Origin of the sequence: Pantoea sp. 1.19 (assembly GCF_001922585.1) — a bacterium.
Lineage (GTDB): Bacteria > Pseudomonadota > Gammaproteobacteria > Enterobacterales > Enterobacteriaceae > 1-19.
On the sequence record NZ_MRBS01000003.1, the window covers coordinates 170,937 to 226,446 of the forward strand.

General features: G+C 57.7%; 53 protein-coding genes and 11 pseudogenes (2 of these 64 only partly in view). 27 read left to right on the top strand and 37 right to left on the bottom strand.

The features are described from left to right. The 3 genes and pseudogenes from BS626_RS18325 to BS626_RS07445 all read left to right on the top strand — a co-directional run. Positions 1-124: pseudogene (locus tag BS626_RS18325) on the top strand (hypothetical protein); it begins 478 nt to the left of the window's first position. After that, positions 124-528, top strand: a complete 405-nt coding sequence (locus BS626_RS07440) for a hypothetical protein (protein WP_240494279.1) — start codon at positions 124-126, stop codon at positions 526-528. The pseudogene BS626_RS18325 and the gene BS626_RS07440 overlap by 1 nt, the downstream one beginning before the upstream one ends. Before the next feature lie 1,005 nt (positions 529-1,533). Next, positions 1,534-1,863 (top strand): annotated as a pseudogene (locus BS626_RS07445) (ISNCY family transposase); the annotation flags it as partial. On the opposite strand, the pseudogene BS626_RS07450 reads toward BS626_RS07445, so the two are convergent. The 3 genes and pseudogenes from BS626_RS07450 to BS626_RS07465 all read right to left on the bottom strand — a co-directional run. Then, positions 1,785-2,111: pseudogene (locus BS626_RS07450) on the bottom strand (integrase core domain-containing protein); the annotation flags it as partial. The pseudogenes BS626_RS07445 and BS626_RS07450 sit on opposite strands and share 79 nt — an antisense overlap. Further along, positions 2,093-3,213, bottom strand: a protein-coding gene (locus BS626_RS07455; protein WP_371328486.1) for an IS3 family transposase whose coding sequence is annotated in 2 segments (ribosomal slippage) — positions 2,093-2,961 and positions 2,961-3,213 — 1,122 coding nt in all. Because the reading frame shifts where the segments join, the coding sequence is not laid out codon by codon here. The gene BS626_RS07455 and the pseudogene BS626_RS07450, both read right to left, overlap by 19 nt. Before the next feature lie 82 nt (positions 3,214-3,295). Beyond that, positions 3,296-3,511: pseudogene (locus tag BS626_RS07465) on the bottom strand (transposase); the annotation flags it as partial. A gap of 79 nt (positions 3,512-3,590) precedes the next feature. Here BS626_RS07465 and BS626_RS07470 point away from each other — a divergent pair. The 5 genes and pseudogenes from BS626_RS07470 to BS626_RS07485 all read left to right on the top strand — a co-directional run. Then, positions 3,591-3,938 (top strand): annotated as a pseudogene (locus BS626_RS07470) (ISNCY family transposase); the annotation flags it as partial. 218 nt (positions 3,939-4,156) lie between these two features. Then, positions 4,157-4,792: an SIR2 family protein gene (locus BS626_RS18775; protein ID WP_240494280.1), complete on the top strand. Its 636-nt coding sequence runs from the start codon at positions 4,157-4,159 to the stop codon at positions 4,790-4,792. A gap of 8 nt (positions 4,793-4,800) precedes the next feature. Continuing rightward, positions 4,801-5,508: an SIR2 family protein gene (locus BS626_RS18780; protein ID WP_240494281.1), complete on the top strand. Its 708-nt coding sequence runs from the start codon at positions 4,801-4,803 to the stop codon at positions 5,506-5,508. Positions 5,509-5,746: 238 nt separating this feature from the next. Continuing rightward, positions 5,747-6,115, top strand: a pseudogene (locus tag BS626_RS07480) (helix-turn-helix domain-containing protein); the annotation flags it as partial. Positions 6,116-6,173: 58 nt separating this feature from the next. After that, the gene (locus tag BS626_RS07485) at positions 6,174-6,854 is read left to right on the top strand and encodes a DUF4145 domain-containing protein (protein WP_083615913.1); all 681 of its coding nucleotides are present in this window, start codon (positions 6,174-6,176) and stop codon (positions 6,852-6,854) included. A gap of 565 nt (positions 6,855-7,419) precedes the next feature. Here BS626_RS07485 and arsC read toward each other — a convergent pair. Genes arsC through BS626_RS07505 form a run of 3 tightly spaced genes read right to left on the bottom strand, consistent with a single transcriptional unit; the run spans position 7,420 to position 9,518 of the window. Further along, on the bottom strand, positions 7,420-7,854 hold the full coding sequence (arsC, locus tag BS626_RS07495; protein WP_075181759.1) for a glutaredoxin-dependent arsenate reductase: 435 nt from the start codon (positions 7,852-7,854) through the stop codon (positions 7,420-7,422). A 12-nt stretch (positions 7,855-7,866) separates the two neighbouring features. Continuing rightward, entirely contained in the window at positions 7,867-9,156 is a 1,290-nt protein-coding gene (locus tag BS626_RS07500) for an arsenic transporter (RefSeq protein ID WP_075181760.1), read from the bottom strand. Between the two features lie 44 nt (positions 9,157-9,200). Beyond that, on the bottom strand, positions 9,201-9,518 hold the full coding sequence (locus BS626_RS07505) for a metalloregulator ArsR/SmtB family transcription factor (RefSeq protein ID WP_075181761.1): 318 nt from the start codon (positions 9,516-9,518) through the stop codon (positions 9,201-9,203). A gap of 84 nt (positions 9,519-9,602) precedes the next feature. Here BS626_RS07505 and arsH point away from each other — a divergent pair, with 84 nt between their 5' ends. Continuing rightward, positions 9,603-10,301 carry an arsenic resistance NADPH-dependent reductase ArsH gene (arsH, locus tag BS626_RS07510; RefSeq protein WP_075181762.1) on the top strand — a complete coding sequence of 233 codons (699 nt, stop codon included), beginning with the start codon at positions 9,603-9,605 and terminating at the stop codon, positions 10,299-10,301. A 463-nt stretch (positions 10,302-10,764) separates the two neighbouring features. On the opposite strand, the gene BS626_RS07515 is transcribed toward arsH, so the two are convergent. From BS626_RS07515 to BS626_RS07550, 8 genes are all read right to left on the bottom strand, one after another. Continuing rightward, positions 10,765-11,259 carry a DUF1440 domain-containing protein gene (locus BS626_RS07515; protein WP_075181763.1) on the bottom strand — a complete coding sequence of 165 codons (495 nt, stop codon included), beginning with the start codon at positions 11,257-11,259 and terminating at the stop codon, positions 10,765-10,767. Positions 11,260-11,657: 398 nt separating this feature from the next. Beyond that, the gene (locus BS626_RS07520) at positions 11,658-12,170 is read right to left on the bottom strand and encodes a fimbrial protein (RefSeq protein ID WP_075181764.1); all 513 of its coding nucleotides are present in this window, start codon (positions 12,168-12,170) and stop codon (positions 11,658-11,660) included. Positions 12,171-12,179: 9 nt separating this feature from the next. After that, positions 12,180-13,190, bottom strand: coding sequence for a fimbrial protein (locus tag BS626_RS07525; RefSeq protein ID WP_075181765.1), 1,011 nt, complete (start codon positions 13,188-13,190; stop codon positions 12,180-12,182). A gap of 24 nt (positions 13,191-13,214) precedes the next feature. Then, complete coding sequence (locus tag BS626_RS07530; RefSeq protein WP_075182091.1) at positions 13,215-15,809, bottom strand: fimbrial biogenesis usher protein; 2,595 nt, start codon at positions 15,807-15,809, stop codon at positions 13,215-13,217. Between the two features lie 30 nt (positions 15,810-15,839). Continuing rightward, positions 15,840-16,535 carry a fimbria/pilus periplasmic chaperone gene (locus tag BS626_RS07535; RefSeq protein ID WP_075182092.1) on the bottom strand — a complete coding sequence of 232 codons (696 nt, stop codon included), beginning with the start codon at positions 16,533-16,535 and terminating at the stop codon, positions 15,840-15,842. A 103-nt stretch (positions 16,536-16,638) separates the two neighbouring features. After that, complete coding sequence (fimA, locus tag BS626_RS07540) at positions 16,639-17,223, bottom strand: type 1 fimbrial major subunit FimA (protein ID WP_139308801.1); 585 nt, start codon at positions 17,221-17,223, stop codon at positions 16,639-16,641. A 335-nt stretch (positions 17,224-17,558) separates the two neighbouring features. After that, a complete protein-coding gene (locus tag BS626_RS07545) occupies positions 17,559-18,029 on the bottom strand; it encodes a hypothetical protein (protein ID WP_075181766.1) in 471 nt (156 codons plus the stop codon). Then, positions 18,022-18,891, bottom strand: a complete 870-nt coding sequence (locus BS626_RS07550) for a transcriptional regulator (RefSeq protein WP_075181767.1) — start codon at positions 18,889-18,891, stop codon at positions 18,022-18,024. Before BS626_RS07550 ends, BS626_RS07545 begins: the two co-directional genes overlap by 8 nt. A gap of 649 nt (positions 18,892-19,540) precedes the next feature. Between BS626_RS07550 and BS626_RS07555 the strand changes: the two genes are divergently transcribed. Beyond that, entirely contained in the window at positions 19,541-20,104 is a 564-nt protein-coding gene (locus BS626_RS07555) for a peroxiredoxin (protein ID WP_075181768.1), read from the top strand. 26 nt (positions 20,105-20,130) lie between these two features. After that, a pseudogene (locus BS626_RS18785) lies at positions 20,131-21,355 on the top strand (protein-disulfide reductase DsbD family protein); the annotation flags it as partial. On the opposite strand, the gene BS626_RS07565 reads toward BS626_RS18785, so the two are convergent. Next, on the bottom strand, positions 21,355-21,759 hold the full coding sequence (locus tag BS626_RS07565) for a hypothetical protein (RefSeq protein ID WP_075181769.1): 405 nt from the start codon (positions 21,757-21,759) through the stop codon (positions 21,355-21,357). The pseudogene BS626_RS18785 and the gene BS626_RS07565 sit on opposite strands and share 1 nt — an antisense overlap. A 166-nt stretch (positions 21,760-21,925) precedes the next feature. Beyond that, positions 21,926-22,903 (bottom strand): zinc-binding dehydrogenase, encoded by a 978-nt coding sequence (locus tag BS626_RS07570; protein WP_075181770.1) that lies wholly within the window; start codon positions 22,901-22,903, stop codon positions 21,926-21,928. A gap of 192 nt (positions 22,904-23,095) precedes the next feature. Between BS626_RS07570 and BS626_RS07575 the strand changes: the two genes are divergently transcribed. The 5 genes from BS626_RS07575 (at position 23,096) to BS626_RS07595 (ending at position 28,123) form a co-directional block, all read left to right on the top strand. Then, positions 23,096-23,653 (top strand): fasciclin domain-containing protein, encoded by a 558-nt coding sequence (locus tag BS626_RS07575; protein WP_075181771.1) that lies wholly within the window; start codon positions 23,096-23,098, stop codon positions 23,651-23,653. Between the two features lie 50 nt (positions 23,654-23,703). After that, a complete protein-coding gene (locus BS626_RS07580) occupies positions 23,704-24,246 on the top strand; it encodes a sigma-70 family RNA polymerase sigma factor (RefSeq protein ID WP_075181772.1) in 543 nt (180 codons plus the stop codon). After that, complete coding sequence (locus BS626_RS07585) at positions 24,243-24,905, top strand: anti-sigma factor domain-containing protein (protein WP_075181773.1); 663 nt, start codon at positions 24,243-24,245, stop codon at positions 24,903-24,905. The genes BS626_RS07580 and BS626_RS07585 overlap by 4 nt, the downstream gene beginning before the upstream one ends. 82 nt (positions 24,906-24,987) lie before the next feature. Beyond that, the gene (locus tag BS626_RS07590) at positions 24,988-26,454 is read left to right on the top strand and encodes a catalase (RefSeq protein WP_075181774.1); all 1,467 of its coding nucleotides are present in this window, start codon (positions 24,988-24,990) and stop codon (positions 26,452-26,454) included. A gap of 121 nt (positions 26,455-26,575) precedes the next feature. Further along, positions 26,576-28,123, top strand: a complete 1,548-nt coding sequence (locus tag BS626_RS07595) for a methyl-accepting chemotaxis protein (RefSeq protein WP_075181775.1) — start codon at positions 26,576-26,578, stop codon at positions 28,121-28,123. 44 nt (positions 28,124-28,167) lie between these two features. On the opposite strand, the gene BS626_RS07600 is transcribed toward BS626_RS07595, so the two are convergent. Together BS626_RS07600 and BS626_RS07605 are read right to left on the bottom strand one after the other, a co-directional pair. Then, on the bottom strand, positions 28,168-29,412 hold the full coding sequence (locus tag BS626_RS07600) for an aromatic amino acid transport family protein (RefSeq protein ID WP_075181776.1): 1,245 nt from the start codon (positions 29,410-29,412) through the stop codon (positions 28,168-28,170). Positions 29,413-29,492: 80 nt separating this feature from the next. Then, complete coding sequence (locus tag BS626_RS07605; protein WP_075181777.1) at positions 29,493-30,770, bottom strand: 4-aminobutyrate--2-oxoglutarate transaminase; 1,278 nt, start codon at positions 30,768-30,770, stop codon at positions 29,493-29,495. Between the two features lie 112 nt (positions 30,771-30,882). On the opposite strand from BS626_RS07605, the gene BS626_RS07610 reads away from it, so the two are divergent. Continuing rightward, positions 30,883-32,358 carry a PLP-dependent aminotransferase family protein gene (locus BS626_RS07610; RefSeq protein WP_075181778.1) on the top strand — a complete coding sequence of 492 codons (1,476 nt, stop codon included), beginning with the start codon at positions 30,883-30,885 and terminating at the stop codon, positions 32,356-32,358. 16 nt (positions 32,359-32,374) lie between these two features. On the opposite strand, the gene BS626_RS07615 is transcribed toward BS626_RS07610, so the two are convergent. The 4 genes from BS626_RS07615 to BS626_RS07630 are packed head-to-tail and all read right to left on the bottom strand — an operon-like array spanning position 32,375 to position 35,713. Continuing rightward, positions 32,375-33,196, bottom strand: a complete 822-nt coding sequence (locus BS626_RS07615) for a metal ABC transporter permease (protein WP_075181779.1) — start codon at positions 33,194-33,196, stop codon at positions 32,375-32,377. Next, on the bottom strand, positions 33,193-34,050 hold the full coding sequence (gene sitC, locus BS626_RS07620) for an iron/manganese ABC transporter permease subunit SitC (RefSeq protein WP_075181780.1): 858 nt from the start codon (positions 34,048-34,050) through the stop codon (positions 33,193-33,195). The genes BS626_RS07615 and sitC overlap by 4 nt, the downstream gene beginning before the upstream one ends. Then, positions 34,035-34,823, bottom strand: a complete 789-nt coding sequence (locus BS626_RS07625; protein WP_083615915.1) for a manganese/iron ABC transporter ATP-binding protein — start codon at positions 34,821-34,823, stop codon at positions 34,035-34,037. Before BS626_RS07625 ends, sitC begins: the two co-directional genes overlap by 16 nt. Further along, positions 34,823-35,713, bottom strand: a complete 891-nt coding sequence (locus BS626_RS07630; protein WP_075181781.1) for a metal ABC transporter substrate-binding protein — start codon at positions 35,711-35,713, stop codon at positions 34,823-34,825. The genes BS626_RS07625 and BS626_RS07630 overlap by 1 nt, the downstream gene beginning before the upstream one ends. A gap of 229 nt (positions 35,714-35,942) precedes the next feature. On the opposite strand from BS626_RS07630, the gene BS626_RS07635 reads away from it, so the two are divergent. The 3 genes from BS626_RS07635 to BS626_RS07645 all read left to right on the top strand — a co-directional run bounded on the left by BS626_RS07635 (position 35,943) and on the right by BS626_RS07645 (position 37,742). Then, positions 35,943-36,260 carry a hypothetical protein gene (locus BS626_RS07635; protein ID WP_075181782.1) on the top strand — a complete coding sequence of 106 codons (318 nt, stop codon included), beginning with the start codon at positions 35,943-35,945 and terminating at the stop codon, positions 36,258-36,260. 87 nt (positions 36,261-36,347) lie between these two features. Further along, on the top strand, positions 36,348-36,551 hold the full coding sequence (locus tag BS626_RS07640) for a cold-shock protein (protein ID WP_075181783.1): 204 nt from the start codon (positions 36,348-36,350) through the stop codon (positions 36,549-36,551). Positions 36,552-36,725: 174 nt separating this feature from the next. Further along, positions 36,726-37,742, top strand: a complete 1,017-nt coding sequence (locus BS626_RS07645) for an NAD(P)-dependent alcohol dehydrogenase (protein ID WP_075181784.1) — start codon at positions 36,726-36,728, stop codon at positions 37,740-37,742. 125 nt (positions 37,743-37,867) lie between these two features. Here BS626_RS07645 and BS626_RS07650 read toward each other — a convergent pair whose 3' ends face one another. Then, on the bottom strand, positions 37,868-38,809 hold the full coding sequence (locus BS626_RS07650) for a LysR family transcriptional regulator (protein ID WP_075181785.1): 942 nt from the start codon (positions 38,807-38,809) through the stop codon (positions 37,868-37,870). Between the two features lie 99 nt (positions 38,810-38,908). Here BS626_RS07650 and BS626_RS07655 point away from each other — a divergent pair, with 99 nt between their 5' ends. Beyond that, entirely contained in the window at positions 38,909-39,349 is a 441-nt protein-coding gene (locus BS626_RS07655) for a DMT family transporter (protein WP_075181786.1), read from the top strand. Continuing rightward, entirely contained in the window at positions 39,346-39,798 is a 453-nt protein-coding gene (locus BS626_RS07660; RefSeq protein WP_075181787.1) for a DMT family transporter, read from the top strand. Before BS626_RS07655 ends, BS626_RS07660 begins: the two co-directional genes overlap by 4 nt. A 33-nt stretch (positions 39,799-39,831) precedes the next feature. Here the strand turns inward: BS626_RS07660 and BS626_RS07665 are convergent, their stop codons facing one another. Together BS626_RS07665 and BS626_RS07675 are read right to left on the bottom strand one after the other, a co-directional pair. Then, positions 39,832-41,022 (bottom strand): acyltransferase family protein, encoded by a 1,191-nt coding sequence (locus BS626_RS07665; protein ID WP_083615916.1) that lies wholly within the window; start codon positions 41,020-41,022, stop codon positions 39,832-39,834. A gap of 249 nt (positions 41,023-41,271) precedes the next feature. Then, positions 41,272-41,469: a hypothetical protein gene (locus BS626_RS07675; protein ID WP_075181790.1), complete on the bottom strand. Its 198-nt coding sequence runs from the start codon at positions 41,467-41,469 to the stop codon at positions 41,272-41,274. 510 nt (positions 41,470-41,979) lie between these two features. On the opposite strand from BS626_RS07675, the gene BS626_RS07680 reads away from it, so the two are divergent. Continuing rightward, positions 41,980-42,651, top strand: a complete 672-nt coding sequence (locus tag BS626_RS07680; protein WP_075181791.1) for a YecA family protein — start codon at positions 41,980-41,982, stop codon at positions 42,649-42,651. Between the two features lie 39 nt (positions 42,652-42,690). Here BS626_RS07680 and BS626_RS07685 read toward each other — a convergent pair whose 3' ends face one another. Both BS626_RS07685 and pptA read right to left on the bottom strand, forming a co-directional pair. After that, positions 42,691-43,521, bottom strand: coding sequence for an arylamine N-acetyltransferase (locus tag BS626_RS07685; RefSeq protein WP_075181792.1), 831 nt, complete (start codon positions 43,519-43,521; stop codon positions 42,691-42,693). Positions 43,522-43,529: 8 nt separating this feature from the next. After that, positions 43,530-43,760, bottom strand: coding sequence for a tautomerase PptA (gene pptA, locus BS626_RS07690; protein ID WP_075181793.1), 231 nt, complete (start codon positions 43,758-43,760; stop codon positions 43,530-43,532). A gap of 390 nt (positions 43,761-44,150) precedes the next feature. On the opposite strand from pptA, the gene mdtJ reads away from it, so the two are divergent. Together mdtJ and mdtI are read left to right on the top strand one after the other, a co-directional pair. Then, positions 44,151-44,504, top strand: coding sequence for a multidrug/spermidine efflux SMR transporter subunit MdtJ (gene mdtJ / locus BS626_RS07695; protein WP_075181794.1), 354 nt, complete (start codon positions 44,151-44,153; stop codon positions 44,502-44,504). Further along, positions 44,494-44,820: a multidrug/spermidine efflux SMR transporter subunit MdtI gene (gene mdtI / locus BS626_RS07700; RefSeq protein WP_075181795.1), complete on the top strand. Its 327-nt coding sequence runs from the start codon at positions 44,494-44,496 to the stop codon at positions 44,818-44,820. The genes mdtJ and mdtI overlap by 11 nt, the downstream gene beginning before the upstream one ends. A 33-nt stretch (positions 44,821-44,853) precedes the next feature. On the opposite strand, the pseudogene BS626_RS07705 reads toward mdtI, so the two are convergent. After that, positions 44,854-45,096 (bottom strand): annotated as a pseudogene (locus tag BS626_RS07705) (sorbosone dehydrogenase family protein); the annotation flags it as partial. 1,644 nt (positions 45,097-46,740) lie between these two features. Beyond that, positions 46,741-47,934 carry an efflux MFS transporter YdeE gene (gene ydeE, locus BS626_RS07720; RefSeq protein WP_075181798.1) on the bottom strand — a complete coding sequence of 398 codons (1,194 nt, stop codon included), beginning with the start codon at positions 47,932-47,934 and terminating at the stop codon, positions 46,741-46,743. 192 nt (positions 47,935-48,126) lie between these two features. Between ydeE and BS626_RS07725 the strand changes: the two are divergent. Together BS626_RS07725 and BS626_RS19055 are read left to right on the top strand one after the other, a co-directional pair. After that, positions 48,127-48,358 (top strand): annotated as a pseudogene (locus BS626_RS07725) (O-acetylserine/cysteine exporter); the annotation flags it as partial. Positions 48,359-48,377: 19 nt separating this feature from the next. After that, positions 48,378-48,524: pseudogene (locus BS626_RS19055) on the top strand (DUF4158 domain-containing protein); the annotation flags it as partial. Here BS626_RS19055 and BS626_RS18790 read toward each other — a convergent pair. The 8 genes and pseudogenes from BS626_RS18790 to gntT form a co-directional block, all read right to left on the bottom strand. Next, positions 48,513-48,881 (bottom strand): annotated as a pseudogene (locus tag BS626_RS18790) (sorbosone dehydrogenase family protein); the annotation flags it as partial. The pseudogenes BS626_RS19055 and BS626_RS18790 overlap by 12 nt on opposite strands. A gap of 30 nt (positions 48,882-48,911) precedes the next feature. Beyond that, a complete protein-coding gene (locus tag BS626_RS07735) occupies positions 48,912-49,334 on the bottom strand; it encodes a DUF2231 domain-containing protein (RefSeq protein WP_075181799.1) in 423 nt (140 codons plus the stop codon). A 79-nt stretch (positions 49,335-49,413) separates the two neighbouring features. Next, positions 49,414-50,577, bottom strand: a complete 1,164-nt coding sequence (locus BS626_RS07740) for a M20 aminoacylase family protein (protein ID WP_075181800.1) — start codon at positions 50,575-50,577, stop codon at positions 49,414-49,416. 109 nt (positions 50,578-50,686) lie between these two features. After that, positions 50,687-51,337 (bottom strand): oxygen-insensitive NAD(P)H nitroreductase, encoded by a 651-nt coding sequence (gene nfsB / locus BS626_RS07745; protein ID WP_075181801.1) that lies wholly within the window; start codon positions 51,335-51,337, stop codon positions 50,687-50,689. 91 nt (positions 51,338-51,428) lie between these two features. Further along, complete coding sequence (locus BS626_RS07750) at positions 51,429-52,118, bottom strand: haloacid dehalogenase type II (RefSeq protein WP_075181802.1); 690 nt, start codon at positions 52,116-52,118, stop codon at positions 51,429-51,431. A gap of 164 nt (positions 52,119-52,282) precedes the next feature. Next, positions 52,283-53,047 (bottom strand): winged helix-turn-helix domain-containing protein, encoded by a 765-nt coding sequence (locus tag BS626_RS07755; RefSeq protein WP_075181803.1) that lies wholly within the window; start codon positions 53,045-53,047, stop codon positions 52,283-52,285. Between the two features lie 153 nt (positions 53,048-53,200). After that, complete coding sequence (zigA, locus tag BS626_RS07760) at positions 53,201-54,409, bottom strand: zinc metallochaperone GTPase ZigA (RefSeq protein ID WP_075181804.1); 1,209 nt, start codon at positions 54,407-54,409, stop codon at positions 53,201-53,203. Positions 54,410-54,550: 141 nt separating this feature from the next. Beyond that, positions 54,551-55,510, bottom strand: the 3' portion of a protein-coding gene (gene gntT, locus BS626_RS07765; protein WP_075181805.1) for a gluconate transporter. The gene runs 357 nt beyond the window's last position; the window shows 960 of its 1,317 coding nt (coding positions 358-1,317); the start codon falls outside the window, past its right edge — the gene reads right to left on this strand; its stop codon occupies positions 54,551-54,553.

Consider the following 55,510-nt stretch of genomic DNA (forward strand, 5'->3'; position numbering starts at 1 on the left):
GTACGCGCATGTAGAAACAAAATTTGCTAGCTCCCCAGCTCTTTGGTCTGGCTTGAAGGATAGGGCTGTAAGTGAGAAAGCTAAGCTATTGGATTTGTCTCAATATAATTATGAGGTCGAATAATGATGAAGTTTATTAATTTTGTTGGTGTGGCTATCTTTGCAATGTCTTTTTCTGCATTCTCACAAAATGTGAGTGAATATAGTAAAGAGTATGCTAATTGTATATCTAAAACAGAAAATAATCCCATGTCAACGGAGTGCGTTGACTCAGAAATAAATGCACAGAACAAGTCAATAGACTCATTCATTGGTAAGCATGGAGATATAACCTCTCCAGAGGATGGTAATACTGTAGATCTCAAGTCATTCACTGATAATCAGCGTAAATACATCGATGGTAAATGTGACTTGTGGCTGAAAACTGGAGGGCAAAACGGAATTCTTTTAAATAAACAGTGCGTTTTGGATGAAACGATTTCGCTTAAAAAGTTGTTGTCTAACTTTGTTAGTTCAGTTGATGGTTAATTAAATCATGCGGAGGATCTTCTTGAGATCCTCCATGGATCGTCGTAATCTCTTGCCCTGTAAACGAAAAAACCCGCCAGAAGGCGGGTTGGTTCGGGTTCTTCGAGCGGCAAACTCGTTGAAACCGGGCGATAACTGATCTTCGCAGGAACAGTCACCAAATCAGTACAGTCAGTTTAGCCGCTATAAATGGGCTTCTTCAAGAGAAAAGTAACTTTTTCACTTCACCGTTCCTGCGATCTCCAGTTACCAGTGGCTGCTGCCAGTGGCGTTTTTGCGTGCTTTTCCGGGTTGGACTCAAGTGAACAGTTACCGGATAAGGCGCAGCAGTCGGGCTGAACGGGGAGTTCTTGCTTACAGCCCAGCTTGGAGCGAACGACCTACACCGAGCCGAGATACCAGTGTGTGAGCTATGAGAAAGCGCCACACTTCCCGCAAGGGAGAAAGGCGGAACAGGTATCCGGTAAACGGCAGGGTCGGAGCAGGAGAGCGCAAGAGGGAGCCACCAGGGGGAAACACCTGGTATCTTTAAGTCCTGTCGGGTTTCGCCCGTCCTGTCAGATTGATGGTTGAGCCTCACGATTCTCAAAGATGCACGCCATTCACCGGCAAAAGTCCGGCGAGATACGTGACAACCCCGAGGGAGTGAAGGTGTGAGATTATTTTTTCCGCAGACTTGAACCGTTTTGCCTCGAGAGCGGCGTGCAGGTACAGTTCGCTGTAGCATGGAAGCCATCAAAGAGGAGGTTCATAGCGTCTTTGCTACTCAGTAACAGCCGGGGGCACAACGCATGTTTTGTTTGAGCAAGGCCCCGGAACGCCCATGGGGCAGAAGAGGTACAGGAGGATACCATAGAGTAATGTACCGTAAGCGTTATAGGCCGTGGATCTCGCCAGTCATTTATAATTTAACATAATATACATTATGCGTACCAATGGTGTAGGAGCTCAATGATAATGTCTATTTGTGGCTCATTAGGAATGTCCAGGCTATAGTTTTCAAACAGACGCCTTATGATAAAAGCCGGACTCTGGATCCCCCGCAGACAACGGCCGCCCAAAATTCATCAGCCCCGTTACCGACGTCCCTGTACCGGCGAACTGATCCAGATAGACGGTTGCGACCATCACTGGTTTGAAAATCGTGGTCGGCCCTGTACTGCTCTGGTTTATGTTGACGATGCGACCAGTCGACTCATGCACCTGCTGTTTGTGAAATCTGAATCCACATTTACCTATTTTGAAGCGACACGTGGCTATATCGAGAAATACGGTAAACCCATGATCCTTTTTGAGATCCCCGGTTTTTCAGCCATCAACCGGTATTCTTCCGGCGTCAGGTTATTCAGGGATTCATGAGGTCGCTCGCTGTTGTATTCATTCAGCCAACGCTCCGTTATCTCCCGTGCCTCATTCAGTGTTCTGAATAGATAAAAATCCAGTATTTCTGTCCGGTATGTTCGGTTAAATCTTTCTATAAATGCGTTCTGTGTCGGTTTCCCCGGTTTGATAAATTCGAGAACCACACCATGCTCTTCTGCCCACTGCGCCAGAGTCAATGATATCAGTTCCGGTCCGTTATCCANCTTTTTGAGATCCCCGGTTTTTCAGCCATCAACCGGTATTCTTCCGGCGTCAGGTTATTCAGGGATTCATGAGGTCGCTCGCTGTTGTATTCATTCAGCCAACGCTCCGTTATCTCCCGTGCCTCATTCAGTGTTCTGAATAGATAAAAATCCAGTATTTCTGTCCGGTATGTTCGGTTAAATCTTTCTATAAATGCGTTCTGTGTCGGTTTCCCCGGTTTGATAAATTCGAGAACCACACCATGCTCTTCTGCCCACTGCGCCAGAGTCAATGATATCAGTTCCGGTCCGTTATCCATCCGTAATTTCAGTGGATATCCACGGTTTGCCACTATTCTGTCCAACACTCGAACGACACGCTGTGCCGGGATATTCAGGTCTATTTCGATAGCCAGCGCTTCACGGTTAAAATCATCAACAACATTAAAAGTCCGAAAACGGCGGCCACATGTCAGCGCGTCGTGCATAAAATCAATCGACCWGCTCTGGTTTAGCGCCTCCGGTGTAGCCAGGGGTGCCGGATTACGCACCGGTAGCCGTTGCTTTCCCTTACGACGAAAATTCAGTTTTAACAGGCAGTAAATTCGGTGAACACGTTTATGATTCCAGGCATTTCCCTGCCTGCGAATGACCTGAAAAAGCTTCTTAAAGCCGTATCGCGGATAACGTTCAGCCGCTTCAGTCAACGCCTGAACTACGGRTTCGTCACGCCGGGTATCCGGCTGATAGAAAAATACCGTCCTGCTCAGTGATAATGTCCTGCATGCCTGACGTACGCTCATCGCAAACTGCGAGATCAGATAATGGGCGAGCTCACGCTTTATCACTGGTTTTAAAGCTTTTTTTCAATGACATCCTTCAATGCTCTGCATTCGAGACTCAGGTCAGCAAACATCTGTTTAAGACGCCTATTTTCATCTTCCAGGTCTTTAATTTTCTTGATATCAGAAGCTTCCATTCCGCCATATTTCGCTTTCCAGTTGTAATAGCTGGCTTCTGAAATAGCTGCCTCACGGCAGACATCTTTCACCGTTCGACCGGCTTCAACAGACTTCAAAACGGCGATAATCTGGTGCTCAGTAAATCGGGCTTTACGCATAACGATCTCCTTCTGGGGACATATTCAGTATGTCGGAAGATCTCTAAAAGTGAATGGTTCTTTTTGCAGGGATACTTACANGGTCAGCAAACATCTGTTTAAGACGCCTATTTTCATCTTCCAGGTCTTTAATTTTCTTGATATCAGAAGCTTCCATTCCGCCATATTTCGCTTTCCAGTTGTAATAGCTGGCTTCTGAAATAGCTGCCTCACGGCAGACATCTTTCACCGTTCGACCGGCTTCAACAGACTTCAAAACGGCGATAATCTGGTGCTCAGTAAATCGGGCTTTACGCATAACGATCTCCTTCTGGGGACATATTCAGTATGTCGGAAGATCTCTAAAAGTGAATGGTTCTTTTTGCAGGGATACTTACAGGGCTATCGGCAAGTATATTGATGTCTGGCACTATCCTGACGGACATAAGGAACTGCGACTAAATGGAGTGCTACTGCCCTACTCCACTTATGACCGGCTGTCGGAAGTTGATCCCGTCGCGATTGTGGACAACAAAAGACTGGGCCATGTGCTGGATGTTGCCCGTCAGGTACAGGCTAAACGGGACAATAACCGGTCACAGTCGGTACCTTCTGGCGATGAAGCTTCCCGCAGGCGGCATGCACCCAGCATTAACAAATCTCAGCGTTTACTGAACGAAGATGACCTGTTTGAGGCTATGATAAAGCTCCAAGGGCGCTCTGAGGCCATCTTTGGTAAAAGATGAACTTGAAACCAGACCCCACAGCACAGCGGCGATATGTGCGATGTGTTGCGGCCATTGGAGTCACTTCCTGAGAAAATTTTTGGGAAATGAAAATAACTTCAATGATATTATATACAAAGAAAAGCTTCGGGAAACCGGAGTGAAGTTTTGGAGTCACAGAAGCCAGTACCGCTTCACGGAGCATCACATAGCAATCCCCCTATCCCTGAGGTAACTATATGGACTTTACGGAATATCAAGAAGAAATAATCGAAGATGTAAAATCTTGCCTTGAAAGCTTACAAGTCCAACCCATTTTATTCATGGGTGCAGGAATTTCACAACGATATATAAAAGCGCCTGACTGGGAAGGTCTATTGAAGCAACTTGCCGAAATCTGCCCTTTGATCAAACGCCCTTATGGTTACTATAGCCAAACAAAGGGTGATAACAAGCCATTGATTGCTAGTGATTTTTGCGACTTTTATGCTGAGTGGGCTTGGGATGAGGGTAAGGATCGCTATCCAGAAACATACTTTGAAGGAACGACTTCAAAAGATATTTATATAAAACATGAAATTGCATCCCTCCTGAATGAACTATCAAATTCCGTTGATTTCTCGAATATGGAATATACAGAGGAGATTCAGAAGTTACGGAAGGTCAAACCACATGCAATTATCACGACAAATTATGATGATACATTAGAAAAAATATTTGATAACTATCAGGTAATAGTAGGTCACAACGTTGTTAAAGTGAATTATTCATCTTATGGCGAAATTATGAAAATTCATGGTAGCAGTCATGAAGTTGAAAGCATTGTTATTACAAATGAAGATTATATCGATTTTTATAAACGCAAGAAATTATAAGTGCTAAGTTGCTAACATATTTTGCTGAACATCCTTTGTTTTTCTTTGGGTACAGCATCAATGATGAAAATATAAAGGCAATCCTCTCTGATATAGATGAAATCATAGCGCCCAATAATGCGTTAATTCCAAATATTTATCTCGTCTCCTTCAGTATGGATTGCGAGGCCACAGGTTCTCATCAAAAGGAATTGTTAATCGGTGTTGGTGAGAATAAAAGCATTCGAATCAAGGTGATATACGCAAACGATTTTGGCTGGATTTTTGATGCGCTTTCATCTAATACACCAGAGATTAGCGTAAATCCAAAGCTTGTACGTGCATTTTTAGCCAGAACGTACACTTTCGCATCAGAATCATTAGTAAAACAAGAGCTTCCATACGATTTTGAAATGTTCCGTGATATTGCAGAGCATGATGATGCATTAGCAAAAATGTATGGCATTGCTGAGCTCAATAATGGACAGGCTTTAAATGCTAGTTTCCCATATACAATGTCTGATCTGGCTAAGATTCTCGACATGGGTTCGTGGCACTATGTTAATCAAGAATTTGAAAAACTAAGAAAACTAACCGACTTCAATATTAAAGCATCAGACAACAATTATCATGTTTTCATAAAATCGGGTAAGAGTGGTGTCGGGAAATATTCACCTGAGGCACTTGATTTATTGCGGAAGTTGATAAATGGGGATGCTTTTGAGTTAAATCCATAATTAACTATGATGTGCATGATGACATTATGCTAAAGAGGCCGCTGCGTAAGAGATTTTCGCAGCGGCCTTTTCAACATATGGACATTTCTAATGAGCCAGCAAATAGACATTTCTATCGAGCTTTGACAAATGGTGTTAGAACCATTTAGTTATGTCACTTTTTATCCAGATAGAAACGTCACCTTAGAGTAAGCTAAATTGAATGCAATTCTAAGGGGCTCAACGGATGTTGGTGACCATGTCAGATAAAGAGATCCACCGTTTACCGGTGATACAGGCTGTTTGTGAAAAGCGCCCACGCCGTCACGATGCAGCGTCACAGCTTGGCATCTCAGAACGTCAGACGCAACGGCTTATCAATTGTTACCGAGTTTCAGGTGCTGAAGGACTTGTCAGCCGCAAACGTGGCCAGACCAGCAACTGCCGGTTGACCGAATCTCTCAAACTACGCGTGCTCAAACTGATACGTGATAATTACAGCGATTTTGGACCCACGCTGGCCGCTGAAAAACTCAGAGAGCGCCATGATATCCGGCTTTCAATCGAGACCGTCCGCAACTGGATGACGTCTGACGGACTCTGGGTTTCGCATAATAGAAATAATTCATCTAAAAATAATCTATTAACACTAGTCAATCACTCAATAGCTAAAAGAAGTAAACATCATGAATGCATCTAATTATTTTTATGGTTTGTGTCCGAAATGCAATGAGATAAATAAGTTAGTCATTACAAGCTGGAATGAGCTCAATAATAAATTTTCTATTGGCGATAAATTTGATGTAGAGGCCAGCCACGAAGTCTCATTGTCTATATGTTGTGACAAATGTAAAAAAGCATCATCCGGCATGACTCACTATGATTATGATGGCCCAGATATGGGGCCGCTTAACCATTATGGTGATGCAACAGGGAATATCTCAGAGTCATTAAAATCTATCCTTCAACACATTGTGTATGATGTACCACCGCTGCGAACCAATAGCAGTTTGCTAGCTGAAGCACAAAAAATTGTAGAGATGCGAATGTGGAGCTCTGTAGTAATTATTTGCAGGAAGATTATTGATGTTAAAACTGCAAAGATTTGGGAGGAAAAATACCATAATGAGCAATTACCTGAAAAATTAAAAACTCGCATTGATAAATTATATCCAGAGAAAGATGAGAGGAATGGTAAAGCAAAAGTATATCACCGGGCACATGCAATAAGATTGGATGGCAACACAGCCGCGCATAAAGAGGAGCAATTTAATGAAAGCGAGGCTGTAGATATACTGTCATTCACAAAATGGTTTTGTGATGCTACCGGATCAGACTCTGGAGCTGACCAAGACGCGTTACGCTGATTTCGGGCCTACTCGGTTGTGTGTTCAGCTTCAATACAGTCAAAGTCCAGTCCGGCTAAATCGTGCTGGCTGAACTGTTCCACAACTTCCTGGTGCATCCACGTATGCGGGCGGATCTGAAAGTATGTGGCCCCGGTTTTATCCGTAAACGGGTACGTGGCATCACACGGAATAATTTTCCCTGCATCAGCGCGGGTAATGGCGCTCATCTGCTCAAAGGTATTTTCCTCACCGTCCCCGTTACGGGACGGGCAACTTCTGTCTCGCCAATTGATATGTATCGACCAGTCCTTGTGAGGATTGTCAAGATCTGCCACTATCGGATGGACGAAAAGGACACCGGCTTAGCGGGCGCCTCTTCCCTACTCCGCTTATGAACTCAATCGGTGCGCTATCGCGGATAACAAGCGCCTCGAACCTCATTATTCTGGTTAAGGACAAATGCGATCCCGGGTAATACCTGCTGAGGAAGGAACTCCATCGCTGAAAGAATAACGGATCCGGTCAGTTTCAGAAGCCGCTACCGATGTACGAAAGCGCAATGCCGTCAGGTAGTGCAAACGACTCACTCAAAGGTCGTCAGTCGGTTACCTGACTCGTCAATGACCTTTTCACCATCCTCTTTCGTGAATGCACCTTGCTGAGGCTCCGGCAGTATATCCAGTACAACGTCGGAAGGTCTGCACAGCCGGGTTCCCAGGGAAGTTACGACGATGGGACGGTTAATCAAAATGGGATGTTCGAGCATAAAACCAACCAGTTGCTCATCGCTGATTGTCTCTTCAGAAAGTCCTAACTGGTCGTAAGGCTCCACGTTTTTACGCAACAGAGCGCGGACGGTGATCCCCATATCTGCAATAAGCTTAACCAGCTCATCGTGGGTCGGGGGCGTTTCAAGGTAATAAATAATGGTGGGCTCATTGCCACTGTTGCGGATCATCTCCAGCGTATTACGTGACGTGCCGCAGGCCGGATTGTGATAGAGGGTGATGTTACTCATATCAGTATCTCATTACACAGTGACAGAGAGCCGCAGCGCCAGCGCGGCCAGGGTAACAAACAGTACCGGCAATGTCATGATGATGCCCGTACGAAAGTAATATCCCCAGCTGATGGTCATGTTTTTCTGCGACAGAACGTGCAGCCATAACAGGGTCGCCAGACTGCCTATCGGCGTGATTTTGGGGCCCAAATCACAGCCAATGACGTTGGCATAGATCATGGCTTCCTTAATGACACCAGATGCCGTGCTTCCGTCAATCGACAGTGCTCCAACCAGCACGGTTGGCATATTGTTCATGACCGATGACAGGAATGCAGCCAGGAAGCCCGTACCCAACGTCGCCGTCAGTAGTCCTTTATCCGCCAGCATATTCAAAGCGCTGGACAGGTATTCCGTTAAGCCCGCATTGCGCAGACCGTAGACCACGAGGTACATGCCCAGTGAGAAAATAACAATCTGCCACGGCGCTCCGCGCAGCACCTTTCCGGTATCGATGACCTGCCCCCTTTTCGCGACGACGACAAGTACCGCTGCGCTGACGGCCGCAATAGCGCTGACAGGTATTCCCAGCGGTTCAAGGACGAAGAACCCGCTAAGCAACAGTACCAGAACCACCCAACCGGCTTTGAAAGTCGCGGGGTCGTTAATGGCACTGGCAGGGACTTTTAGCAACGTCACGTTGTAGGTTGCAGGAATATCCCGGATAAAAAATAGATGCAGCATGCCCAAAGTGGCCGCGATGGCAGCAATAGCAACAGGAAGCATGACGGATGCGTATTCCGTAAAGCCAAGCTGGAAGAAGTCGGCAGAGACAATGTTCACAAGGTTCGACACAGTAAGCGGCAGGCTGGCGGTATCGGCAATAAATCCGGCGGCCATGACAAAGGCCAGCGTTGCCCGGTTGCTGAACCGCAGTGCGAGCAGCATAGCGATGACAATCGGGGTCAGGATGAGTGCTGCGCCATCATTAGCGAATAACGCCGCAACAACAGCTCCTAACAGGACAATCCAGGTAAACAGCAAACGACCGCGCCCGTTGCCCCAACGGGAGACATGCAGCGCTGCCCATTCGAAAAAGCCCGACTCATCGAGCAGCAGGCTGATGATAATCACCGCAATAAAGGTCGCAGTTGCGTTCCAGACGATAGTCCAGACGACCGGAATGTCGCCCACATGGATAACCCCGGACACCAGGGCCAGTCCGGCCCCAATGCTGGCGCTCCAGCCGATACTGAGCCCCCGGGGTTGCCAGATAACCAGAATCAGCGTCAGTATAAAAAGAGTACCTGCCAGTAACATTTCTGACTCCATTATATATGACTTAAGGTATGCGTTGAATCAGATCAGCAGGAGGATGCTGAATTTTTCCGCTGCTGACGAACCTCTTCTCGCAGACAATGCCAGGATGTCGTGATGGTTTCAGCCGCCCATGCGGGCATATGTGGAGAGAGTCGATAATGGATCCACTTTCCTTCCCGACGATCCAGCACCAGCTCAGCCTCTCGCAGAATTGCCATGTGCCGGGAAATTTTGGGCTGCGACGCCGAGGTGGCCCCGCAAATATCACACACGCACATCTCTCCCGACTCCCTGAGAAGCATCACGATAGCCAGACGGGTTTCGTCTGACAGAATTTTGAAAAGCTGGAGGGGCTGTAACATTTTCTCTTCCGGCAAACCTGGAATATACATATGATAAATCATATGTGTTACTTTGAACATCGCCGATTTTAGAGAGGAAGAATAATGGATCAGTTTCCGGCCCTGAATGCTGAATATTTCGACAAGCAGATTGCTGAACGTCTACAACACCCGGCACCACCGCGTATCCTGATCCTGTATGGTTCAGTGCGTGAGCGTTCATACAGCCGTTTTGCCGCCGAGGAAGCGGGTCGGCTACTGACCGCCATGGGGGCTGAAGTCAAAACGTTTCATCCGTCCGGTTTACCTCTGCCTGATGATGCGCCGGACACTCACCCTAAAGTGACGGAGCTGCGCGCACTGGTGAGATGGTGTGATGGCATGGTCTGGAGTTCCCCGGAGCGCCACGGGGCGATGAGCGCGATAATGAAGGCACAGATTGACTGGATCCCTTTGTCAGAAGGCGCGGTTCGCCCTTCCCAGGGAAAAACGCTGGCAGTCATGCAGGTCTGTGGCGGGTCCCAGTCCTTCAATGCCGTTAATCAGATGCGTATTCTGGGACGCTGGATGCGCTTATTCACCATCCCGAATCAGTCCTCTGTGGCGAAAGCCTGGCAGGAGTTTGATGAAAACGGGCGCATGAAGCCATCCTCGTGGTATGACCGAATCGTGGATGTAGCAGAAGAGTTGTTTAAAATCACACTGCTGCTAAAAGGGCATACGGAGTACCTTGCCGATCGCTACAGCGAACGTAAGGAAAGTCATCAGGCACTTTCAGAGCGCGTTAACCAGGCCAAAATTTAACAGCGCGCGATGCCTGCCGGAGCAATAAGATGAGGGGCATCGCACTTCAACATGAATAAAACATCCCTGACGTAGGGCATCTTTCGGTATCCTGGCGGGTAACCTCTTTGACGGTATCGCTGAGGAAGCAATGTGGATACCAAAAGCGATCGTGCGCTAAAGCTGGCAGCCGGCCACCTGGTTTTCGTCGCTGTTGCTCAGTCGTGTCAGGCGACCTGTCCGATCTGCCCGGATGGCAGTAACTGTCCTTCAGCAAGCGCCCCAACTCCGGACGTTTGAGGTTTATACCGCTGATATTTTCCGGTAGTCACGGGATATTTTATACCCCTATACCTGAATGAACTGTTCCAGCACCCCATTGTGCCGATCGGCGCGTTACATTAACCCCGCCGGCCACGCCTGAATCCCCTCCTGCGCACACTCTCCAGAGTGACGATACCGCCTTGTCTCTGACTGCGGCGTTTTAAACGTACGCTCTCTGTTTTTCTCTAAAACTTTGCCTGATGGCCTCTATTGTCCACATCCAAAACGCGGTACCCACGAACTCTGACATTATGGGCTGATACCCTGCGGTCCATAACCAACCAGACAGTCCTAACAATGGAACAATTAATCCATGGGCGAAAACTGACACTAAAAAACCAAAAAACAGGCCATGCAGTAACTTTATGCGTGGGAATAACTCAACCAGCGCGCAGTAAAACATTGCGATAACAACAGAGAACACGATATGCACGCCGTTGCCGCCCCAGTTTATTGTGTATCCTAACCAATGATAGTTTAATGCATCCACATTCACACCCAGCTTCTCAAGCAACAACATAGGGGGCGGTGTGGTTTCTGCCGTTCTTGGCGGTATTAACCCCTCAAATCCGGATTTGACTAATGCGGAAATCACGCCGGCAACCAAACCGGCGACAAGTGCCGGCCCTAATCTTCCGTGTTGTTTACAACTCATTTTAAGCCTACCTGTCGCATCTCATCAGATAAATAGTTCATCGCATCTTGTCATCAGGATTAAGTGGCTATGATACAGAAAATAGCCCGCTCAACGTCCCCAGTGCCCAGTGCCTTTTCTTGACAGCGTTTATCTTAACATCACCATTCATGCTTCACGGTGAACAGCGCGTAAACAAAGCAGCGGTTAACGTTTAGTGGCTAGTAAGCAGTTATCTTATCAAAGTGATTAATGAAATATTTTTGAACGGTAATAGAGATACCTGTGGACGCTGATGGCACGGTGACAGCCAGCGCGCCGGCTCTCTTTTCATTACCGGCGCGGTGCCGCGCACCCGGGCCGATATTCAGGTTGTCGTTTCCCGCCCGCAGCTGGCCTGGCGCCCGTTTGTGCCACTTTCACTGATAGTCAATGGTCAGCGTAGCATCGGCATCGGCAGTGCCCGGCTGTGGAGCACCAAGCGAGGCATAGCGGGCAAAAAAGGTCAGCACGGCATCCCCCTGCTCGCTGGCCTTGACCCGGGTGGGCGTACGGTTGATCGCCAGCGGCGTGCGGTCGCTGTTGAGCAGCTCTACCGCGACGTTTTTTGCGCTGCTGTTGTCGTTAAGCGCCAGCAGCGCGGGCTCTGCGCTGGCCGATCGCCCGACAAAAGTAATCGCCGGCTGGCTGGCGGGCGGACAACCGGTCAGCGATATGCTAAACGGAATCGCCCGCGTACGTCCGCCGGGCTGGCCGAGATCGCGCGTTGCCCAGCGCCCCAGCTGGACGGTTTTGTCGCTGTCCTGAGCGGCAACGGTACAACTGTAATTGATCACCGTCGCGCGCAGTTCGATATTCACCTGGCCCAGGGGCGCACCGACGACGGGCGCGTGGCACAGGGCACAGAGCAGCAGCGTGGATAACCTTCTCACAAGATCCCCCTAATCGAAATCGACGCGCAGGTAACCGCGGGTGGTAAATTCACCCTCCCGCGGTTTGCGTCCGGTAACGCTCACCGGCCACGCGCGGATACCCACACTGGCGCTGGCATTGTCATCCAGCGCAAACTGGATGCGACTGTTTAAGGTATTGGGCGTTAGCGGCTTCCCACTGGCATCGGCAATGATAAAGCCTGCATCAGGATTGTCGGAGACCAGCATATTACCCGCGGCCGTATCCGCTTCAATGCGCAGCGATAATAACGCCTGTGCGGCAATGTTTTTGCATTGGATAGCCAGGGTTTTGCTTTGCGGCGCAATCCCCGCTGGCCGCCCACCTGGCCCCGCTTCGCTGAACTGACGAGCGGGAATATTGCCGAAATTAAATGAGACGATCTGGCCGGCATTGATCTCGCAAGACTGCGGAACGGTAATTTTTGCCGTCAGATAGCCAATGACAAATGGCGAGCCGGTTCCCTGCCCTCGCCCGCCCTGATTAGCGTACAGATAGAAAATGGGAATATGATTGACCCAGCTGGCACCGACAAATTTCCGTTTTACGCGTAGATTGATTTTGACGCTGCTTCCCGTGGTAGCAAAGCTGCCGCAGCCTAACGCACTGGAACAGTCATTCTGCACGTCGGTAAAGGGAACGTTGCGGAATCCTCCCCCGTTGCGGGCGTTATACACCATGATTTGCGACGCAATCTGCAGATAATCATTGCCGCCGATGTCATACCACTCACCGTTGCCATCGGTGAAGTTATAGGTTAGCGTTTCACCGGTTGTGGCGGTGAAGTACGTATTATCGGTAGTGTTACACGCGCCGCCAATCTTATAGCTACCGCTGGCTTTTTGCTGCTGCCAGCCGGTTTTATAGCCAATATAGTTTTGCTGAGAATCAAAATTGAGATTGAAGTTATAGGTTTGCACCCCGCCCCCCTGCAGCGAACAGTGGGCGGCGTACAGCGGCGCCGAGCACAGGCTGAGCAAAACGATAAACAGTAAACGCATAGTGTTGACCCTGTTCTGCAAAAATTATGGCGACGCGCAGGTGGCAATCGCCGTGGTGACCGGCTGCTGCATACTGGTTTCTGGCAACGCATAGTGGGCGCGACAGCGCTGATCCTTTCCTTTCCCCCACTGAATAATCAGTGTTCCCTTTAGCGGTAGTCCGCTAAGGAAGGTCTCTCCGCCGTCGCCTACCAAGCTGGTGACGCCGCTCTGTTCTTCACGCACCACGGCGCCAAACGGAACCGGTCGCTGTCCGCGCTTCACGGTGATCATTGCGCGGACGCCCACGCGGGTGTTAAAACTGGCTCGGACGATGGCGCCTTCGGTGGGCACCACATCACTGACGCTTTTTTCAATGTCGGTATGATCATCGAGCGTAGCGTTATCCAGCGCTATACGGTTGTGACGGTAAACGGTGGCGTACGGCACAACGGCGTACCCACGCCAGTCGGTCTTGATATTACTCTGGTTCTCTATACCTACCCCCGCGGCGCCCGGTGCCTTAACCAGCACATTCGTGTCGCCCAGCATGGAGGAAAAAGTGACACCGTCACTATGAGCAATCACGCCCCCGGAGGCCTGCCAGTTCACCTCCTGCTGACGCGACGTGCGGGTCCAGGTCCCTCCGAGCTGGCCGTAGCGGCTTTGCCAGTCTGCGCTAAGGCTGTCGCTCTCTGCCCCCTGTTGGCTACGCCCCTTAGCGATGTTGTAACTTAAATTGCGCTCCTTCAGCAGCGTTCCGCCTACGCCGGCTTGCCAGCTGCTGCCATTTTGCGCGCTCTGGCTCAGGGATGAGGTGGCCCAGGTCCGGCTGAGCGCGCTGTCCCGCGCCTGGCCGGCGCCAGAAAATAGGCTGAACGGCACAGAGAGATTCACGGCCAGAATCCGATCGCGGTTCTGTAATCCAGTCGAACGGTGTTGTGACCAGGACAGTGAGTAACTGATCCCGTGCCAGCTGCTGGCATAGCCAAACTGATAGGTGCTGTTAGTTTCGCTTGTCCCCCAATAGCTTTGCTGGCTGCCGGAAAAATAGAGCGAACCGTAATGGCCCAGCGGTTGAGAGAGACTGGCCTGAATTCGCCCTTTTTTGCTGTAGCGCAGGTTGTGATACTGCGTGTCCACCGGCGCGGTGTGCCGTAGCGCATTTTGCTGCGGCTCAGGCTGTGAGCGCCCCGTCATGCTGCGCCACGCCACATCGTCCAGCGTATAAAAGCCGCGCGTAGAATAGCGATACCCCAGCAGCTGAAAGTTAGTGCCGGTTTGCGCCAGGCTCTTGGCATACAGAAAACGCAGTGACTGGCCCTGGTGACGCGAACCGTCGGCCAGCTGGCTTTGGGCGGTGGTGAGGTCCATCGAAAATGCGCCCCAGCGTCCCATGTTTTTGCCTACCCCCAGCGAGAAGGCGCGATAGCGTTCAGCCAGCTGCGTACCGGCAAAGGCCGTATAGCCGAGGCCCAATCCGGCGATCGCCGTGGCCTGGCCAAAGGTCGGATCGCCCTGTCCCGCACTGCCGCTGCGAAAGCGGCCGGCCACCAAATCGTATTTTAAACGCCCTTCACGCTGCAGCAGTGGCACCGTAGCATAAGGCACGGTATAACGCTGAATCCGGCCGTCGCTCTCCTCGATGGTGACCGCCAGATCGCCGTTTGATGAGGTGGGCGTCAAATCGGCAATAGCAAACGCCCCCGGCGTCACATAGCGCTGATCAACCACGTAGCCATTCTGGCGAATCACTACCTTGGCGGCGCTTTGCGCAATGCCCCGTACCACCGGTGCATAGCCCTGCAGGCTATCCGGATACATCATATCCGACGAATAGAGACGCGCGCCGCTAAAGCCAATGCTATCAAAGACCTCTCCGCCGGTGGTACTTTGTCCGACAACCAGCGCGCTTTTCAGCTTGACGATGGCGCGCTGCAGATAGGTGTTGATGTTTCGCCACTGGCTGCGGCTGCCCGCGTTCCCGGCAGACGCGCTCCAGGCACCGGTATTGCGTAATCGCCACGGCCCCCAGTTCGCACCACTCTGCAGATTGAGGTAGTAGCTGTCGCCGTCGGTGCCGCGATTGCCAGAAAATTGGTAGTTCATCAGCAGGGCGGAAATACCGTTATCCCATTTGTCGGGCGAGATATCGCCGCGTGCGCGGTTATCCATCGCCGCCTGCGGCAGGCTGATATCAAGGCGCAGTTTGGCAAAGTTGACGTCAACCTGCGCACCCGGGATTATCTGACTGACCGGCAGACAGGTTCCCGGTTCGGCCTGCTTCAGCGCCGGTAGCGCGTCGCCATTCACCCCGAGGCTTACCAGCCACTGCGCATCAATACAGGCCGTCAGTCCGCCGGACGCCGGCCCCGTAGCGCTTCCCGCCGGCGCGTCAATAAAACGCACATCCTGGGTAGCGATAAACTCGTTATTGCGCCACACATCGACACGATACACACCGGCCGGCTGGTGATGCCCCTGCTCAAAACGGGACAGATCGGCAACGCTTGCGGCATCGTCAGATAAAAACGCCGGATTAAAGTAGCTTTCTGCCCGGGCGGTAACCGACAGCATAAGCAACAGTGCAGCGGCGGATGCCCGCGACCGCAGGGTGGCTGTCGCCTGAGGGTGTCTCATCTGGATGCCCATGCCCGTTCAGTCAGCGACTTACTGCATCACGCCGGTTTGCGACGTGGTCAGGCCACCGTAATCATTCACGGTCTGAAACGTAATGCGACCCTGCGCGGCGCCGGGCAGCGCGACGGATGCGTTGCCGTGCGGAGGCACCATCACATTGGCCAGCGGCGTACTCCCCAGTCGCAGGTTAACCACCGAAAGATAAAACGGCGTGGGATTATTGAGCACCAGGCGATCGCGCTGGCGCTGAAAACGCAGCCGATCGGCCAGATTCTCCGGCGGAGTGCCCAGCCCGGCCGGGCGGACAAACAGCTTGATGCGAGACAGTACCGCCAGCTGCAGAACGTTTTTCCCGTCTACGGCGCTTTTTTCAACCGACGGGATGGCTTTGACGTTCAGCCAGAACACCGATTCCCGATCCTCAGGCAGGCTGCCGCCAAGATAGACGATACGCAGCGTATTTTCGCTGTTCGCCTCACTGACGAATAGCGGCGGAGTCACGACAAAGTTTTTCACTTTCTGTTCCTGGCCGTTTTCAACCCAGGCATTGATCAGATAGCGATCCTTCAGACTGTTGTTGATGATCGGCAGCGAGACCTGGCGCGCATCGGCGGGATAGATAACCCGGGTAGCGCCGAGCGCAACGCCACCGTCTGCCTGTGCGGACGGCGCGACAGCCGTAAGAGATAACATCGTCAGCAGCACAGCTGAAAGCAATGATTTCATAATGAGAATACTCTGGTTAATCGCGTCAAAGTGCGCCCGCGTCCGTACGAACGCGGGCAAAGCCCCTTCCCTGGGGCCATCATTTCCCGATGCTGGCGTTAAATTATTCGTATTTCAGAACAAAGGTGGCATCGGCATTGGCCGTACCCGCGGTGGCGGTAGTCGCGGTGGCTTTATAGCGCGCAGTGAACGGCAGGACGTTGTTGCCCTTAATCAGGTTCTTGGCAACTGAATAGCTGCTGCCGTCCGGCGCCAGCGTATTCATCTCGCTATCAAGGATTTCAATCCCTACGCCGGTGGCGGTGGTGCTATTGCCGCCTGAACTGATGGCGAGCAGAGTTTTGTCCGTTTGATCCAGCGTGCCGGTGAACGCCACGGCGGCGGTGGTGGCAACGGACGAATCGCAGTTAGTTAATTGAATGTTGAAAGGAATTTTGGCTGAGGTATCGCCCTTTTGCGCAAATGTCGCCGTGCGGTACTGGCCCAGATTCACAATCTGATCGGCCGAGGTGGTGCTCACGGCGCAAGCTGCGTTAACCAGCTCGCCCTTAAAATGTACCGTACCGCCATTGACAACGGTTGCGGTAGAGGCAGGCGGATCTTCGGTTGTTTCACCCTCGGCATAGCTGACGCCGGCGACGGAGAACAGGCTCAGGCACAGCAGAGAAAATGTTAACTTCTTCTTAATCATCATCATCAATCCTTAATATCAAAAAATGACATCATTGTGATACTACAGCCTCATTGCTGAGGGGGTGCAGGATGTAAGAGTTTTCCTGGTTGGTCGATATTAATAATCTTTAGTTCTGTCACCTTTTATTTACTTATTGATACTTTGGTCTTTTTTTTCATCCGGCCGTCTCTTGTTAAGAATCGATCATGTTTAAATGGAAATTGATCAAGATCAAAAGACGGCATTCACCACTGGAATGTGAGCGGGATAGCCCGCGGAAAAATGTTAAGAGAATGCAGTGGGAAATGGCGATCCGTCCGCGTAATGCGGCGGACGAACGAGGGAGTGCACTATTGTGCCGTGCAGAGGTAATAGGGAATAAGCTCGCCGGAAACTAACACCGAGTTCAGGTTAACCCGATCCAGGTAGATTTCGATGCTGTTATCCGGCGAGCGATAGAAGGCGGGTAGCCAGCGGCGGGCCAGCTCCTCACTCACATCCTGTTCAAGGGAGGGCGTGATGGCGGTCGAGGTCCAGCTAAAACGGTCTCCGTCTCGCTGGCTGCGAAAGGTAATCGCGCGGTTAATATTCCCCAGCGGCTCCTTTGCACGATAGAGCGTACCGCTCAAATACAGCACCCCGCTTTCTCCGGTAAAGTTCAGCTTGGAACTGATGCGCATGATGGTATCTTCGCGGTAAAACGACATGTTGCCCGAGCACGCCGCCTGAGTGACCGGCCGGGTTTTTAACCAGGCGCACGGCGCGAGTATGGCGATGGCAAGCAACAGCGCGGCAAGCGCATACAACATCCCTTTATTCATACACGTCCTCATTATTTCTATAGATGTAATAGTTGGAGATACATTCGTCTTCCGAAAAGAGGGTAATCTTGCTCTTACAGGTGATGGCTGAGACCCGGTTGGAGTAGAGATAGCTGGTGACGTAAAGATAGCGCTTCTGCTGGCAAAACGGCCGGAGATCCCGGGACAGTTTCATATCGGCAACGTGGCGGCCGAGTTTGTTCTGGTACACGTCGCAGGCGTCCAGCTGGCCGGCATAAGCATATTGCTGGGGAAAAAGCGAGCGACTGAACAGCAGAACGGCCAGGACCCCCAGCAGGATCACGCTCAGTACGGCCAGCGCCGCAAGCCCGACGGCATAGCGGCGTGCGCGGCGGCGGCCGGTCGGGGGAGCCGCCCCCGCGTGGTGCTCAGGCGCCTCCCCAGCTTGCCAGTCGGCCTCGCTGTCCGACGCGCCATCATCATGCGCATCGGACGCATCGGACGCATCATGCGCATCGGCCTCTTCGGCGGTGTCGTTGCTCCACTCATCACCTTGAACGCCCGCCCGCGTCACGCGGGTTTTGGCCGACAGCACGAACCCGCGGCGCGGAATGGTTTCGATCAATCCGGCATCGAAATCACCGACATCGCTCAGCGACTTACGCAGATAAAACATGGTGTTGTGCAATACGTTGGGTGACACATTCATGCCAAAACGCTCCCAACCGTAGTGACACAGGTCGCTATGCGCCACCAGCTCCCCCTGGCGCTCAATCAGTAACAATAAACAAAATGCGGCAGGTGCTCTGAGCCTGATGGTGTACGCGTCAGCCATCCGAATGAGTTTTTTTTCAGAAACAATAAATTCAATTTTTTCGTCCAGCAGGAAAACTCTTTTCATGGCGCTTCCGTCTAATTTTTGCGCACCAGTATAAAGGAACGAGACTTTTCAATCAATTAGATACCAGGAATATTCTTATTTTTTTAAGCTCCCTCTTTACTTTTATTATTGTTTTTAATTATTTCATAAATGTTATTTTTTATAATTATAGTACCGCCAGTGAACAGATTAAATGTATAACGGTAAAACATCAGAAAGCACAGAAAGATAATTGTGTATAACGTACTGATACGAAAAAGCTAAATAAATATAAATAACGCCAACTGATGCATCGCTGACCACTGCGGCGACCGGACTGAGAGATAAATATAAACGGATTTCATTGGTACTCTTCTTCCCAAGCGCGCTTCCTCATCGACGTTAACATACGGTTAATACCGGCGGGCACCCGATGTATATTGCCGTGACACGGCGGCGCCGGATAAAAAGGGTAGTGGTAACGGCCACACACTTTCGGGGATATATTGTGCCAACGCACGGCGATAGCATAAAGTGGCTGCGCAGGCATCATCAGGGGCCGCAGAGGTATCATTCACCGCGAACATAGTCCGCAGCACATTTTCCCCGCCCCGTTCCTTTACCTGCCGGAATGCGGTACTTCGCTTACAGCCATACGTATCTCGTTTGCTACTGTACCGGGGAGTTCACCATGATCCGTTGCCGTTCGCTGGCCCGCCTTGCCGCCACCGCTCTGCTCGCGGTTACCCTGCCATTAACCTCCGTACTGGCCGCCCTGCAGCCGGGGGAAAAGGCCCCGGATGTTCCGCTGCAGGCGGCGTTGGCCGGTAAACCCATCACATTTTCGCTGCAGCAGGCGCTGAAAAAAGGCCCGGTGGTCCTCTACTTCTTTCCCGCCGCCTTTACCGCCGGCTGCACGCTGGAGGCCCATGACTTTGCCGAAGTCAGCGACAGCTTTGCCCGGCTGGGCGCTACGGTCACTGGCGTGACGGCCGGCAATGTGGATCAGATTGCGAAATTTTCGCAGCTGGAGTGCCGTAATAAGTTTGCGGTGGCCGCCGATCCGGGGGCGAGCGTCGCCACTCAATACCAGAGCACCCTGCAGGTGCTGGGGAAAAAGCTCTCTGACCGTACTTCTTACGTGATTGCGCCAGACGGCCAGATCCTGATGAGCTACACCGACATGAACCCGGAACAGCATATTCAGCAAGCGATGGACGCGGTCAAACGCTACCGTCAGGCTCATCCGGTCTGATCTTCCTCAGTTACACAGGATTGCCTATGCTAACCGCCCTTGCCGCCGCCTTCCCCGGCGGCCTGATATTAAATCTGATGCCCTGCGTGTTTCCGGTGATCTCCCTGAAGGCGCTCAGTCTGTTGCGCCACTCCGGCGGCGCGCAGCAGGCGCGGCGTGAAGCCCTGGCCTTTCTGGCCGGTGTCCTGGTGACCATGATTGCGCTGGCGGCAATCCTGCTGGTGGCCCGGGCCGGCGGTGCCGCAGTGGGATGGGGATTTCAGCTGCAGTCACCGCGGGTGATAGCCCTTCTCAGCCTGGCTGATGCTGGTGGTGGCGCTGAACCTGCTGGGGCTATTTGATGTGGGCCTCTCACTGCAGCGCGTCAGCAGCGTGGGGTGCGACCGCCGCGGTCTCATCGGTGCCGCGCTGACCGGCATCCTGGCGATAGTAGTAGCGCGCCCTTTATGGCCGGCGCGATCGGCTATGCGCTGACGCAGCCTGCGGCGCGAAGTCTGCCCATTTTTATCGCCCTGGCGCTGGGCTTTGCGGCACCCTTCACCCTGCTGACCTTCTTCCCGCCGCTGGCGCGTCGCCTGCCGGCGCCGGGCGCATGGATGGCGATCGTGAAACAGGCGCTGGCCTTTCCCATGCTCGCCGCGGTGGCCTGGCTGATTTGGGTGCTGGATCGCCAGGCCGGCTTTGCGGCGCTGGCGACCATCCTTGCCTGCTGCCTGGCGCTGAGCCTGGCGGCATGGCTGTATGGTATGGCCCAGCGTCGGCGCCTGCGCGGTAATCGGCACTGGCCGCTGCATCTGGCCAGCGCCCTGCTGCTGCTCCTGCTGCTGGCGCCGCTGACCGCCCTGCGCCCCGGGGCACCGGAGGCCGGCGGCGACGCTGTCGAAGCCGCGGCGCCCGTAGCGTGGTCACCGGGCTATGTCGAGGCGGTCAAAGGCCAGGGCAAACCGATTCTGGTTAACTTTACCGCCGACTGGTGCATCACCTGCCAGGTTAACGACCGCACCACGCACGCTATCGACTGCGGTGGTAAAAGCAGCGATGGCGCGCACCGGCACGCTGTATATGGTGGCGGACGCCACCCGCTTTAATCCCGACATTGAACAGGCACTCAGTGCGTTTGGCCGCGGCGGGCTGCCGCTGTATGTCATCTGGCCGGCCAGCGGCGAGCATCCGGTGGTGCTGCCGCAGGTCTTGACGCCGCGTACCGTTATTTCGGCCCTGAACGCGGCGGCCGCGCAAACACTGAGGCGTTACCCCTGGGGGGTCTTCTCTTCTTCCTGCCGGACGGCCTGCTTGAACAGCGGCTTATCTTTCACCAGGTATTCCACATGGGTCACATCCTGCTCGTTGGTGGTCACCTCCACCCCCTGGATACTGACCCGCCCCAGCAGGGTCGGGACGTAGCCGGCAATCTGATGCTTACCCGGATTGACGCGCAGCCACTGCCTCTCCCCTTTTTTCAACTTGCCCGCCTCCTTGCCATCCACGGTCAATATCACCGTTGAACCGTCGTCGGCCGGCGTCACCTGGTGAAAGACATTGATAACCGAACTGCCGGTCGCAAAGTCGTCAGCGGGGCTGGCCGCCGGTGGCGTAGCGCAGCCGGTCAGCAGCAGCGTACCGGTCAGGGTTAACAGGGTAAAGCGCGGGAACATAATGGCCTTTTCTCCTCGGGCATAAACAGGCGCCTATGCTAACGGGGGACGCGGAGGGAGAAAAGTACTGAAGTGTTCAGTATTCTCTGAATTGCATCAAACCGTTTCATTTTCACTCTTTTTGGGGCCCGCGCACGTCCACAGACCCGCCGCCGGCCCCGTTCTCTCAGGCCGAAACCAGCACTTTGCCGCCGGCGCCGGGCTTCACGCTGGCGCGGACGGCCTGCTGAATATCCGCCAGGTCATACACGCCGCTCACCTGCAGGCAAATCACTCCGCGGATCACCAGCTCCAGCAATTCCGCCACGTTTGCCTGCATTTCCGCGGCTGGCGTGGTAGTGAGTAACTGGCTTAACCAGAATCCTTTCACCTGTAGTCCATTAAAAATCAGGCTGCTCTGTGGGATGACCATGGCCTCACCGGACATCATGCCAAACGACAGCAGCAGCGCACCGCGGCCTAACAGCCTGGCCATCTCCGCCGACGCCTGGCCGCCCACGCTGTCCACGCCGGCCACGATCGCCTGCTCGCCCACCAGCGCCCGGACATCCTTCTGCCAGTCAGCGCGTTCGGTGGCGACCACGTTGCGGATGCCCAGCGCGGAGAGCTCGGCAACCGCCGACTGGCGACGCACCAGGCTGATGACATTGATGCCTTTATACTGGGCCACCAGCGACAGCGTCTTCGCCACGGCGCCGGTGGCCGCATTTTGAATCATCCACTCGCCGGCACTGACCGGCAGCGCCTGCAGCAGATGCAGCGCGCTAAGCGGCATGCCAATCAGCTGCGCCGCCGTGCGATCGTCTATCGCTTCCGGCATCGGCACCGCCGACGCGGCGTTGGCAATAAAATATTCCGCCCAGGTACCATGACAGCCGCCCACCGCGACGCGCTGGCCGATTTGGAGGTGACTCACCCCGTCACCCAGCGCGTCAACGATACCGACGCCCTCGCTGCCGCCAATTGCCGGCAGGGTGGGTTTGTAACCGTAATCACCGGAAACGGTGAGCAAATCGTGATTATGGATCGCGGACAGGCGCATGTTTATGCGCACTTCGCCCGGACCGGGAGCGGGGATAGCGGTATCTTCGACCTGTAAAACGTCGCCGGGCTGACCGAAAACATGATGAACTGCACTACGCATAGTCAATACCTTTAGTGGTAGTGGAGGCGCTACGGTAACCTGCCGGGGCGGGCGGCGCTAAGCGGTCAGTGCCCCCTGCCGACCAGCGGCGAAATTTTTTTTAAGAACATCGCATCCATTTTCGCGCGCCGTTCGTATATCACGATGAAGGTAATCATACGGATTACCCCCTTTACTGATTGAGGCTTAACCATGAAAACGCTGATGCGCTCCGTACTCGTGATAACCCTGTTTGCCGGATCTGCCTCCCTCGCCGTCGCCGCTGACCACCCCGTGATGGTCGGCGGTGCGCCCATGTATCCTTCAAAGAACATCATAGAAAACGCCGTCAATTCTGGCGAACACAAAACCCTGGTCGCCGCGGTAAAAGCCGCCGGGCTGGTAGAGACGTTACAGGGCAAAGGCCCCTTTACCGTATTTGCCCCCACTGACGCGGCGTTTGCCAAACTGCCGGCCGGTACCGTGGACAGCCTGGTGAAGCCGGAGAACAAAGCCAAACTGGCTAATATTCTGACTTACCACGTGGTCGCCGGTAATTACGATATGAAAGCGCTGGAGAAAAAAGTCCGCGAGGGCGGCGGCAAAGCCGAGTTGAAAACCGTCAACGGCGGTCAACTGACGGTGATGCAAAATGGCCCACACAATCTGCAGCTGAAAGATAATCAGGGCAACGTGGCCAATATCAGCATCTGGGACGTCAGGCAGAGCAACGGCGTGATCGATGTGATTGATACCGTGCTGATGCCGTAAGCTGACTATACTTGGGGCAAAGTCTATCTTTGCCCCCCAGCAGGAGCGTCATGACGCCGGTCAACCAACCGCAGTTAGAGGCTTTACTGGCCCGCAGTCAGGCGGGCGATCGCGAGGCATTTGCCCTGCTCTACCGTGTGACCTCGCCGACGCTGTTTAGCCTGGCGTGGCGCATGCTGCGCGATCGGGCGCTGGCGGAAGAGCTTCTTCAGGAACTCTATTTACAGCTGTGGCGCGAACCGGCGGATTACGATCCGGCGCGCGCCTCGATGTTGACCTGGCTGTCGGTGCGCTTACGCCATCGGGTGATTGATGAGATGCGGCGACGGAAGCTGCAGCCGCTGGCCAGCGATCCTCACGATCTGTCTGAATGGGTCGGGGAGGAAGACGCGATAGCCGATGACAGCGCCGCCGCGCGTCTGCGGGCGTGTCTGCGCGGGCTGAGCCCCGAACAGCGTCAGTGCATCTCGCTGGCCTGGTATCAGGATCTCTCACAGCGTGAAATTGCCCTTCACTGTGCCCAACCGCTCGGCACCATTAAAAGCTGGATTCGCCGCGCCCTGGCGCAGCTAAAAGAGTGTACCGGACGATGAAGCGCCACGATGAACGAGACAGCCTGCTCGCCGCCAGCTACGCCCTTGGCACGCTGCGTGGTCCGGCACGTCGGCGCTTTGCCCGTCGGCTGGCGCTGTCGCCTGAACTGCAGCGGCTGGTGATTCACTGGCAGCAGGTATTTCTTGCGCAGGAGAGCAGTGCTCCGCGCTATCAGCCCTCCCCGGGCCTGTGGGCACGCATTGCCCAGCAGATTAGTCCTCCACAGGCGCCGGTTCGCCCGACCGTGCGGCGGTGGTGGAGCGGCTGGGCGGTCGCGGCCGTGCTGACGGCGCTGTGGGTGTGGCGTGAGGCCACACCGCCGTCCCTGCCGCCGCTGTTTCCGGTCACCCAGCTGGTGACCACCAGCAGTCAGCAGCCGGCGTGGAGCGTACTGCGTCAGCAAAATCGCTACTGGATTACTCCCCTGCAGCCGCTAACGCCGCCGGACGGTCGCGTACTGGAGCTGTGGCTGATCGCCGATCGGCAGCCGCCGCAATCGCTGGGGGTGATTAACGGTCAGCGTGCGCGGATAATTTTCCTGCCGGCGGGCAGGCAGGCTGCCGGGATGCTGGCGATAACCGATGAGCCGCCGGGCGGCGCACCGGCGGGCAAACCCACCGGGCGCGTGCTTTATCAGGGAGGGCTAACGCCACTTTAGCTAAAGGATATTTTCCCCATTCTTCTCAGGGTCATCTACGCTTAGGGATGGATTATTTACCGCCATTAAATGGAGAGTAGCAATGAGCGAAGATAAACGTAAGCCGACCACAACGGATGCGGGGATTCCGGTAGCCAGTGATGAACACTCCCTGAGCGTGGGGCCCGACGGCCCGATCGTGCTGCACGATCACTACCTTATTGAGCAAATGGCCAACTTTAACCGCGAACGTATTCCCGAGCGGCAACCGCATGCCAAAGGCAGCGGCGCCTTTGGCCATTTTCAGGTGACAGAAGATGTCAGTCGCTACACTAAAGCAGCGCTGTTCCAGCCTGGCGTAAAAACCGATGTGCTTATGCGCTTCTCTACCGTAGCGGGCGAACGCGGCAGTCCGGATACCTGGCGCGATCCGCGCGGCTTCTCGGTGAAGTTTTACACCACCGAGGGCAATTACGACATGGTCGGCAATAACACCCCGGTCTTCTTTATCCGCGACCCGATGAAATTTCAGCATTTTATTCGTTCCCAGAAGCGCCGCGCCGACAACAACCTGCGCGATAACGATATGCAGTGGGATTTCTGGACGCTGTCGCCAGAGTCGGCTCACCAGGTGACCTGGCTGATGGGGGATCGCGGCATCCCGAAAACCTGGCGGCACATGAACGGCTACTCCAGCCATACCTATATGTGGGTCAACGCCGAGGGCGAGAAGTTTTGGGTGAAATATCACTTTAAAACCGACCAGGGCATTGCGTGTCTGACCCAGGAACAGGCGGATACCCTTGCCGGTCAGGATGGGGACTACCATACCCGCGATCTGTATAACGCCATTGCGCAAGGCGAGTTCCCGAGCTGGACGCTGTGGATGCAGATCATGCCGTTCGCCGACGCCGAGACCTATCGCTACAACCCCTTCGATCTCACCAAAGTCTGGCCGCACAGCGACTACCCGCTGATAAAAGTGGGCACGCTCCAGCTGAACCGTAATCCAACCGATAACCATGCGCAGATTGAACAGGCGGCGTTCGAGCCCAATAATCTGGTGCCGGGGATCGGTCTGAGCCCGGACAAGATGCTGATGGGCCGCATCTTTGCCTACGCCGACGCGCACCGCGCCCGTCTGGGCGTTAACTACAAGCAGATTCCGGTTAATGCTCCGCAATCGCCGGTTAACAGCTATAGCAAGGACGGTGCGATGCGTATTACCCCGGTCTCTGACCCGGTGTATGCGCCAAACTCCAAAGGCGGCCCGGCGGCGGACGGCGAGCGCTTCCCTACCGATTCGGTCTGGGAGTCCGGCGGTGAGATGGTCCGCGCGCCCTACTCGCTGCGCAAGGACGATGACGACGTTAGCCAGGCAAACCAGCTGATTAATCAGGTGATGGATGACGCGGCCCGCGAGCGCCTGGTGAATAACGTTGCCGGGCACCTGCTGAATGGCGTACAGGAGCCGGTGCTGTCCCGCGCCTTTGAGTACTGGCGTAATATCGATCGCGCCATCGGCGACCGCATTGCGCAAAAAGTGCAGGCGGCCCATCGCCAGTCCTGACAGCCCCAGAGTTTGCCAGCCTCCTGCGGGAGGCTTTTTTATTGCTAAACCCGCACAGAATTCACTGGACTCCCTGCCGCGCGTGCCGATAACACCCTTTTACACCACGGGAGAATAAGGCATGAAAGTGTCCACTCGATTAACCACGGGATTTGGCATCCTGATCGTCTTGTTAATAGCGTGCTCGGCCATGGCGCTCCATACGCTGCACACCGCGCGTGACGGCATGAATCGCGTCGTCAATGTTAACTTTGAAAAGTACCAGCGCGTGATGGAAATGCATGCCGCCATGCGGGATATCGCGGTGGCGGTGCGCAACGTGGTGCTGTTTACCGACGCGGAGGACATTAACGCCGAGGTGCGCCGGGTTGACCGCCAGCGTCAGCAGTACATCGCGCTGCGCGAATCGCTGACCGCCCTGATGCGCGCCACGCCGGCGACGCCGGAAGGTGCCGCCGCGCTGAGTGATATTCTGGCACAGGAGGGGCCGGCGTTCAGTACCCTTAGCAACGTGATGGCGCTGGGTCAGGCGCGGCGCACGCAAGAGGCCGCGCAGGCGCTGTTAACCCAGGCGCGCAAGCCGCAGCAGGCACTGCTGGCCTCCCTGAGCCGGCTGGCTGACGTGCAGGATGCGTTAAACACGCGCGAGGCGGAGGCCAGCGCTAATCGTACCGCGCGCGCCTCGGCGCTACTGCTCGGGCTGGTGCTTATCTCTATCCTCACCGCCTGCCTCACCGGGGTGCTGATCATCCGCAGCCTGCTGAAGCAGCTGGGCAGTGAACCCGCCCTTGCACAGCAGCTGGCGCAGCATATCGCCGGTGGCGATCTCACCACGCCGATTGTGCTGCGCCATAACGATCGCCACAGCCTGCTGGCTTTCCTCAGTGAGATGCAAAGTCAGCTACGCCGGCTGGTTAGCGAAATTAAAACCGCCGCCGCCGGGGTGGGCAATGCCGCCGATGAAATCGCGCAGGGTAACGTAGAGCTCTCCTCGCGAACCGAAGAGCAGGCAGCCGCGCTACAGCAGACCGCCAGCAGCATGGAGCAGCTGACCGCCACGGTGAAAAGCAATGCCAACGGCGCCAGCCACACCGCCGCCACCGCTCGAGAGATGGCCGCCATCGCCGTCGCCGGCGAGCGGGATGTGATGGCCATGTCGGCAACCATGCATGATATCGCCCTCAGCTCGGCGAAAGTACGTGAGATAACCGCGGTGATCGAGGGCATTGCTTTTCAGACCAATATCCTGGCGCTGAATGCCGCAGTCGAGGCCGCGCGCGCCGGCGAACAGGGGCGCGGATTCGCGGTGGTAGCCGGTGAGGTGCGTACCCTCGCCCAGCGCAGCGCCACGGCCGCCCGGGAGATTAAAACGCTGATTGAAACCGCGGTCAGTCAGGTCGCCACCGGCGTCAGCGTCGCCGAAGGCACTCGCGGCAGCATCACTCGCGTAGTGGAAACGGTGAAAACGCTGGCCGGGGCCATGGATGAGATTGCGCTGGCCTCGCAGGAGCAGATGCAGGGAATTGCGCAGATTAGCGTGGCGGTTACGCAGATGGACGGGGTGACGCAGAGTAATGCGGCGCTGGTTGAAGAGTCGACCAGCGCCTCGCAGTCACTCTCTGGACAAGTGCGGGCGCTGCGTGACATGGTGGGAACCTTTCGGGTGTGAGGCCTGGGGTGGCAGCCCGCGCCGGCTGCCACCTCAGTCAGGCTTTACCAACCGGACGGCAACAGATTAAACAGCGCGGCAATCGCGTAGGCGCCGCTGGCCAGATAGATGCTCACGATAACCACCCGTACCAGCCAGTGCGTTATCAGCGCGTGACACTGCCATTGCGGCTGCCGATCGCCGCGACGACGGGCGCCGTTAAGGATCATCATCGGCATGATTGACAGCACCACCCCGCTAAAGACCCCCGCGATGTACAGCGCATTAACAAACGAGACCAGCCCGCTGTAGGCCAGCACAAACGGCGGCACCACCACCAGCATCATGGCCCAGAAACGCTTACCCTTATCACCATCGACGTTCCAGCGAAAACGATCGCCAAGGTTGGTCAGGAAGCTACCGCCCAGTCCCCAATAGGAGGTGAGCATCGCGCACAGTGCGAAAATGTTCGCTGAGAAGAATGCCCACTGCCCCAGCGCCTCTCCCCAGCTGATGGTAGCCACTTCCGAAACGTTGCTTAATCCGGTCAGCGCAATCACCGACAGCGGCACCGCGGCCAGCAGGACAAACGTGATAACCATGCCGGTAATGATCGCCTTGGGCAGCTGGGCCGGTTTGTCGCTGAAGCCGCGCGCCATCTCCGGTACGATATACTGCGCGGAAAAACAAAATACCACCACGTTAAACACCGGGATCATATACAGCCAGCTGCCTTCCAGCAGGTGGCCGAAGTCAGTGCGCTCCTGCAGCAGGGTAGCGCTGAACAGCAGCACCAGTACCAGCACCATGCAGGCGCAAATCGCCTTTTCCCCCCGGCCAATCGCCTTCAGCCCCAGCCAGAGGATCCCTGCCGCCGGCAGGAAAAACAGCAGGCTGCCAACGGTAGCGGGCAGCCCCAGTAGCGAGCTGAGTAGCTTGCCGCTGCCGCTCATGTAGGCGGTTAACGCGCCGAGCGAGTTAACGCTAACCGAGGCGAACATCAGCCAGCTGCCGGGACGGCCCACGTAGCGCTGGGCCAGGCCGCTGAGCTGCAGGTGTGAACGGGTGCGCAGGGTCGACTCCGCCACGTAGAGCATGGTGATGGTGGTAAAGACCCCGACCACCACCAGCCAAAACAGCAGCGGCATGTAGCCGGCTTTGCGCGATGCATAGACAATCGACAGCACGCCCGCACCGATATTGGTGCCCACGATCATCGCAACGCCTTCGATAAAACTCAGTGGTTTACCCTGAACCGGGGCCGCAGTGGCGCTTTTTTTGGCTCCAGGCCAGGTGGTTTCATAAGACATAACTCTCCCGAGGCACCTGCTGTGCCGCTGATGTGGTGTGTCGTGTGGGTTGCCGGGCGGCACCGGGCCGCCCGCGCGCCTTACTGCTGGGCAGTGAGCGCCTGTTGCAGGAGGCTGAGCGCCTGACGGAACTGCCCCTCCGGGATGGTCAGCGGATAGAGGAAGCGGATCACGTTACCCGCCGGGCCACAGGTCAGCAGCAGCAGACCGTTTGCCATCGCGTGCTGCTGCACCGCGCGCGCCATCTCCGCGTCCGGCTGGCCACTCTGCGGACAGCAGAACTCAACCGCCACCATCGAGCCGCGGGCGCGAATATCGGCGATCGCCGGCAGGCTCTTCTGCGCCTGCTGCAGCACTTCCACCAGCGCTACGCCGAGCTGATTAGCCCGCTCGCACAGCTGCTCTTTATCGATGACGTCCAGCACCGCATGCGCCGCCGCGACCGCCAGTGGGTTGCCGGCATAGGTGCCGCCGAGACCGCCGGGAGCAGGCGCATCCATGACCTCCGCGCGACCGGTCACCGCCGACAGCGGCATACCGCCGGCCAGGCTTTTCGCCTGGGTTATCAGATCCGCCCGCACGGCGTAATGCTCCATAGCAAACAGCTTACCGGTGCGGGCGTAGCCGCTCTGCACCTCATCGGCAATCAGCAGAATACCGTGCGCGTCGCAGCAGGCGCGCAGGCGGGTCATAAACTCGGCGGGAGCAATGTGGAATCCGCCCTCGCCCTGCACCGGCTCCAGCACGATGGCCGCGACGTCCTGCGGGGCAATCGCCTGGGCAAACAGCGCGTTCAGGCTCTCCATCGCGTCATCTACGCTGATGCCGCGCAGCGCGTTCGGATAGCGGCCGTGGAACACGGAGGCCGGCATCGGGCCAAAATCGCGCTTATACGGTGCCACTTTGCCGGTCATTGCCATCGTCATAAAGGTACGACCGTGGAAGGCGCCGCCAAAGGTGATGATCCCCGGCCGGCCGGTGCTGGCGCGGGCAATTTTCACCGCGTTCTCCACCGCTTCGGCGCCGGTGGTAAAAAAGGCCGTTTTTGCCGCGCCGGCAATCGGTGCGCGGGCGTTGATGCGCTCGGCCAGCGACACGTAGCTTTCGTAAGGCACGACCTGATAGGCCGTATGGGTAAACTGATTCAGCTGTTCGGCAATCGCCGCGGTGACGGTTGGATGGCGGTGACCGGTATTCAGTACGGCGATCCCGGCGGCAAAATCGATATACTCGCGCCCTTCCACATCCCACAGGGTGGCATTTTCCGCGCGCTCGGCGAACCACTGACACATGACGCCCACGCCGCGCGGAGTGGCCTGCAGCTTACGCTGATTCAGATCTGCGTTTTTCCCGTCCATCCTGTTACCTCATCGTTGTTCATTGTTTACAAAAGTTAAAGAATACCGTTTATTAATCCGCACTTTTGCAAACTAACACCAGAGCCATTTACCACACACCGGGGGGAGCCAATTGCAAAGCCTGCACGCCGATCACCTTTTACAGCGTCTGCAACAGGAAACGGCCGGACCGCTGCATGAGCGACTGTTTCGCTGCCTGCGCGGCGCCATCATTGACGGCGTTCTGCCGGCGACCCACCGCCTGCCGGCCTCGCGCGACCTGGCCCGCGAGCTCGGCGTTTCGCGTAACACGGTGCTGAACGCCTATGAAACGCTGCGCGCCGAGGGCTACGTTCAGGCACGCACCGGCAGCGGGACCTGGGTCGCAGAGGTGCTCCCGGAAAGCTGCCTGCAAAGCCAGGCCCGCGCACGCGCCCCCACGCCCCCGCGGCGGGGAAAAGTGACATTGTCACAAAGAGGCAATACCCTGCTCGGCCACGCCGGCGCCTCGCCGCACCAGTGGGGCGCCTTTGTGCCCGGGGCGCCGGACGTGACCGCCTTCCCGCATGCCCAGTTCAGCCGCATTCAGGCGCGGCTGAATCGCGAGCCGGAGATTGATCGGCTGATTTACAGCAGCAGCGGCGGCGGCGTCGAGCTGCGCGCGGCGCTGGCCGACTATCTGCGGGTCGCCCGCTCGGTCGCCTGCGATGCCGAACAAATCATCATTACCGAAGGGATCCATCAGGGGGTCGATTTGATTTCCCGCCTGCTGTGCGACAACGGAGACCGGGCGTGGCTGGAAGATCCCGGCTATTGGGGTACGCGCAATCTGCTCCGCATCAACGGGCTGGAGATTCGGCCGATGCCGGTGGATGAGCAAGGACTGGTTCCCGACCTCAGCGATCCGCACCCGCCGCGGCTGATTTGCGTGACACCGTCACATCAATATCCCCTGGGATCTCACCTGAGTCTGGCCCGTCGCCAGCAGCTGCTGGCCTATGCCCGCCAGCACGGCAGCTGGATTGTGGAGGATGATTATGACAGTGAATTTCGCTTCTCCGGTCAGCCGTTTCCGGCGCTGCAGGGGCTGGAGCCCGACTCACCGGTGATCTATATGGGGACCTTCAGTAAAACCCTCTACCCGGCGCTGCGCATAGGCTATATGGTGGTCCCGCGTGCGCTGGCGGAACCGCTGCGCCTGGCGGCGGCTGAACTCTATCGCGGCGGCCACCTGCTTATCCAGCGCGCCCTCGCGGAGTTTATTCGTGAAGGGCACTATGCGGCGCATATCCGCCGCATGCGTCTGCTGTACGGTAAGCGACGGGCCTTTTTGATCGGACTTATCCAGCGCTATCTCGGCGACGCCTGGCTGCGCGAGTTCAATCACGACGCCGGCCTGCATCTGGTGTTAAACCTGCCGGCCGACGCGGATGATGTGATGATTGCCGCGCGCGCGCTGCGGCGCGGCGTAAAGGTACGGCCGCTGTCGCAGTATTATATGCAGCCGCAGCGGCGTCGCGGCCTGCTGCTGGGCTTTGCCTGCGTCGAGGAGAAAAAGATGATGGCGGCGTTTGGCGTGCTGAAACAGTGTCTTGACAGCGGGAGTTAGCCCCCGCCACCGGCGGTTATCCCTCGTCCGCCGCCCGAGGGCGGTCGCGGCCCAGGGTAGCCAGAAAGGCAGCGATAAAGAGCGCGGTAAACAGCAGTACGACGGTGGGCGCCGGGGCGCTGTCGAGATAGAACGACAGCAGCACCCCGCCGGTTCCCGCCAGCAGCGACGCCCCCAAGGCAACCGCCAGCGCCGTGGCAAAGCCACGGGTAAGCAGCATCGCAATGGCGCCGGGGGCAATCAGCAGCGAAATGGTCAGGATAATTCCCACCGCTTTCAGCGCCGCGACGATGGTCAGGGCGATCATCACCAGTAGTCCATAGTGCAGTAGCCGGCCGCGCAGGCCGCTGGCCCGCGCCTGCACGGGGTCGAAGGCGTGCAGCAGAAAATCACGCCACTTCATCACCATAACCAGCGTGACCGCCGCGGCAATGGCGCCGGCCTGCAGAATGTCTGCCTGGCCCACCCCCAGCATGTCGCCAAACAGAATGTGATTGAGGTGCACGTCCGGCTTTAGCGCAAGATACAGAATCAGGCCGGCGCCAAACATGCCGGAAAAGACGATCCCCAGCACGGTATCCTTTTTAATACGGCTGTTGTCTTGCACGAAGCCGCTGGCCAGCGCGCAGCACAGCCCGGCAACAAATGCGCCGATGGCCAGCGGCAGGCCCGCCATCCACGCCAGTACCACGCCGGGAAAGACCGCGTGGCTCATCGCATCCCCCATCAGCGCCCAGCCCTTCAGCACCATAAAGCAGGAGAGCAGCGCGCAGGGGATCGCAATGATAAGGGTGATCGTCAGCGCATTGATCATAAAATCGAACTCGAACGGATTCATGCGGCCCCCGCGTTGTTCTGCGCCCGCCGGCGGTTCGCCAGCAGCCCGTGGCGGGGCGCGAACAGAAACGCCAGCAGAAACAGCAGCGTCTGCGCAACCACGATAATGCCGCCGGTCGCGCCGTCAAGATAGTAGCTGAGCCAGGCGCCGAGAAAGCTGGTCACACTGCCGATCGCCACCGCGATAATCAGCAAGCGCGGAAAGCGATCGGTGAGCAGCCAGGCGGTCGCGCCCGGCGTCACCACCAGGCAGATCACCATAAAGGCCCCGACGGTTTGTAGCGCCGCCACGGTTGACAGGGAGAGCAGCGTAAAAAACAGCAGCATCAGTCGGGTCGGATTGAGACCAATCGCGCGGGCATGCTGCGGATCAAAAAATACCACCAGCAAATCTTTCCACTTCAGCAGCAGGATCAGCAGCGAGACGCCACCGATTATCGCCAGCTGCACAATGTCTTCCTGGGTTATCGCCAGCACGTTGCCAAGGATCAGCGTCTGGATGTTCACGCTGGTTGGATTCAGCGACACCATAAACAGGCCAAGACCAAAAAATGAAGTGAAAATCACCCCAATAATCACGTCCTCCTTCAGCCGGGTGCGCTGGTTTAACAGCAGCATGCTGCCCGCCGCCAGGCCGCCGGAGAAGAAGGCCCCAAGGGAGAACGGCAGGCCAAGCATCAGCGCGCCGGCCACGCCCGGCACGATGGCGTGCGACAGCGCGTCCCCCATCAGTGACCACCCCTTCAGCATCAGGTAGCAGGAGAGAAACGCGCACAGACCACCGACCATGGCCGATACCCACATGGCATTCAGCATGTAGTCATAACCGAACGGCGCGATCAGCGCAGCGACCATGTTGCCCCCCTGCGGTCAATCGCGGCCGCTGCCACCGGTGCCGCCGGCGCCCCCTGAAACGTACGCGCCAGATTGGCCTCGGTCAGCGTCTCGTCGGTGGCGCCGCTGGCGAGGACAGTGCCGCGGATCAGCACCGTACGGTCGCAAAACGACGGTACCGCATCGATGTTGTGGGTGGAGACCAGCAGCGTGCGCCCCTCCTCGCGCAGTTCGCGCAGCAGGACGATAATTTTCTCTTCGGTTTGGACATCCACGCCGGTAAACGGCTCATCCAGCAGGATCACCTGCCCGCGCTGGGCGATGGCGCGCGCCAAAAATACCCGCTTCTTTTGCCCTCCGGAGAGTTCGCCGATCTGCCGATGCCGCCACGCCAGCATATCGACCCGCGCCAGCGCGGCGGTAACCGCCGCCTTGTCCGCCTGACGGGCGATCCGCAGCATTCCCATGTGACCGTAGCGACCCATCATCACCACGTCCTCCACCAGCACCGGAAAGTGCCAGTCCACCTCCTCAGCCTGCGGCACGTAGGCGATACGATTCTGCCGCAGCGCCTGGGCAACCGGCTGGCCGAGCAGCTGAATACGGCCCCGCGTCGCCGGCAGGATCCCCATCATGGCCTTAAACAGCGTGGATTTGCCGGAACCGTTCATTCCCAGCAACGCGGCGATTGTCCCGCCGGGCAGCCGGAGGGTGGCATCGCGCAGCGCAGTGTGACCATTACGGTAAACCACGGTGAGTTGCTGCAGATCAATAGCCGGAGTGGCGTGCTCCATCATGGTTCCCCCGCCCGCAGGCCGCTGACCAGAGTGCGGAGGGTCACCTGTAGCAGGTCCAGATAGGTCGGCACCGGTCCGCCGGCGGCGCTGAGCGAATCCACGTACAACACCCCGCCGTAGCGAATCCCGGTTTCCCGCGCCACCTGGCGAGCAGGCTTATCCGAAACGGTACTCTCACTAAAAATAACCGGGATCTTCTCGCGGCGAACGGTATCAATCACCCGGCGCACCTGCTGCGGCGTACCCTGACTGTCGGCGTTTACCGGCCACAGCCAGCGTTCCTGCAGGCCAACATCCCGCGCCAGATAGGAGAACGCCCCTTCACTGCTTACCAGCCAGCGGCGCGAGGCCGGCAGCTGATCGATCGCTTCGCGCAGCGGAGCCACGGTCGCCACAATCTGCTGCTTATAGCGCTCGGCGTTGCGCTGATAGTTGGCCGCATGGTCAGGATCGAACTTCACCAGGGCATCGCGGATATTATCGATGTAGATCATCGCATTGTCCGGCGACATCCACGCGTGCGGATTGGGTTTGCCGTTGTAGGGCCCCTCGCTGATACCCAACGGGGTAATCCCCTGCGAGACCACCACTTCCGGTACATCAGGAAGGTGCTGATAAAAGCGTTCAAACCAGCGCTCCAGGTTCAGACCATTAGCGAGAATCAGGTTCGCCCCCTGCGCCCGGCGAATATCCCCCGGCGTCGGCTGATAATCGTGGATCTCGGCGCCCGGTTTGGTTATCGAGATGACGTCAGCGTCTGCGCCCGCGACGTTGCGTGCCATGTCGGCGATTACCGTAAAGGTGGTCACCACCTTAAATTTTGCCTGCGCCAGCGGCGCGGCGGCCAGCAGCAAGGCCAGTGTCAGTCCTCTCAGCGCGGTAGTCATTGACTCTCCCCAATACGCCCGCCGGCGTCGAAAAAAACAGCATAATTAGCCCGTGCTAATTTTTATAGCATAGGCTATATCGCAATGAGAATACCTTTTATTTACTTTACACAGCCGCGCCGCGCCGATTTATTCCCGTCGGGCAAGAAACGGCTGATTGTATTACCCCCGCCGGGCAGGCCATGCTAAGGGGCACCCGCCCCCCTGGCCTGGGTATAAGGAGATAACCATGTCAGCGCCTCAGGCAACGGCTGCCCCGTGGTTTGAACGCATAATCGATGAGGAGGAGCGCGGTGTTCAGCCGCTGTTTCGCGGCCGCGCAGCGGCGCTGGCGACCATTGTGCTGTGTTACGGTGGCCGCGAGGTGGATCGGCTGGAAAGTGACAGTCAGGGTAACTGGCTGTGGTTGCCCAGCCAGCGCACCCTGCGCGAGTGCCTGCGCAGCGCCGGGGAGGAGCACCAGCCGCTTGATCTGGTGGCGCACTGCCTTGATTCTCACGGCAACCTTAGCCCACCTTCCCCGCCCGTGCCTCTGCCGCCTGCCTGAATCGCCGGCGGGCATACTCCGCCTCCGGCTCAAAAGCCCGCTATACTGACAGTGACAATCCCGTTTTTACGCAGGAAAGAGGCAGCTATGGCAACAGGTATCGTAAAGTGGTTTAACGCAGAAAAAGGCTTTGGCTTTATTACCCCGGACGATGGCGGCAAGGACGTATTTGTCCACTTCAGCGCCATTCAAAACGCCGGTTTTAAAAGCCTCGACGAAGGACAAAAGGTCTCCTTTGAGACCGAGCAGGGACAAAAGGGTCCCAGCGCAGTGAACGTGAAGCCGGTTTAACCCGACGCGGCGCGGTGGTTTTTTCGCCCATCACGCCGTTTCTCCCGCCTTTCAGGATTTTCTGAGCACGCAGTGCTTGCGATTCCCCTCCGTTTCTCCCCGCCGCCCGCACCGGATTTGCTACACTTCGTTCAGGCAAAAATGGACGGGATTTCCTGTCCCATGGGAGAGACAATGAAAATCAAAAGTTATGCCGCCATGGCACCGGATGAAGCGCTGAAGCTGTATGAATATGACGCGCCAGCGCTCGGCGCCGATGAGGTTGAAGTAGACGTTGACTACTGCGGCGTCTGTCACTCTGACCTGTCGATGATTGCTAATGAGTGGGGCATTTCCCGCTACCCGCTGATTGCCGGCCACGAGGTGATTGGTCGCGTGGCGTCGCTGGGCGAGGCAGCGAAAAACAAAGGCCTGAAGGTCGGCCAAAAGGTGGGCATCGGCTGGACGGCGAAAAGCTGTCAGCACTGCGATGAGTGCATTAATGGCCGTCACGTTAACTGCACCCGCGGCAGCGTCCCCACCATTCTGAACAAAGGCGGCTTCGCCGAGAAGCTGCGCGCCGACTGGCAGTGGGTAATCCCGCTGCCGGACAGCCTGGACGCCGCCGTCGCCGGCCCGCTGCTGTGCGGGGGGATAACCGTGTTCAAGCCGCTGCTGATGCACAACATTAATGCCATGAGCCGCGTTGGGGTGATAGGGATCGGCGGTCTGGGTCACATTGCGATTAAAATTCTCAAGGCAATGGGCGCCGACGTTACCGCATTCAGCTCTTCCGCCGCTAAAAAAGCATCGATTCTGGAGATGGGCGCCAATCACGTGGTCAACAGCCGCGATCCGGCGGAGCTAAAGCGCCTCGCCGGTCAGTTTGATTTGATAATCAACACCGTGGCCGTGGATCTCGACTGGCAGCCCTACTTCGACGCGCTGGCGCCGCAGGGTAAATTCCACACCGTTGGTGCGGTTATGAAGCCGTTCAAAGTGCAGGCATTCAGCCTGATCATGGGTGACCGCGCGGTCACCGGCTCCTCTACCGGCTCCCCCGGCCAGCTGCGCAGCCTGATGACCCTGGCCAGCCGCGCCAATATCGCACCGCAGGTTGAGTTTTTCCCGATGTCGAAAATCAACGACGCGCTGGATCACGTGAAAGCCGGTAAGGCGAACTACCGCGTGGTGCTGCAGGCCGACTTCTAAGTCTGCCGCCCCCAGCGCCGACCACCGGCGCTGGGGATCGCTTCTTCTGTTGCCCCACGCATGATTTACCCAGCATGAGTGTTCGTCAGTCCCCTTAACTCGATTTACCGCCCCGCGCGCGTGATTCACTCTGTCGCCTGCCAGTACGGCGGTTCGGCAAACACCTCAGTGAAATAGTCAATTGTCGCCCGCACATTGAGGGAGAGATGGCGCGTCGCCGGCCACAGCATCGCGACCTGCTGCGGCGTCATCGCCACGGCCGCCTGATACGCGGTTAACACGCTTTGCAGCGCACCGCTGTGCAAACTGTCGCCGAGCAGCCAGTCGGGAAACAGCACCAGCCCCATACCGCCCACGGCCGCCCGTAGCAGGGATTCCGCGCTGTTGGAGGTAAACACCGCGCTGACCGGCTGATGCTGCCACGCCGTCGCGCCCTGGCGAAAATACCACTTGTTAGCGCCGGACGCCGATCCGCGGTACACCAGACAGCGATGACTGACTAAATCAGCCGGCCGCCGCAGCGCGCCACACTGGCGCAGATAGGCGGGCGACGCGGCCAGATGGTAACGCTGCGTGGCAACTATTCGCGCGTGCAGGCGGGAGTCCGGTAGCGCCCCGATGCGAAAAATCAGGTCGCAGCCCTCGCGGTGCGGATCGATAAAGTCGTCAGTCAGCGTTAGCTCAACCTGCAGCAGCGGATAGCGCGCCGTCAGTGCTGGCAGCCAGCGCGCCAGGTGGTGCTGCCCGAAAAACTGCGGTGCATTGATGCGCAGCAGGCCGGCCGGCTGTTGATTTTTTTCCGCCAGTCGCCGCTGCGCTGCGGCTAGCTCATCGCGCACGCGCCGCGCATAGTCAATTAGCAGATGGCCCGCCTCGCTGGGCACCACCGCGCGCGTATTGCGGTAAAACAGCTGTTGACCCAGTGCGTCCTCCATCTGCTGCACAATCCGCGATACGGTAGACGCCGACACGCCTTCCCGACGGGCCACCTCGGAAAAACTCTGACTCTCATAAACCGCAATAAAGTAGTGTACCGCGCGCAAGGACAGCGCTTCGCTCAGGTTCATCTGTGCACTTCCTGCATAGGTGTTTATTACATTATACCATTTTTCGCAAAGTAAAAGACGGTTACCCTGCCCGGGCTATTTTTCACCGGGAGGTAAACAATGAATCTGTTACTGATAGTACTGGTGGTGCTGGGCGGCATGGGCCTGTCGGTCGAAGCCGGACTGCTTGGCCCACTCAGTGGTCAGGTGGGCGACCTGTGGGCCACGCTGAGTATCTTCGGCGTCGGCGCCGCGCTCACCTTCCTGCTGATGCTGTTTTTCAGTCCGCGCGACGCACCGTCTTTCTTTGCTCAGCCCGGCTGGCAGCTAACCGGCGGGATCCTCGGCCCGGGCTATGTGGTGATCCTCACGCTGGCGACGCCGGTCATTGGCGTGGCGATGACCATGATTGGCATCCTGGCCGGACAGGTGCTGAAAAGCCTGCTGATTGATCACTACGGCTGGTTCGGCACGACGCCGCGACCGGTGGACAAACGTCGCCTGCTGGCGCTGGTCTGTATTGCCATCGCGCTGGCGCTGGTGGCTGGAGGTAAAGCATGACGCTGATAATGATTTTACTGGCGATCGTTGGCGGCGCGCTGCTCAGCGTGCAGGCGGCGATTAATGGCCAGCTCGGTAGCCGGGTGGGGGTGTTGCGCTGCGCCTTCCTGACCTTTTCCGTCGGCGCGCTGGTGACCCTGCTGCTGATCTTTTTCTTTGCGCCACCGCAGCCCAAAACGCTCCTGGAGGTACCAAAGTGGCAGCTGGTCGGCGCCCTGCTCGGCGTGCCCTACATCGTGATTATGGTGCTGGCCGTGCAGCGAATTGGTACCGCGGTGGCCACCGTGGCGGTGATTTTCGGTCAGCTGACCATGAGTATGCTGATTGATAATTTTGGCTGGCTGCACAATCCGGTAATCGCGTTTACGCCGGGGCGCATCGCCGCGATAGTTTTTCTGGCGCTGGCGCTGGGGTGTATTTACGCCAGCCATCGCGCACAACCGCAATAGACCTCAGCCCCCGATCGCGTCGGGGGCTGAGCATTATGACTTTATACCGAACGCCGTCCGGGTAAGCGGGAACTGGCGCAGCAGCCAATATAAGATGACAGACGATCCCACCGACAGACTAATAACGCTGAGGTAATACGCCCAGGCGCTGACAGGCTGCGGATCCAGCAGGTAGCCATACAGAATAATAAACGGATGGTGAAAGACATACACCACCAGCGCAGAGCGGGTGATGAATTCCACCAGCGGTGAGTGGCTAAAGCCATCCCGAAGGAAAAGCGAAAACACCAACGGAATGGCCAGCAGTGGAATCAGCGCCTCCAGCAGCGGTTTGGCGAAGGTAAAGCCCGGCAGCGCCTCGCCGTTGAACCAGACCAGCATCAGTGCCAGCAGCGCGGCGAGCGACAACCACCAGGGGAGAGCCATCATACGCTGCACCGACGGCGCCTGCGCCTTCAGGGCAAAGCCCAGCAGAAAAAACGGCATATAGTGCAGAGTGCGCACGGGAATCTTTAGCACTTCTCGCAGCTGCAGCGGCCAGCCGTCGGGGATCAGGCGGTTCATTATCGCGCAAACATACAGCACCGCTACGATCGCCGCGACGCCTGCCGCGACCGGCCAGCGGCGCCGCAGCCGCCGCTCCAGCGGCGCGTGCCAGCGCAGCACCAGCGCAGACATAAGTAACAGGCAGTACAAGAACCAGAGGTGTGATACCAGGCTGCCCACGTGGTGATCCGGGCTGACGCGCCGGACCAGCCACGCCTGCGGCAGGGCAACCAGCAGCGTCGCCGTCAGCAGCGGTAGTGCAATTTTGGTTAAGCGGCTGTGCCAAAAAAAATCGCTGCCCTTCTTTTCAATCACCAGATGACAAAAATAGCCGGAGATAAAAAAGAACAGCGCCATGCGAAACAAATGAGATATCGCGGATAATAGTGGAATAACGTCGCTTTTATGATGGGCGCTGTTATAAACCCAATTCATATCGCCGAGCAAAAGTCCAGTATGGTAAGGTATTCCAATTAAAATTAGGATAGCTCTTAATAAATCCAGGCCGTGCGCCCGTTGCTGACTTGCCATTACCGCTCCTGTCTTATCAGACTGTTTATCGTATCCCACTGTTACGCACGCTGAATTATTCAGCGTGGAGGCAACTGTCTGCCTGAGATATTTTTTCGCGGCGAATAATAGACTTTTCTTTATTGTGCGGGCCAGGGGTAATGGCATAATTCGGAATAACCCCCGCCCGACGGCGGGCCGCGGTTATCACCGGATCCGGCAGGCCCTCTTCCGCGGCGCCCGTTCGCCAATGGCGCCCGGCGGCAGCAGATTCGACCGGCAGCCGCGCCGGCGGATCGCAGCCGGCGTGGATATCAATCATGCCGCATCGCTTCCGTATCCGTCCCACCAGCAGTAACGTACGGGGCTGCGGTAGCGCCCCATCCGCCCGGCGCCGCGGTCCGCCGGGCCGTCGCGTTAAGCGCTGACCGGCGAAACCACCGCCGTCAGATTGCCCTTCATGTCTGGCGCCGGTGCAGCCGACGCCAGTGAAGTATCGTTATCCACCTGACTGCGGATCCGCGCAGGCGCTGCGGCAGCTTCCGGCCTGGCATCCCAAATAGCGGCGGCGAGCGCGCGAGCGCCGTAGCCGCAGGTCAGCACCGGCAGCGCCATGTGACCCAGGCCGCCGCCGTGCGCCGGGATCCTCGCCGGCTGTGGGTGGACCGATTCCGCCGACGGCCGGCAGGCACGACTGCGAACAGTGATGTTTCCTCTACAATCGGCAGGCAGCGAGCCATCACGCGCCGCCGATGGCCGGCCAGCAGGGGCCCCGACAGCCCTGCGCCCTCACCGCTTTCCCGCTGCGCAATCAGTGACACCGTCACTATTTGACGCCCGCCCGTCGGCGTTTGCATGCCGGGAGTGAACGGCCTCACGCCGTCGGCGAGGCCCTGATGAAGCGGGCAAAGATCGCGCACGGCATTGTTGCCAAACCGCAATACGGCTTGCACGGAATAGCGCCTTTGAGGATTCAGGAGCCGCAGTGACGTCCCGTTCGCCCCGGCGCAACATCTTGTGGAAGCGGCCCGGCCGGGAGGCTACGCGCGGATCGGCGGTTACCGTTGCAGACATTTAATGGTACATTTGCGCCGACTTGACTGACCTGCCTGAGGAGGCAACACCATGAACCAGGGGCCATTGACCGAAAACGAACTGAACTGGCTGGACGACACGCTGGAAAAATACCGCAGCGAGGCGTCCATCCAGGACGTCGCCGAACTGGACGGCTTGCTGACCGCGGTACTGTCCGGCCCGACAATGGTGGAACCCAGCCGCTGGCTGGTTGCGCTGTGGGGCGGCGAGAAGCACATCCCCCGCTGGCACTCCGAGCGTGAGATGTCGCGCTTTATGGATCTGGCATTTCAGCATATGAACGACATTGCCGACCGCCTTGCCGACTATCCCGAGCAGTTTGAGCCGCTGTTTGGCACCCGTACGATGGAAGGAACGGAGTTTACCGTGGTGGAAGAGTGGTGCTTTGGCTACCTGCGCGGCGTCGGTTTAAGCGACTGGTCGTCGCTGCCAGATGCGCTGCAGCCGGCGCTGGAGGCGATCCGCCTGCACGGCAGCGAAGCGAATTTTCCCCGCGTGGAGGCCCTCAGCCCGGAGGCCTTTGCCGACAGCATGGAGGCCATTCGCCCGGCGGCGCTGGCGCTGCATGATTACTGGTTAACGCTGCCGCCCTCCGGCAACGAAGCGCCGCAAACGCCCGCCGTGGCCGACGCCAAGCCGGGCCGCAACGATCCCTGCCTGTGCGGCAGCGGCAAAAAATACAAGCAGTGCTGCCTGCACTGAGTATGCGCACGGTCGCGCTGACCGCCGGGATCGAGAACCTTAGGTATCCTCGCCGAGGCCAGCCAGCAGCCTCGCCAGCCAGGCGGCGGGAATACCGTGCCGCGGATGATCGAGACGAAGGCCAAACTCGCGGCTTAGCGTATCGGCGAGGGCCGCGGCGTCGGTGAGCCATTGCGTTTGCCGCGCGCTCCCCTGCACCCGACTCAGGCAGCGATTGTTGAGACGCCGACTGCTCCCGTCCCGCAGCGAGCGGGCCACCATCAGCCGGTGGCGAAAATGCGATGCGGGCCAGCTGGCCACAAAGTGATTCGCCATGCGGTAGTCTGCAGGATACTGCGCCGCCAGCGTAAACTGATACAGCGGCAGCCAGCCCGATGCCGTGTGGCTCTCCAGCCGCCAGCCGCGCGGGCCGCAGCGCAGGCGAAAGTCGCCGTGCGGCGTGGGCTGCACCACATCACCCATCAGCCGCAGCGGTGCGGTCAGGGTTTGACCGCCAAAGCCGACATCCACCAGCCAGCGCTCGCCGTCGAGGGTGACCATCATCATCCGGTGGCTGCGCGGGGGAACCTCATCGCTATCGCCGAGCAATACCCGGGCAGCGAGATCGCGAACCCGAAAGCCAAGCTGACGCAGTCCGGCCGCAAACAGCCCGTTAAGTTCAAAACAGTACCCTCCCCGTCCGGCCGTCACCAGCTTGTCAAAAATGCCGTCGTCGCTGAGATCCAGCGGGCGTCCCAACAGTACGTCGAGGTTTTCAAAGGGGATCGCATCGGGCTGGCAGCGGTGCAGCTGCTGCAGCGTAGCCAGATTAACGGCAGGACTGCCGTCGTAGCCGATACGCGTAAGCCAGGCAGGCAGAGCCCATGTCATGACGCGCGTTACAGACTGTAGCCGGGTTTTTTCGCCAGCGTCGCCAGCTGCGGGGCGATCTCGGGATCCCACACCGCCTGCTTCCACGCCTCCGGACTGACCTCCTGTAGCGCAAGGCTGACCGACTGCGGCTGGCTGCCGAAGTGGCGCGCAATCAGCGCGGTCACCTCATCGGCCAGTGCCTGCTGCTGTTCGGCTGACAGGTCGCGAGGATAATGTTTGATGGTGACGTGTGGCATGGGCATGACTCCGATGAAGGGATAACAGTGACCTGAACACTACGATAATAAACCCCGGCTGAACAGCATGCGGATAATACACTCATTATTTTTCGCATCATCGGATAAATCTGGCACACTGAGCGGGTGTTCTACTACCGAGGACTGAATGCGTCCACACCGATGAAAAGCAACGCCGTGGACCCACTGTTGCCTATATGGAAATAACCCAGGCATTAATCAGAATGATGTGTCGTTTTATCTCTCCTTCCTGCGTCCGCACGCTGCGCGACCGCCATTTCCGTACCGCGCTGTAGCGCGCTTCTCCCCTGCTGTGACGCTCAACGGCGTCTACCCGGTTTTCTGTGGTTACCACGGAAATGATGATTCTCTTTTTAGCAGGAGAAGTGCATGTATTACTGGAGCGTGCTTATTCTGGCGATCGTCGCCGAAATTACCGGTACGCTGGCCATGAAATGGGCCAGCGTGCACCAGCAGCCGCTTGGCTTTGGCGTCATGCTGGTGATGATTGCCCTGTCCTATATTTTGCTGGCCATCTCTATCAAAAAAATAGCGCTGGGCGTCGCCTACGCCCTGTGGGAAGGGGTAGGTATTATGCTGATTACCCTGTTCAGTATCGCGCTGTTTGATGAAGCGTTTCCGCCGCTGAAGGCCTTTGGCCTGGCGGCGCTGGTATCCGGCATTGTCTTCATCAAATACGGCGTGATTCAGGCGCCGCGTCGGGGGGCACAGGATGCTGACTGACTGGCAACACGCTGCGTGGCTGCTGCTGGCCATTGCGCTGGAGATAGTGGCCAACGTTTTACTCAAGTACAGCGATGGCTTTCGCCGCCTGCTACCCGGCATCGCCTCTCTGCTGGCGGTGCTGGCCGCCTTTAGCGCGCTGGGTCAGGCAGTAAAAGGCATTGACCTGACGGTGGCTTACGCACTGTGGGGCGGATTGGGATTGCTGGCCACGGTGGCAATGGGTTGGATCCTGTTCAATCAGCGGCTGACGCGGCGCGGCTGGTGCGGACTGGGGCTGCTGCTGCTGGGTATGACCTGTATCCATCTGGCCTGACCGTGAGCGGCCCCCATCACGGGGGCCGCAACATCAATTACCGCTGACCCGCCAGACGCTGTTGCCGGCATCGTCGGCGATCGGCAGCCCGCCCTGGCGATCGTCTGCCAGTCCTACCGGTAAGCCCCGCACCGGTTTTTCACCCTCGGTCAGAAAGCCGGAGAGCACCGTTTTCGGTATCCCGCTCGGTTTGCCGTTTACACAGTTAATCCACACGACGCGATAGCCATTCAGCGGCGACCGGTTCCAGCTGCCGTGCTCGCTGATAGGGGGTCCGCTTGGAAAATGGGAAAATATCCTACGTTAAGCCTGTTTAATGAGCTGGCATGACGGGCAGCTATGAGCGAAAAGCAGACATTCGGCGCTCTGCCCCATGCCATAATTGGGGTTTGAGGGCCAATGGAGCGGAAACGTACGCCAACAGCATAGCTTATTGTTTTAAAGAGAACCCTAACTCAGCCGTTCGAAAACCTACCCTCACAGTCAAAGCGAAACAGCCCAACGGCGTGAAGCCGTCTACTTCGGTCATTACCTCAGTAATAACATCTGCATACGTTTATGTTCCCTTCGTCTTAACTCCCTGCGATGAGGATGGTTATGGCGATTTAACTCAGGGAAAGAGGATGACCATACGTTATCCGCTACGGAGAGCCGACGGAGGGGACGATAAGGACTATGACGAGCTGCTGACCGACATCCGCAAAAACGCCCACGGTTGGTGGTGACTTGGCATTAGTCATGACTGGCACGGGGGGGCCCCATCAGGACCTCATCGTCTCCGGCTTCGGTGCTGGATCCGGATTCGCCGGAAAAATCGGTCCCGCTCCAGTTCATGATGGCCGGCGAGGTGCCGGCATGGCGGGTAAACCGGGATGACGTAAGGATGGCGTGTTACCAGGAACGCCCCCTGCGCCAGTCCGGCACCTTTGTGCTGGTCAAATCGGTGTACAAGCCCGATGAACAGGATGAATCCTCCAGGCTGACGCTGTATCAGCTCTAGATGCACACCGCGCCACCGTCAGAATTTCCGAAACGCCCCCTTTACCGCGCCACGCAAAAAGGCCACGGGGTGCGGATGCGTAAACACTCCCGCGACGGTAACAGCCGTCAAATCGTGGCGGACGTGCTGGCAAATAAGCACGATCACGCCAGAACGCTCCTTTCACTGTATTGAAGCAACCGATTTTACCCGCACGCTGGATGAACGCTGGGTTATTGATGTCCTGAAAAGCATCAGCTCGCACTTTGACAGCGAAAAAGGCCCCGCATCAGCACAGGCAAAAATGTTTTAGGACAGCCAGATCCACAATGCTGAAAACAGAAGACCGCCCGACCCGTATCCTGATAAATCCCAGGACAAATGGCTGTTTGGCGCACTGTATACCAATCAGATGAACATCCCGGAATATGCGCGACGGCTGATAGTGAGGCATGACAGCGACTGGCACAGTACCCGCGAAGATTCACGCTGGTCATCGGTATTTAAAGACAGGCATGATAGTCCAGTTGTACAGCGGGCTAACGGGGGATTTCTGGACGCCACGCGCTGGATGGATAAGGTGCCGTCGTTCGCCACTCAGCGCGCAGTGTGGCATTTTCATCCGCTTGAGTTGCTGGAGAGGCTTAAGCCCGGAGGCGGGAAAATCACGCTGCCAATGTTGCGGAAGATATGATAGTCGCAAGGTCAGCGACAAGGTTCTCCAGCAGGTGGCGGATGAGATAAACGATAATCTGGAGCGTTGTCGCCTTAATACAGAGCTTCGGCTGTATCACTTTATGGCTCAGGTTTATCAGGAAACCGGGGTTAATTTTTCAATTACTGAAAACTTAAATTATGCACCAACAGCACTTCCAGTTTATTTCTCATATTATCGCCGCCGTCCGGAAGTCCTCTTCCGCTACACCCGACAGTTAAACCTTTCACGCCACCTCGGGTGTTTCGCACCAGGCCTTCACGCTCATCCCACGCAGAATCATCAGCCAGGCCATGACGATGGCGACCATCATGATCGCAAACAAGGACCAGTGCGGCAGGTTGGTCAGGATAATACCGGTGATCATCGGGTTTGCCGCCGCGCCGAGCCAGCCCAGCGCCTGGGCGGAGAAATAGCTCGCCTTCATTCCCGGTGGGGCAATGTTGTCGATCAGCATGTATTCACCCGGCGCATAGATAATCTCCCCCAGCGTGAAAATGGCGGCAGCGATGCCCCAGTAAACCAGGTTTTCCCCGGAGAGCATAAAGCCGCCCAGCCCCAGGATAAAAAACAGGGTGGCGAGGGTCATCAGCGGGCGAATATTGCTGGCTGAGATCTTGCGGCCCAGCGCATATTGCAGCGTCACCACCACGGCGGCGTTGACGGGCAGCACCACGGCGACCACCTTTTCGGCGAAATCACTGTCCGCATCCGCGGCCAGAACGTATTGTGAAATACAGCTCGCGAACGACCCGCCCACGTACGACGCCAGCAGGCCAGAGAGCGTGTACCAGAACAGCGCGCGGTCTTTCAGCAATACTGACGGCTGCCACGGCGTCCTCTCCTCTGCGGTATCTAACGCCACGCTTTTCTGTACAAAGAAATGGATAAAGCCCAGCGGCAGGGCGGCGCAAAAGGCCGCCAGCCAGAACGGCAGCTGCAGGCTGTACATCACCAGCAGGGTGCCAATCGGCGGGCCGACCGTCCAGCCAATGTTCAGGAAGCTGTAGTTAAGCGAGAAGACCCGCGCCTTCTGGCTGGAGGTGAGTACGTCAGAGAACCAGGCTTTCAGCACCGTCGAAAAAACGGAGTAGGCGCAGTTGATCAGCGCAAAGAACAGAACCACCAGCGTGACGTTATTGACCAGCGGGATCGCCATAAACCCGGCGATAAACGCCGCGATCGCGATCAGCATGTAGCGTTTTTTATCAAACTTATCGGCCAGAATGCCAAATCCCAGGCTAAATACCACGCCAATGGTCAGCGCCACGGTCAGGGCATAACCAATATTTTCGACGCTCATGCTGTAGACGCGCGTGAGATAAATGGTCATGAACGGCAGCGTTGCCCCTCTACCGATGGTTAACAACAATGACGATGCCAGCAGCGCTGCGGTTGAACGCCTGAGAGATGGTTTCATATTCCTGCCCGACAGTTGCTTCTGCTTTTATTAAATGTGTGTTAACAGGATTACCATGACCTAAGGGGCTTGTATAGCACCGGATTTATCCCTAAGTGCTTCAACTGCCTGCCAGAATTAATGATCTTCTCGCAGCGTACTTTTTCTGCCACCTTGATTCGTTAACAAATTATTAATAATTCAGGGCGGGGTATGACGCGTAAAGACAGGCTGCTGGCTTTGCTGGCGGTAGCAGTATGGGGGGTTAATTTTGTGGTCATCAGGACTGCGCAACATGCCGCTGCTGATGCTGGCCGGTATCCGTTTTATGCTGGTCGCCTTCCCGGCCATCTTCTTTTTGGCGCGTCCAACGATCCCCTTTAAACTGCCGCTGGGCTACGGTCTGACCATCAGCTTTGGCCAGTTCGCGTTTCTCTTTTGCGCCGCAGAGCGGGCTCCCCTTCAGAGAACATGCTGCGCTGATTAAGCAATATTACGGTTACCATGAATTTGGCAATTTTTCACGGTCTTTTCGCCTGAAGCGTCTGCTGTATACCCGGGCCTGGCTCAGTAATGAGCGACCCGGTCTGATGTTTGATAATGCGGTTGCCGCCGGCGCCGCACTTTTTAGAGGCCTTCTGAACGATCCCCATGACGAGCTGCTTTGGCCGGCTGACCGGTTTCGGTGGACCGCTGGCCTCAACCCCCCGCACATCACCGTTTGGTAAGGTTTACAGCTGGCGCGGATGCAGCAGGCCCTCGGCAATTTTATCGATGCGTAATCCCCCGGCGACGCGCGGCGCTTCGCCCGGTTACCAGGCGATGCCCGTCGGGACCTGAATCGGCGGCAGTAAAAAACGTTGAGCTTCGGGCCGTTGCGGGTCGGCCCCGATCTGTTTCGCCGGATCCAGCGCGGCGCCATTATCGCAGGCGGTCAGACAGAGCGGCAGCGCCAGCAGCGGGCGCAGGTGACGCGAGCAGCGACTGATGGCGCCTCCTTATCGATGGCGGGCAGCGGTCGCCACATCCAGATGGGCTATCCGTAACGCCACCACCGTCAGGGTAGAGAGCACCACGCCGGCAGGCACCACCGCCCGGGCGTCACGGCTGTGGATAAAGGCATGAATGATCGCCAGCCCCCTGACCAGCGCATTGAGCCAGAAACGGCGCCGCTGTACCACACTGTGCTGTACTGCCCGCCCCGGCCATACCTGCCCGAGGCTCATCAGCCGGGGGGTCGCCGCCAGCAGCAGCGCAAAGACGATCAGCCAGCTGGCTGCCTGAGTCCAGAACGGTTGATAGCTAAACAGATAGCGGGTGTCACAGATTAGCGCGGCGGTGAAGCAGCCCAGCGGCAGCGGAGTAAACAGCGCGTAGAGCGCCGGTCGCCAGAGCGGCGGCGCGTAGGGAGTCACGGCCATTAACATTCTCCTTTTAAACGCCACGGCGGACCCGGCCGCCCGGCTGTAAAAGGTTAGTAAGTTTAATGTATTTTGCGAATTATCCCTGCGCGGCCGTCGGCGGACAGCACTGGCGCACCAGCCGCAGCAGAAACGTCACCGCCGGCGCCAGCAGCGCATCGTTAAAATCGTAACGCGCATTGTGCAGCGGGGCCGACGGCGTGTGGCCGTCCGCCCCGATCCAGAAATAGGCGCCGGGGCACTGCTCAAGCAGACAGGCGAAGTCCTCCGACGCCATCGATGGCGTAACGTCCCAGCGCAGCGGCCAGTCGGCCTGCTGCGCGGTGGCCTTCACCTGCGCCGCCGCCGCCGCATGATTGTCGGTTACCGGATAGCCCGGATGCCAACGGAGCGCGCCCTCAACGCCTGACAGGGCGCTTTGCGCCTCGACAAACTGGCCAATCAGCGCCCGAACCCGGTTACGAACCGGTTGTTGTAAGCAGCGCAGCGTCCCCTTGAGCACCACCGTTTCCGGGATCACGTTAATCGCTTCGCCGCCGTTGATTTGCGTCACGCTGACCACCGCAGACGCGGTTGGCGCCAGCCGACGGGACGGAATGGTTTGCAGCGCCATGATCAGCTGGGCGGCGGCGACAATGGGATCGGCGCCGTTTTCCGGCATCGCCGCGTGGCAGCTTTGGCCCGTGAGGGTTATCTCAAAGGGATCGAGCGAGGCCATCATTGCGCCCGCATTCAGCGCCACCTCGCCCAGCGGCAGGCCGGGCCAGTTATGCAGCGCATAGATGGCGTCCATGGGAAAGCGGCGGAACAGCCCTTCTTCAACCAGGCGGCGGGCACCGCCGAGATTCTCTTCCGCGGGTTGGAAGAGAAAATGCACCGTGCCGCTGAACGCGCGCTGCTCGCTCAGTTCCCGCGCGGCCGCCAGCAGAATCGCCGTGTGGCCGTCGTGGCCGCAGGCGTGCATCACGCCGGGGTGCTGCGAGCGCCAGGGCGCTTCGCCCAGCTCTTGGATCGGCAGCGCGTCCATGTCGGCACGCAGTCCGATCGCCGGTCCTGGACCGTTCTCCAGCGTGGCCACCACGCCGGTGCCCGCCAGCCCTTCCGTCACCTGCAGCCCCCAACTGCGCAGCCTGGCCGCGATGCGCTGGCTAGTGCGATGCTCCTGATACCCCAGTTCGGGATAGCGGTGAAAATCCTGACGCCACGCCGTGACTTCGGCCAGACGCTCACGGGATAGGGACATAGTGACTCCTTGCCGTTCCGGCTGCGTTAACTCTTGCCAGCTTAACGCGTCGCGGCCAGGGATGCCAGGCGGGCGGAAGCACGGCGGGAAGATCCCGCCGTGGGGGGAATTACAGCTCGGTGACCACCGCCTGCTCGCGCAGACGCGATTTCGGCAGCGCAGCGTTAAAGTCGCTCTCGCTGCGATAGCCAACGGTCATCAGCACCAGGCTACGCAGGCCCTGCTCCGCGAGGCCGAACTCGGCGTCGACGGCCGCGGTGTCAAAGCCTTCGATCGGCGTGGCGTCCAGCCCCAGTGCGGCCGCGCCCAGCAGGCCGGATCCCAGCGCCAGATAGACCTGCTTTTCCATCCATTCACTGACGTCACCCGCCTCGCGATGGATATTCACAAAGCCTTTACGCACCTGATCGGTCGTCGCCTCGGCGTCCGGTTTGGCAAAGCGGCCGTCGGCAGCTTCCTGCGCCAGGATATCCGCCAGGTAAGCGTCGGTCAGAACGCGACGCACGCAGAATACCACCGTGTGTGAGGCATCGCGCACTTTGCTCTGATTGAAAGCAAACGCATCGCCTACCGCGCGGGTCAGGCGCGCTTTGCCGTCGTGGCTGCCCACCAGCAGGAAGTGCCACGGCTGCGAGTTCACTGAGGACGGCGCGTAGCGCAGCAGCGCCATCAGCTCATGCAGCGTCCCCGGCGGGATGGTTTTGCTGCTGTCATAGGATTTGGTGGAGTAACGCTCCAGGCTCAGTTTTTTCAAATTCATTCTGCTCTCCGGCAATCGGTTTTATTAAGCTATAGGTTACGATATCAGTTTAATTGTCTCTAACGCACTTCGTGCCCTGCCGGCTCTGCCGTCAGGGAGCCAGGCGCGCTGCCAGCGCAGTAATATCGCTGGCGACCAGATCCGGCTGAGGAGCAAGGGGATAGCACGCCTGCCCCGGTCTGGCGATAAAGGCGGTCTTCAAACCGGCCAGCCTGGCTCCCCCTATGTCCCAGCCATGGGCGGCAATCATCATGCATGCGGCGACAGGGCTGCCCATCTGCTGCGCCGCCCAGTGGTATACGCGCAGGGCCGGTTTATAAGTATTTAGCGTTTCAACGCTGAGAACCGCGGTGAAAAAGTGCCCAATCCCGGCAGCGCGCAGCTGCTCCTGCGCCAGCGTAGCGGAGGAGTTGGTCAGCGCGACCAGGGTATAGCCACGCTGGCGCAGGAGGGCGAGCCCCGGCGGTACATCGGGATGGACCGGCAGCGTGGCCAGTACGCTAGCAAGCGGGCGGTCTGCCGCCGCCAGCGATACCCCGTAGCGCTCCGCGGTCATCTGCAGTACCGCCTCGGCGATATCGCCAAAGGGGTGCCAGCAGCCGGTCACGCTATCGACCAGCGAATAGTGCAGTAGCGACGTAAACCAGACGTCGGCCAGATCCGCCCTGCCCCCCAACCTTTTCCCCACGCTGGCCTTCAGCGGTGCGGTATCCAGCAGCGTTTCATTGACGTCAAAAAAGAGTACCCCCGCGGTTTCTGATACTTCACGTCTCTCTGTCACCTTCCCTCCGGAACGCCGTCTGTTGAGTTAAGTGCCGCGCGGTTAGCGGGCACGATAAGCCACCGGGCGTGACCGGCGGGTTCGGGCAGGCGTCCGTAACGGTCGTGAAGCCCGCGCCCGCCCAGGAATACCGATGTCCGGCGGTGAGTCAGGCCGCGGCAGCGTTAATCTTCGTAGTGTAGTTCCTGCGGCTGAGCGGGAATGATCCCTGCGTCCAGCGGTTCGTCAGTGAGGCGCTCGGGCCGCGTCAGGGCCGCCAGCTCCACGGGCGCCAGCGGTCGCAGCAGCGCACGCTGCTGCTGCAGTGCACGCTGCCGGGGACACTGACTGCCCGGCTCGCGGCTGAACGCGTGTTCGACGCTGGCTAACGCCCGCGTGGCCGAGGGGAGAAAGTGTTGGCTGGCATAGCTGTCCACCGATAGCAGGCTGACCAGCACGGCATAGTTGACCACCACGGACGCCACCAGCGTGAGACAGGCGACGGCCACGAGGCGCGGAGTAAAGGGGATGTGCTGCGGACCGGGGAGCGGCGGAACATCGACGAACGACGGTGGCGGGATGGCTGCCGCTTCCGCCTCGATGGGCACGCTGTGCATCGTCACCTGAACGGTTTCCGGCAGCAAAAAACCGCGCCGCGGAACGGTTTTGATGATCTCCTCGCCGCACTCCCCCAGTTCGCTAAAGGCTTTACGCAATGCGTAAATCACGCCATGCAGCGTATTGTTGGTCACCGCGATGCCAAACCGTTCCCAGGCATACTGACAAAGCTCGCGGTGCGCGACGATTTTGCCCGGGTTTTCCAGCAGCAGCTTCAGACAGAGCGCGGCCGGCGCGCGCAGGGTGAGGCGCTGCCCGCTGGGGGGATGGATCAGCGTGTTATCGGTTATGTTAAATGTAATGCACTGATTAATGGTGAAGGTTTTATTCATGCTGTTCGCCGTCTTAAGCGCGCCATAGGCCGGTAAATGGGTTAAACACGCCAGGGAATGGCGCGTGCGCCCGATAATGCATACGACAGAGCCGGCCCGCTAGAGGAAGCAGGCCGGCTCGATTGATATACTATATCATAACGAAATGGCGAATTACCAGGCGGGAATCGGATCGGGATAGTGTTGCCAGAGGAGTGGCCCGGCCGCCATTTCCACGTCGTTAAGCAACGCCGCGTCCAGCGCCGCCCGCAGCGCCGCCTCATCCATTTGCTGGCCAATAAACACCAGCTCCTGACGCGCATCTCCGGGCCCCTCCTGCCAGACCTCGTGGATCATCGCCAGGCTCTCGGGGTCTTCTGGCCACTGATCGTCCGGCACGCTGGCCCACCACAGCCCTGCCCGCCCCTGCCGCGCCATGCCACCGGCCTGGGACCAGCTGCCGGCAAACTGCGGCCGGCTGGCCAGCCAGAAGTACCCTTTGGAGCGCACGACGCCGGGCATATCGTCGGAAAACAGCGCCCAGAAACGCTGAGGATGAAACGGCCGGCGCGCGCGATACACAAAACTGCTAATACCGTAGGTGTCGGTCTCCGGCGTGTGGCTGCCGCGCAGCTCTTGCAGCCAGCCGGGAGCCTGCGCCGCGGCGTCAAAATCGAACAGGCCGGTGTTGAGCACCTTCTCCAGCCCAATACGACCAAACTCGGTTAGCTCTATGCGCGCGCGCGGGTTCAGCCCCTTCAGCAGTCCGACCAGCCGCTCGCGCGTTGCGGCATCGATCAAATCGCATTTGTTAACCAGCAGCACATCGCAAAACTCGACTTGCTCAATCAGCAGGTCGACCACCGAGCGATCGTCCTCTTCGCCGAGCGATTCGCCACGCGACTGCAGCGAGTCCTGAGCATCGTAATCGCGCAGAAAATTAAAGCCGTCAACGACAGTCACCAGCGTATCGAGTCGCGACAGCGACGAGAGCGAGCGGCCCTGCTCATCGCTAAAGGTAAAGGTTTCCGCCACCGGCAGCGGTTCTGAAATGCCGGTAGATTCGATAACCAGCTGGTCAAAGCGCCCTGACTCCGCCAGCTGCGCCACCTCAACCAACAGATCCTCCCGCAGGGTACAGCAGATGCAGCCGTTACTCATTTCGACCAGTTTTTCATCGGTGCGCGACAGCGCGGCCCCGCCGTCACGCACCAGGCTGGCATCAATGTTCACTTCGGACATATCGTTGACGATCACCGCCACCCGTCGCCCCTCGCGATTGTGCAGAATGTGATTTAACAGCGTGGTTTTACCGGCGCCCAGAAAGCCGGACAGAACGGTGACGGGCAGGCGAGTATCGCCGGAAGCAGTGTGAACAGTCATAAGACCTCCTGAATTTTGTCATGTTATAACATAACAAACATCAGGGCGAAAGGCGTTCGCGGCTTGACGGTGCGACGGGGGAGGAAAACGCGGCGGCGAGGCAGCTGGCTCAGGTGCCGGACGACACCTGAGCGACAGCCATTACACGACGGTGGAGAGCAGCAGCGTGCCGGCAAGGCCGCAGAGCGCAATGATGGTCTCCAGCACCGACCAGGACTTGATGGTTTCACCAATGGTCAGGTTGAAATACTCTTTGAACAGCCAGAAGCCGGGATCGTTCACGTGCGAGAAAATCACGCTGCCGGAGCCCACCGCAATCACCATCAGCTCCGGGCTGACCCCGGTGGTGGCAATCAGCGGCGCCACGATCCCGCCGGCGGTAATCGCCGCCACGGTAGCGGAGCCCAGGGCGATACGCAGCACGGCGGCGATGGTCCACGCCATCAAAATCGGTGACACGTTGCTGCCGTGCATCAGGCTGGCAATGTATTTATCAACGCCGCTCTCGACCAGCACCTGCTTAAACGCCCCGCCGCCGCCGATAATCAGCAGCATCATGGCGATGATTTTGATCGAGCTGGAGAGGGTTTCCATGACCTCGTCCATGCTGCGGCCGCGGTTAAGACCAAAGGTAAAGATGGCAATCAGCACGGCGATCAGCGTCGCCATGACCGGATCGCCAAAGAACTCCGCCCACGGCAGCAGCGCGTGACCGGCGGGCAGGATCATCTCGGCAACCGCGCGAATGGCCATCAGGATAACCGGCACCAGCGCGGTCCAGACGCTAACCGCGAAGCCGGGCATCTCATCATCGCTAAAAGTTTTCGGGTTCCACAAGCCCGGCGGCACCGGCTTATCGATGCCCTTCAGGCAGCGGGCAAATACCGGTCCGGCCAGAATCACCGTTGGAATACCCAGCAGCGTACCGTACAGCAGGGTTTTGCCCATGTCGGCGTGAAACAGCGTGGCAATGGCGGTCGGGCCCGGGTGCGGAGGGAGAAAACCGTGGGTCACCGACAGCGCGGCGGCCATTGGCACGCCGACGTAAAGCAGTGGAATGCGCGCCGATGCGGCAATGGTGAACACCAGCGGCAGCAGCAA

What these genes read in the sequence shown, in the direction of transcription:
- BS626_RS07440 (WP_240494279.1), top strand. Translation starts at nt 124, where the DNA reads ATGATGAAGTTTATTAATTTTGTTGGTGTGGCTATCTTTGCAATGTCT.
- BS626_RS18775 (WP_240494280.1), top strand. Translation starts at nt 4,157, where the DNA reads ATGGACTTTACGGAATATCAAGAAGAAATAATCGAAGATGTAAAATCT.
- BS626_RS07485 (WP_083615913.1), top strand. Translation starts at nt 6,174, where the DNA reads ATGAATGCATCTAATTATTTTTATGGTTTGTGTCCGAAATGCAATGAG.
- arsC (WP_075181759.1), bottom strand. Translation starts at nt 7,854, where the DNA reads ATGAGTAACATCACCCTCTATCACAATCCGGCCTGCGGCACGTCACGT.
- BS626_RS07500 (WP_075181760.1), bottom strand. Translation starts at nt 9,156, where the DNA reads ATGTTACTGGCAGGTACTCTTTTTATACTGACGCTGATTCTGGTTATC.
- BS626_RS07505 (WP_075181761.1), bottom strand. Translation starts at nt 9,518, where the DNA reads ATGTTACAGCCCCTCCAGCTTTTCAAAATTCTGTCAGACGAAACCCGT.
- arsH (WP_075181762.1), top strand. Translation starts at nt 9,603, where the DNA reads ATGGATCAGTTTCCGGCCCTGAATGCTGAATATTTCGACAAGCAGATT.
- BS626_RS07515 (WP_075181763.1), bottom strand. Translation starts at nt 11,259, where the DNA reads ATGAGTTGTAAACAACACGGAAGATTAGGGCCGGCACTTGTCGCCGGT.
- BS626_RS07525 (WP_075181765.1), bottom strand. Translation starts at nt 13,190, where the DNA reads ATGCGTTTACTGTTTATCGTTTTGCTCAGCCTGTGCTCGGCGCCGCTG.
- BS626_RS07530 (WP_075182091.1), bottom strand. Translation starts at nt 15,809, where the DNA reads ATGAGACACCCTCAGGCGACAGCCACCCTGCGGTCGCGGGCATCCGCC.
- BS626_RS07535 (WP_075182092.1), bottom strand. Translation starts at nt 16,535, where the DNA reads ATGAAATCATTGCTTTCAGCTGTGCTGCTGACGATGTTATCTCTTACG.
- BS626_RS07545 (WP_075181766.1), bottom strand. Translation starts at nt 18,029, where the DNA reads ATGAATAAAGGGATGTTGTATGCGCTTGCCGCGCTGTTGCTTGCCATC.
- BS626_RS07550 (WP_075181767.1), bottom strand. Translation starts at nt 18,891, where the DNA reads ATGAAAAGAGTTTTCCTGCTGGACGAAAAAATTGAATTTATTGTTTCT.
- BS626_RS07555 (WP_075181768.1), top strand. Translation starts at nt 19,541, where the DNA reads ATGATCCGTTGCCGTTCGCTGGCCCGCCTTGCCGCCACCGCTCTGCTC.
- BS626_RS07565 (WP_075181769.1), bottom strand. Translation starts at nt 21,759, where the DNA reads ATGTTCCCGCGCTTTACCCTGTTAACCCTGACCGGTACGCTGCTGCTG.
- BS626_RS07570 (WP_075181770.1), bottom strand. Translation starts at nt 22,903, where the DNA reads ATGCGTAGTGCAGTTCATCATGTTTTCGGTCAGCCCGGCGACGTTTTA.
- BS626_RS07575 (WP_075181771.1), top strand. Translation starts at nt 23,096, where the DNA reads ATGAAAACGCTGATGCGCTCCGTACTCGTGATAACCCTGTTTGCCGGA.
- BS626_RS07580 (WP_075181772.1), top strand. Translation starts at nt 23,704, where the DNA reads ATGACGCCGGTCAACCAACCGCAGTTAGAGGCTTTACTGGCCCGCAGT.
- BS626_RS07585 (WP_075181773.1), top strand. Translation starts at nt 24,243, where the DNA reads ATGAAGCGCCACGATGAACGAGACAGCCTGCTCGCCGCCAGCTACGCC.
- BS626_RS07590 (WP_075181774.1), top strand. Translation starts at nt 24,988, where the DNA reads ATGAGCGAAGATAAACGTAAGCCGACCACAACGGATGCGGGGATTCCG.
- BS626_RS07595 (WP_075181775.1), top strand. Translation starts at nt 26,576, where the DNA reads ATGAAAGTGTCCACTCGATTAACCACGGGATTTGGCATCCTGATCGTC.
- BS626_RS07600 (WP_075181776.1), bottom strand. Translation starts at nt 29,412, where the DNA reads ATGTCTTATGAAACCACCTGGCCTGGAGCCAAAAAAAGCGCCACTGCG.
- BS626_RS07605 (WP_075181777.1), bottom strand. Translation starts at nt 30,770, where the DNA reads ATGGACGGGAAAAACGCAGATCTGAATCAGCGTAAGCTGCAGGCCACT.
- BS626_RS07615 (WP_075181779.1), bottom strand. Translation starts at nt 33,196, where the DNA reads ATGAATCCGTTCGAGTTCGATTTTATGATCAATGCGCTGACGATCACC.
- sitC (WP_075181780.1), bottom strand. Translation starts at nt 34,050, where the DNA reads ATGGTCGCTGCGCTGATCGCGCCGTTCGGTTATGACTACATGCTGAAT.
- BS626_RS07625 (WP_083615915.1), bottom strand. Translation starts at nt 34,823, where the DNA reads ATGGAGCACGCCACTCCGGCTATTGATCTGCAGCAACTCACCGTGGTT.
- BS626_RS07630 (WP_075181781.1), bottom strand. Translation starts at nt 35,713, where the DNA reads ATGACTACCGCGCTGAGAGGACTGACACTGGCCTTGCTGCTGGCCGCC.
- BS626_RS07635 (WP_075181782.1), top strand. Translation starts at nt 35,943, where the DNA reads ATGTCAGCGCCTCAGGCAACGGCTGCCCCGTGGTTTGAACGCATAATC.
- BS626_RS07640 (WP_075181783.1), top strand. Translation starts at nt 36,348, where the DNA reads ATGGCAACAGGTATCGTAAAGTGGTTTAACGCAGAAAAAGGCTTTGGC.
- BS626_RS07645 (WP_075181784.1), top strand. Translation starts at nt 36,726, where the DNA reads ATGAAAATCAAAAGTTATGCCGCCATGGCACCGGATGAAGCGCTGAAG.
- BS626_RS07650 (WP_075181785.1), bottom strand. Translation starts at nt 38,809, where the DNA reads ATGAACCTGAGCGAAGCGCTGTCCTTGCGCGCGGTACACTACTTTATT.
- BS626_RS07655 (WP_075181786.1), top strand. Translation starts at nt 38,909, where the DNA reads ATGAATCTGTTACTGATAGTACTGGTGGTGCTGGGCGGCATGGGCCTG.
- BS626_RS07660 (WP_075181787.1), top strand. Translation starts at nt 39,346, where the DNA reads ATGACGCTGATAATGATTTTACTGGCGATCGTTGGCGGCGCGCTGCTC.
- BS626_RS07665 (WP_083615916.1), bottom strand. Translation starts at nt 41,022, where the DNA reads ATGCCATTACCCCTGGCCCGCACAATAAAGAAAAGTCTATTATTCGCC.
- BS626_RS07675 (WP_075181790.1), bottom strand. Translation starts at nt 41,469, where the DNA reads ATGGCGCTGCCGGTGCTGACCTGCGGCTACGGCGCTCGCGCGCTCGCC.
- BS626_RS07680 (WP_075181791.1), top strand. Translation starts at nt 41,980, where the DNA reads ATGAACCAGGGGCCATTGACCGAAAACGAACTGAACTGGCTGGACGAC.
- BS626_RS07685 (WP_075181792.1), bottom strand. Translation starts at nt 43,521, where the DNA reads ATGACATGGGCTCTGCCTGCCTGGCTTACGCGTATCGGCTACGACGGC.
- pptA (WP_075181793.1), bottom strand. Translation starts at nt 43,760, where the DNA reads ATGCCACACGTCACCATCAAACATTATCCTCGCGACCTGTCAGCCGAA.
- mdtJ (WP_075181794.1), top strand. Translation starts at nt 44,151, where the DNA reads ATGTATTACTGGAGCGTGCTTATTCTGGCGATCGTCGCCGAAATTACC.
- mdtI (WP_075181795.1), top strand. Translation starts at nt 44,494, where the DNA reads ATGCTGACTGACTGGCAACACGCTGCGTGGCTGCTGCTGGCCATTGCG.
- ydeE (WP_075181798.1), bottom strand. Translation starts at nt 47,934, where the DNA reads ATGAAACCATCTCTCAGGCGTTCAACCGCAGCGCTGCTGGCATCGTCA.
- BS626_RS07735 (WP_075181799.1), bottom strand. Translation starts at nt 49,334, where the DNA reads ATGGCCGTGACTCCCTACGCGCCGCCGCTCTGGCGACCGGCGCTCTAC.
- BS626_RS07740 (WP_075181800.1), bottom strand. Translation starts at nt 50,577, where the DNA reads ATGTCCCTATCCCGTGAGCGTCTGGCCGAAGTCACGGCGTGGCGTCAG.
- nfsB (WP_075181801.1), bottom strand. Translation starts at nt 51,337, where the DNA reads ATGAATTTGAAAAAACTGAGCCTGGAGCGTTACTCCACCAAATCCTAT.
- BS626_RS07755 (WP_075181803.1), bottom strand. Translation starts at nt 53,047, where the DNA reads ATGAATAAAACCTTCACCATTAATCAGTGCATTACATTTAACATAACC.
- zigA (WP_075181804.1), bottom strand. Translation starts at nt 54,409, where the DNA reads ATGACTGTTCACACTGCTTCCGGCGATACTCGCCTGCCCGTCACCGTT.